Raw genomic sequence first — 55,063 nt, forward strand, 5'->3', positions numbered from 1 at the left:
CAGAGGGACTTGCCGGAATGACTCACCGGGTGAGGCCTGGGAGGCACTATCCACGAAAATCTATGCGTCCCAGAACCCGATGGAACTCTTTTGATGCCCCGGCAAGAGTTTAACCGAATGCCATTGTTCTGACCATAGCCCCGATTTGTTCCCTTGCTCCCTCTTAGCCCTTGCTACGTCTGGCTTTCAACGGAAAAATCGATTTTGAATAGCACTTGATAAAACGTGATAACCTGTTGAATATAGGTTTTTTTATTTTTTTTTAAAATTCAGGTAATCCGTTTGGCTACCTTTGGCATCATTCCTGTTTATTCTTTCTGTCTTGACCTATACGATTCAATGTGTCAATGAGAGTTGTTCTTTTTACACCAAAATTACGGCAAATAGCAGCTTTGGACATACCGTCTTCCAATGCGGTAAGAATTGCCTCCAATTTTTCACCTGTGACCGCTCGTGGCCTTCCTCCTCGTTTTCCTCGCCGATTGGCTACCGCTAAACCGGCGATAACGCGTTCTTTTGTCAGAGAACGTTCATATTGCGCCAGAGCACCAAACACATGAAACAATAATTCACCGGATGGAATGGTTGTGTCCATCGCTTCCGTCAAAGACCGAAACTGGACATTTTGACTTTGCAGTTGATTTATAATGCTTAGCAAATGGGGTAAAGAGCAACCAAGTCGGTCGAGTTTCCAAACAATCAAAATATCGCCAGGCTGGAGAGCATAAAAAAGCTTGGGGCACTTATGCGATAAAGCCGCTAAAGAAATCTCACCTGACAACTTGAATCGCCGCCAGACCATAGGACTGATACTCTGAAGAGCCACTTTAACGATATAGGAGATTCCCGATAAGTACGTTTAGTTGCTCATCCTATCGCCGATTTAATAGAGTGCCCCAAGGTTTTTTATGCTATCGTATCATGTTTTACGTTTTAACCCTCGTTAATCATACCCGATTTTATCTTTATTGACGCTGTTTTACTGACAGTCATGAGCAGTTTTAACAAGTCATCACCCTCTGTTTTCTCTTCATAAATCAGTCGGTAAATGGCCTGATGATATAAAGAGACTCTTTTATGTTTTTTCAGATAATCACCCCATTTTTTCAGGGTTAAAATTATGACAAATTAACCGTTTTACTATTTTTTATTACATTATTTTTATAGCTTGTTTCGTAAAATAATGGCGAGAAAAATTTAATATTACCCTATTTAGATAATATTTTTCTTCGTGCCGATTTCTTTTCAACTCTCTTTTAATGTTTAATGGAATCAGATTAAACGCAATTTACTATCTATCTAAAAAACCTATTTCTTAAGTTAAATACACCTTTTATATAAAAGCGTTAATTTCTTTATATTCATGATTTTAAATGCTCAAACAGGTATAAATAAATGCAGGATAATATCGCCGACAAATGAATTAAACGTGACAGAAAATAAGCCGTTTCCAGTCACGCCGTCTCTTTTTAAAATCTGACATTAATGGGGACCTATTTCTTTCCCCTTATCTAACGGATATCTGAGTTAATCACCGATAAAAAGGTGCTTACAATCGCCAAAAACGAAGGGTTTCTCTTTTTCCGGTATCTGATTCTCAGGTTTAAAACCAACGAGGGTAAAACATATACCAATAGAATTAAAAACAAAGCCTATTGCTTTAATTTTTCTTAATACGGCTAAACGCTATTTTTTCACTATGCGATTAGCCCTATTAAATATTTTAATATAATCTCATATTTTTGTTATTAGGTTAACTTTTCCACTTGGTTAATCGATTTAAAACCCATTGTTCCTGGCTGACGTTTTCTCTGCCAACTCCAGTATAACATCAAATTTTTTTACTCGTCTTAAAAAAACCTTAATCACGGTTTTTACCTTTGATGATTAAAGTTTTTACCTGTTTTTTTCATGATACACTTGTTCTTATTTTACCAGATTTTAAAAACACCGCATATTGTTCAGCCAATTTCGCTAAACACCCCTAAAAACGGATGATAACACCATGCTTCTCCGTTTTCTTTTTCCCTAAGACGGATCTCACCAAAACGTAAACTAACATCCTTTAACTCTATCTCATAAGTATCAGCCAAATGCTGATAAATCGTCTCAGTATCAAGTTCAATCCAGATACTCACACCCGGCGCAAACGATAATTCCGATATATAATCAAAAGCTCCATTTGCTTTTATTCCTGCCGGGCCGCTGTCCAACGCCATAAACTTCGCTTTTTCACCCTCTTCTTCAAGCCATAGATAATGCAACTCATCGGGCTCAGACTGACGAAACGGCTTATGACGCTGTAATTCCGCACACCATGAAGCTTGTTCACGCCACCAGAAAGCAGCACAATAACGATATTCATCATTAGGATCACCTTGAAGCTCTTCCCACAAACGTCGATGCTCAAGATCAACCAAATTTTTAAAAGGTGAACACTCTCCAGCATTATCGCGTTTCTTTATTCTTGGTAATGCACTGATTAGCTCATATTGGTCATGTTCTAATAACTCGCCTAAATCATGACTGGCAAGGAGGTAATCTTTCGACTCAAATCCTGGCCGACAATAAACCGGATGTTCTAAATTAGTCGCTTTAAGTGCCTTATAGTTTTTCGCCAGAATATGCAAATTGGGTATCTTTGGCTCCTTTTGTCGATGACGTTGAATACGTCCGGCAAGTTGTATCAATGAACGCATTGAACTGGGTTCAGCAATGCTCCAATCGTAATCATGATCCCTGCCCACTTCAGCAACAGAGGTTGCCACTACCACAAAAATATGATGCTTTTCCGACGTCTCTTCTAACGCTTTGCGGATTTCTGCCACCTGCCACAACGCCTCTTCATCGTAACGTGTCAACGTGGAATCCAATCGATGTTCAAGATGAGAACGTATCGCCATAGGATGCTGGCTGTGATAAACACAATAATGGATACGTACATTTTTAGAAGACGGTATCTGCAATAACCGCTGTGTTACGGCAACGAGTGGATCGATGTTTGCCATACGGATTAAACCAATAGAAACGGTTTTGCCCGATGGGTGGATTTGGTGATGTTCCTTACGTAGTCTCAACATGGAGTGATGCATCACCTTTGCCATGGCTTGGATCACAACCTTGTCTTTATGCTTTTCAGCCGTTATCGGCACTAATTCAGCTTTACGTAATGGCACGTTTTTTTCCAAACGAACCATGCGCTTGGCGACAAAGGCATCATGCTGATCTTTGAACTGTTGGGCATTAGTCACATCTTGTTGCACCGTTTCATATTCATCAAACCAGGCACAGCAGATATTTACCGGAATACTGGGTTGACCACATGCTAATTGGTATTCTTCTCGCCCAGCACGATAAGCATTGAACAACGCCTGAATTAATGCCGGCGGTAATGTGGCTGATGAAAGCAATACCCGCGAACCTAACAAACCCGCCCAGTTCACTAACCTGCATAAAGCCGGTAAATCGTTAATATCAAAATCATCCGGTTCATCCAATACCAGATCAGACGTGAGTAATCTCAGCATAGGGGCAATTTGCTTCCCACCACGAATGCCTTCAGTAGCCGGAATTAAATGGTCAATGGTCGCAACCAACACAGGCGCACTAAGCAACTTGTTAAGTTTATTATCTTTACGCAGCCAACGATTCAGACTCCCGTTATCCAAGCTGCCGTCATAACTGACATATTGATGTTCAGCAAAGAGTGCTTCAGCGGACGCACTGCCCGTATCTTGCTCAAGTCCTTGATGGCGGAGTTGATGTAATTCTTTCACTGCCTGCGAACCAATCAGTACCGCTAAGTCATCTTCTTCTAAATGCAATCTTTTACGTAATGCATCACCGGTTTGCAGCGTTAACGTCCGTAATCCTAAAGCGATAGAAAAACGGCATCCCTGTTTTTCATCAGATAATCCGTACATGATGCGGGCATTAGCAAAAGTTTTACCGCAACCAGTAGAAGCCATGTTAATACCAAAAAAGCCCTGTTCTGCTGAACGTTCGCGCAAAGCACATGCGGCATCGAACGCCTGATCCTGCCACCGATATTTTCCAGCTTTACTGCGTTGTTTAAATCCTTTATGACGGGTAATCGCAGGTAACGTTTTACGAATATGAGGCAAACTTCTCCCTAGTAGTAAAGCATTCTGCCCAACGCCAATATTGTGTTCATCTAATCGCTGCTTGCATTCGCCGGTGGTTCTATCAGTATTGGCAAACACACCATAGTTAACATCCTGCCAGCCCAAAGTTGCAGGCAATGATGAGTAATGATGATCGGCCAGCATTAAAACTAGTCGAGACATGTGACTAGTGAAACGTTGGTTCAAATCGCCATATTGCGCTAATGATGTTGATTGCAACGCTCTTTTCGCAAATTTTTGTGCTTTCTGACACCAAATCTGACTACGGATAGGTGTACCCTTTGGGAATGTCCAGACATCACGCTTATCCTGATCATTCCAGTCCTTCTTATCCATGTTGACTGAATTCCATGATGGCGCTAACTGATTAACCAGCCAATTATCAATGTATTTCAGTTGCGGTTCGCTTGAATAATTACGGTGATAAGAAGGATAAACCGGAAGGCGATGATGCGAGAGGATCAACCAAGCTACAGTGGTGGCTAATGGCGGTAAGTTAATAAAAGGGTTTACATAGCGATCAATACTATCCCTAATCAAACGGGAAAGAATCTTATCCTCATCACCAGAATCAATCTGACTTAATGAAGTCAGCCATTCCCTATCATTTTGTTCCGCAACAAATGCCCGAAATAAACGCAAAGATACCCACTCATGCCGGTACGGTTGAAACCGTCCATCACCCTGTAAACCTTGCTGAAACAACGTATTAGCTTTACCAAAATCATGGAATAGCCCGGCGATAGCAGCCAATAAGCTGATGGCTTCAACACCATTCCAATGATTTTCATCCTGACTTTTCAGCACATCGCGTTGCGTCGTATTAGTGGGTACAACTCCCCGCGAGTTAAAGCGCCGTAAGTTCCCGACAATCCATAACAACTCAGTTTGGCTTCCACTCTTGATCCAATGGCAGGCAACCGCAGTGTTACGACGCGCTGTTTTACGCAATAACTTACGTAAAGTGTTTAAACCTTCCAGTGTGATAGCCGTCTGCCAAGTCCGATCACCTTTTCGTTCAGCAAATTGATCCAATATTCGGCGAGTTTCTGTCAGCGCCCGTTTATTGCATTGGGATACTAAGAGAATATTCATCGTGCCACCTGACTCAGTTGTTGAGCGGTTGTTTGAAGCGCACCGATCATGGAATCCAATGCCTCCGCTTTTTGAAATCCACTAATACAGCGTTGGCGGAATTCCTGTTCATCCTCTCCAGCCATTGCTGCGATAAATGCTTGCGGCAGTACCAAGGCATCTTTAATGAGATCAGCAACATCGAAAACTAAACCACCACGACGGGTTTTTCCATGTAATACAGCCAGACCATGCGGTAAACCAATGACCCAAGTTGCAACAGCCGCTAATCCGTAAGCCAGATAATTACCGTGATCAAGAAAACGGTTTGCCAAATCTACACCACCACCTCGTTTTGCCCGGATAAAATCACCATAACTCACTGCATTGGCTGCCAGCTTATATAATGCTTTAGTCATCACGGCTTCTTGCGCCATTAAATCCTTATTATTGCGGCAATCTTCAATATTCTGCTCATAGCGGGTGAGTAATGACAATAACCGCTCACTATTAAGCATAAAAGAGTTGTTTCGAAGCATTCGACTACTCAGCCAATGCTCACGGATTTGAGTAATGCGAATTTTCTGAAAAGCAATGGCTGCTGCCAATCGTTTTTCGTCATCAAACCAGAAACTCACCCAATCTTGTAAATACTCTGTTGGACGATATTCGCTTTGCGGTGTCAGCCAAGATACATCAACCTCAACATCATTAGCCGCGAACAGCGGTGTTCCTCCACCACCACAAAAACCGACTAAAACACCCGCTCTGGCGAATTCACGCATTGCTGCCTGAGTAATAGAAGTGCCCGTCCCCAACATAATAACGGTGGTATTTGCTATCGGGATATTCCAATACAGTGATTGCTTTCCCTCATCAGTGACATATTCAACACGGCCACCATTAACTAATACTCGACAATATTGCAGGTAATAAATATTCGAGCGTTTAGAATGCAAAATAGTTTTAAGATCACTTGGAGAGAAGTTGTTATCCATAATTTAAAAATTACCTAAATAATTAATTTCATTTATGGTAAATATTATGCATAAATTTCACACAAGGTAAAATATTGCAAATGCAAATCAAAAAAAATTTACAATTCTTTGCTAAATTATTACATAACACTTTTCATGAACAGGGATAGCTCCGAGTTTCTTATAACTGCCTGTACGGCAGTGCACACTACTGGAAAAAACCCTTTTCTAAGTTTATATTTCTAAGCTGCCTGTACGGCAGTGCACTGTTGATCCTAATAAAAAACAACCTGACATTCCTTTCTAAGCTGCCTGTACGGCAGTGCACGGACGGGATCGTGGATATGCAGTTGTGGGGCCTTTCTAAGCTGCCTGTACGGCAGTGCACTAAAGTGATGACCTGGGTGTGCCGTAATAACTTTTCTAAGCTGCCTGTACGGCAGTGCACAAATCATGAGTAGAGTACCTGGTCATTTCGTATTTCTAAGCTGCCTGTACGGCAGTGCACTTTTATTGCGGAACAATCTGGTGATGATGTTCTTTCTAAGCTGCCTGTACGGCAGTGCACAGTTACATATTAACTGTAATCTATTGATTATCAAAGAACATAACGGTTAGAAAGTGACAACCCCCTTTTTATAAGAGATATTTTATTCTTCTTTAAAATCAACATATTAATATTCTATGCAAAAAAAGGGTATAAATTAGGGTACTGTGAAAACATCATCATTTATAGGAAAAAATACATTAGCCCACGACGATAAAGATGAGTACACATACGAATGAATTCTCCAGCACCGTTGGAATGATGTGGTACATCCATGTGTAACAGTAAGGTATGAATCTTAGGAAAATTATTTATAAATATAAGGTTAGAAAGAAGTGGCGGAGGAGGAGAGATTCGAACTCTCGGATGGTTTCCCATCGGCGGTTTTCAAGACCGCTGCCTTAAGCCGCTCGGCCACCCCTCCGCAATGGCGTGCACTATAAACAGCACCAAGACAGATGTAAAGCCCTCTCGTGATCGATTGCCGTAAATTTACTCTTTTTCACTATTATTGGCTTATTTTCTCCGCATATATACAGACTATCCTTGGGTATAAAAGTGTTTTTTGCTAAATTACTGTCATCTTTTTTTGATGGTTAAACGATTATGTTGGTATTCGAAGGTCGTGAGATCGAAACCGATGCACAAGGTTATTTGAAAAACAGCAGCGATTGGCAGGAAGCAATGGCTTCATTACTCGCTGAGCAAGAAAATATTGATTTAAGTGAGCAACATTGGGAAGTCATTCGTTTTGTCCGGGGATTTTATGAAGAATTTAATACATCCCCAGCTATTCGTATGCTGGTAAAAGCAATCGCACAAAAGTATGGAGAAGAAAAAGGTAATAGCCGCTATCTTTACCGCCTGTTTCCCAAAGGACCAGCAAGGCAGGCAACTAAAATCGCCGGGCTACCAAAACCGGTAAAATGTATCTGATAATAACCAGGCTTAGTGGCGGACGCTAAAGTCTGCCACGTTCTCCACTGCGCAGGACTGAGACGAAAAACGATCGATCCGCGCCCCCGGTGGCCCACCCTGTTCTAACCAATGAGTTAAGTTATCCAGTTGCTCACTTTCACCATAAGCGACAATTTTGACACTACCATCATGCAAATTACAGACGTAACCTGTCAGCTTATTGGATTTCGCCCAACGAAAAGTTTGATAGCGAAATCCAACCCCTTGGACCCGGCCGTAAACATAAATGGTTAACCCATATTTCATCATAATGACCCCCTATCTACCCAGTCACCTTGCGGTATCGCTCACATATATAGTTAAGCACGCCATTCTCGGTTGTGTTTTATATTTACTACAGCTAACCTGAAATTAGGTGAAGTCGCTCTCGCAATTATTAAAGCTAGAAAATGACTTCAACTACCGGGTATGCTCTTGTAATTCACCTTACTGCCCTCATATTCGTATCAATGCAAGGTTTTTTTGGAGGTGGCTATGATTATTGCCAGCAAATTCGGTCTCGGCCAACAAGTACGTCACAAGCTTCTGGGTTATTTGGGCGTCATCGTAGATATTGATGTGGAATATTCTCTAGAACAACCCCAAGAAGATGACATTGCATCCAATGCAGCCTTGCGTTCTGCTCCCTGGTATCATGTTGTGATGGAAGATGACGACGGCCAGCCTGTACATACTTATTTAGCCGAAGCGCAACTATCCTATGAAGCATCCGATGACCATCCAGAACAACCTTCCCTGGATGAGTTAGCAGAATCCATCCGTAATCAGTTACTAGCCCCACGACTGCGCAATTAACCCATTTTATATTCCTCGAAAGGCAGTTCTTGTGTTTTTAAGCTGCCTGTACGGCAGTGCACGAGTTTTAATAACATGGAGTTGTAACGCCAGCTTTCTAAGCTGCCTGTACGGCAGTGCACAAACCCACTAAGCAGGGTGCTGATGAAGAGACTTTCTAAGCTGCCTGTACGGCAGTGCACACGTATTGCAGGCCGACATCAACCCCCAGCTATTTCTAAGCTGCCTGTACGGCAGTGCACGATTGCATTTGTTCAGATGAGCTTTCAATGCCTTTCTAAGCTGCCTGTACGGCAGTGCACTCAGGTCGATATGCTGATAAAATTAATATTCATTTCTAAGCTGCCTGTACGGCAGTGCACTGCTTGCATGACAGTGCTGTCTCTATCCCCTCTTTCTAAGCTGCCTGTACGGCAGTGCACGATCTCCCTGGGCATGATTTTCCAGGCTCTCTTTTCTAAGCTGCCTGTACGGCAGTGCACTGTTGCATATTACCTCTAACCGGCTGACTATCAAAGAGTATAGTTATAAAAAGTGAAAAAACCCTTTTTATAAGGGCTAATTTATTTTACTTTAAAATCAAAATGTTATTGATTAGCGATAAAAAAGGGTCAAAATTAGGGTCCGTAGAAACACGGTATCTTATAGCAATATTTAGAATCTAAGCGCCGCTTGCCATCTAGCGCCTTAAATTCGTTCAACTTAGACATCAACCAGGCCCCTTTCACTCATTGATGAACAACAGAACAGGGGTAAACCGAAATATATTACTTTTCCAGCCCTAATCTTGGGATTTCAATTTTCGGGCAGTGATCCATAACAACTTCCAGACCTGCCTCCTCCGCCAACTTTATCGCTTGTTCGTTAATAACACCAAGTTGCAGCCAGAGCACTTTTGCTTTGATATCTATAGCTTCTTGAGCGATTCCATATGCAGCTTCAGCGTTGCGGAATACATCTACCATATCAACAGGCTGAGGAATATCAGCTAATTGCCCATAAACGTGTTGCCCAAGCAATGTTTGCCCGGCAAGTTTCAAGTTGACAGGAATAATCTGATAGCCCTGTTCCAATAAATAAGCCATCACTTTATAACTTGGACGATCAATTTTTTCACTAGCCCCTACCAACGCAATAGTTTTCACTCGTCTCAGTATGTCCGCAATTTGCTGGTCATTCATTTATTACTCCTTAGCAAAATCCAATATTTTCACTTTGTTTATTCAGCCAAAGCAATACATTAAGGCTTACGCTGAACAGGTACATTTAACCGCTCTAGTTGATGCACAAACACAGATGGATTCTTCTTATCCTGCATCAACCAGACCCGCTTCTTCGCCCGGGTTAATGCAACATACAAAAGACGACGTTCTTCCGCATCAGGAAAATCTTCCGGTTGTGGCAACAAAACCAACTCCATCACAGATTCCCTTGCTGGTGCAGGAAAACCATCTTTCCCCTGATGCAATCCAAGAATAATCACATAATCCGCTTGTTGCCCTTTCGAAACATGAATAGTCATGAACTCTATTTTAAGCTTAGGCCAGCGAGTCGCTGCTTTTCTCAGTAATTCAGGTTGCAAGTGGTGATAACGTGCCAGCAATAAGATCGTTTCCTCCTCAGTGACATAACCACTCATTTTATTCAACAAAGGTTCAAGCTGATCTTCTGGCAGGATGACAACGGACTTTTTGTTACCTTTAGTCAAACTGTTTAGTTGCTTCCTCAATTGATTTGGGTTTTGTTGCACAAATGCGTTAGCAACCTCACCAATCCGATCATTAAACCGATAAGAGGTATCCAGTACACATTCAGTACCTCTGCCAAAATAATCAGCAAATGCAGTAGGCAGCACTAACTCAGCACCATTGAAACGATAAATGGCCTGCCAATCGTCCCCTACGGCAAACAAGCAACTTTGGCTGTTTTGCGCCCGCAATGCAGCGAGCAATTTAGCCTTTAATGGTGAAATATCCTGAAATTCATCGACCAGAATATGCTTCCACGAGCTGATAAATCGTCCTTTTTCCAGAATATTCACTGCCTGGTGAATCAACCCTGAGTAATCAACAGCGCCTTCTGTTTTCAATTCAGATTTCCACGCTTTTAATAAAGGCCCCATCAAGCGAATGCATTTTTGAAACTGATCCAGATACTCTTCCTGAACCTGCTCTGTCATAGCCTTCTGACTGCCACCGTGCATGTGCATTAAACTCAGCCAGCGCTCAAGCCTGCCTGACAAACGGCTAACAAGCTGTTCATCACGCCAAAACTCACCTTCCGGCACTTGCCATTTTAGCCCCTCAGTCAGCCATTCCCGCCAACCCTTAGCTTGTGCTTTTTTCTCACTGCATTGCTGTTGCCAATGTTTAATCAGAAAATCTCTTCTTTTTTGCCCGTCAGTTTCTAATATGCTGATCTTAGGCGCTTTATGACTTCCTTGTTGAATGATATACAGCGCCAGTGCATGAAACGTTTTTGCTTTGATATCTTCCACACCAAGACGAATCTGAATCCGTTCATTCATTTCATCGGCTGCCTGATTACCAAATGCTAACAGTAATATCTGTTCAGAAGTCGCCTGTTGACGAAGCAACAGCCACCCCACTTTCGCCACCAGCACGGATGTTTTTCCACTCCCCGCACCAGCAAGAACTAGCACTGAATTTTCACCATTAACAACGGCCAGGCTCTGAGAAAGGTTGAAAGGAGATGTTTCTACCCGCTGAAAAAAGTCACGGTGTTGTTCCAACATACGTTCTGTCCATTGCAGATTTATCTTTTCAGCAGACTTTTCGCCATTCTCAAGCCAACGCAAACAAATTCGATACTCGTCCCGGCAATTATCAAATTGCTCCAGACGCTGTAATGGCAGTGGCAAAGCCTGAAATACTGCCTGGATCCGCTGTTGTAACTGGAATAAATCCGCTTTTTTAAACCAGTGATCCTGCTGCTCAATTTTATTGATTTCATTAACCTGAGCCGTCAGTACATCAGCACTGACATCACTCATTTCCTGGCTCCATTTCTGCCATTCATCAAGCAGATAATGGTAAAAATGCTGAGTTTGCCGCCATTCAGTACCATGAAGGCGAATGGCTTGCCCATCGGGCAATTCAAACTCCAACTCACCCCAAACAATGCCCCGTTTGCACTGAATATCAATTAGCTGATTAAATGGGATAAGGTATTGATGCTTCTCACCACTGACTTCGATACCGGCATTCAGCAGACGCACCCGGTTATAAGGATGTTGAGCAAGGCGTTGACCAATTCGTGTTGCTTTAAGTTCCATTATCGTAGCGCCATACCTGAAAATAGTTGAACTATGTCTTATAAGGGTTTTTTATCACTAATAAACCTTTTATCATAATGGTTATTTATGACCGTTATCATTACCTCAGAGGTATTTTGTGCTAACTGTTTCCCCCGGTCCGCGCCGTTTTCTTTATAACAGTCATCTTCTCTATTCTATCCGCATCCTGATCGCCCTGACAGGAACAACGTTAGTGCCTTGGTTGCTGGATAAAGAACCTAAAATAACCATACCATTGACCTTGGGCGTTGTTGCCGCAGCACTGGCTGATCTTGATGATCGTCTGATTGGCCGTTTACGCAATCTGGTGATCACGCTGATTTCTTTCTTTGTCGCGTCAGCCTCTATTGAGTTACTGTTCCCTTATCCCTGGCTTTTCACCATCGGGCTGGCGTTATCCACTTGTAGCTTTATCTTACTGGGTGCCCTTGGGCAGCGCTATGCAACTATTGCATTTGGCGCGTTGCTGATTGCGATTTATACCATGCTGGGCTCGTCTATTTTCCCACTATGGTATCAGCAACCGCTATTACTGTTGACAGGGGCAATCTGGTATAACCTGCTCACCCTCACCGGCCATTTACTGTTCCCTATCCGGCCGTTACAGGACAATCTGGCGCGTTGTTATCAACAACTTTCAACTTATCTTGATGCCAAAGCCAACCTGTTTGATCCTGATATAGCAGGAGAATACCAGCAATCTGTCGTTAATGTGGCAATGGCAAACAGTGATTTAGTGAACACATTAAATCAAGCCAAAGCCTCCTTGCTAACCCGTCTGAAAGGTGATCGCGGCCAGCGTGGCACTCGTCAAACTCTGCACTATTACTTTATCGCACAAGATATTCATGAACGGGCAAGTTCATCTCATGTGCAATACCAAAGCCTGCGGAATATTTTCCGCTATAGCGATGTTCTGTTCCGGTTTCAACGTCTTCTCGCCATGCAAGCCCGTGCTTGTGAACAAGTCGCTCAGTCGATACTTTGGCACAAGCAATATCAGCACAATCCACGCGTTGAACGGGCATTTAACTATTTGGAAAGTTCCCTGCAACAACTCAACGAGCAACAAAAACATCATCTCAAAATTACTGCATTATATAACCTGCTGAAAAACTTGCGGGCGATTGATGCGCAATTATCAGGCATCAGTTCTGGGCAGTACGATCTTTCCAAAGAAAGAAAAGATGAGACCCAACTATCTGATGAACCTTTAACCGGCTGGCGCGATGTCCGTCTAAGGATCAGCCGTCATCTGACGCCACAATCAGCTTTATTCCGCCATGCGATCCGTATGTCTGTTCTGTTGTGCAGTGGCTACGCTATGATCCAGTTGCTGGATCTACAACGTGGGTACTGGATTTTACTCACCAGTCTGTTCGTTTGCCAACCCAACTACAGCGCTACCCGCCGCCGTTTGGCAATGAGAGTAATCGGCACGGTTGCCGGAGTATTTATCGGCTTGCCAATCCTCTACTTTGTGCCATCTATTGAGGGACAATTGGTGCTGATTGTTATCTCTGGGGTAATGTTCTTTGCTTTCCGTAATATTCAGTATGCACACGCGACCCTGTTTATCACACTGCTGGTATTACTCTGCTTCAATTTGCTGGGTGAAGGCTTTGAAGTCGCATTACCAAGGATTGTTGATACATTAATTGGCTGTGGTATCGCTTGGTTAGCAATAAATTTCATTTGGCCAGACTGGAAATTTCGCCAGTTACCACAAGTGATAAGCCGAACGATGGACACCCATTGCCGCTACCTCGATGCCATTTTAGTTCAATATTATCAGGGAAAAGATCATGGCCTGAACTACCGAATTGCCCGCCGTGATGCTCACAATAGTGACGCGGAGCTGGCATCAGTTATTTCCAACATGTCTGCCGAGCCAAAAAGTTACCGGGCTTCCCAAGAAGACGCATTCCGGCTACTGTGCCTGAATCACACCATGCTGAGTTACATCTCTGCGCTGGGAGCGCACCGGGATAAATTGGATGACAAAGTTATTCTGGATATTCTTAATGATGCGATTTGTTATGTCAATGCAGCATTAAAACCAGCATTAATAGATGATGACAGAATTGAGCAAATATCTCTCAACATAGCGAAAAGAATTGAGCAAACCCCAGCAGAAAGAGACAGTAAAGAACAGCTGGTATTGCAACAAACAGGTTTATTAATAGGATTGTTGCCTGAAATTGTCATTCTTATTAAAAAAATTAATCAATTATAGCCAGATTGATATACTGGGGCAGTTGACTGCCCCTTTTATTTAGCTATTCACGATAAAGATCTAACAAGCCAGTTCCTTATGCCAGCGTAATAAGTCATTACGAATCTGTACCGGTAAAACGGCTAAATGGCATCCTTCAATTGCACCAGCCAAAGCAAGTAATAAACTGACATTAGATTTTCTTTTATATTGATACAGTTTTAAATAACTGGCTTTCGCACCCAACAGCCGTAAATCTTCAACTTTACATATTCCTACCTTCCATAACTGGCGTTCAAGAGACATGCCAAGATTAGGCAAATCTTTCAAACGTGTTGGCATCTTCTTTTTACCCGTCATTTCAATTAATGAGTAGTGATAAGCCAAATACGCATATTGAGATAGTAACTCTTGATCTTGCCAAAGAGATTCAACAACCTGGTAATAACGCAAAATTACCGGCACTCCCTTTTTCGAGTAAATATAGTTTTTCATCCCTCTGGCTTTAAATAACACTTCAGCATGACCATTTCCCCGTAAATATAGTTCCCCATCAGCAATAATCGCAAACATAATCCCGTCAGCCAGCAGACTGTAACCGCCAAACTGTGGCTTCCTTGTCAATCTTCCAAATGAAGAAAAACCATTTTTGAGTTGAGTAAAACGCACCTCAGACAACAACATACAGATCACTCCATGAGTTTTGTGCAAATAAATCTTTTATCCATAGATTTGTCCCAACTATTAGAAAAATAAATAACAGGAACAAACAATTGAAAACATACGCAATTCAATTTTCCCTGCCAATGGTTAAATGAGTTTCAAGCCATTTATCGTAAATATTTGCGAAGCTCTTTGAAAAAATAGACTTGATCTTAGCCTGACATAAAGATACTGTATATTAATACAGTTACTTGTGGCGGGGTTCATTATGGGCATTCAATCATCCTGGGTTTACCTTCCTAAACATCAGTTAACAGAAAAACGGCTATCACTCTCTTCACCTGCGCAAGATAATTTAGCCGAACATGGTGGTATAGTGAGTGAATTGATTTATAGTGATAACCAAGCTGTCATTAATCATATATTGCTACCGTTGTTACGCCAGTCAGGAAATGAAGCCCGCTGGTTGCTATGGATTAGCCCTCATAAAAAACTGAGCCGCCAATGGCTAATTCGCTCCGGATTACCTTTAGATAAGATTGTGCAATTAAATCGCATCAACTCCATTACAACGGTAGATGCAATGGAAAGAGCTTTAGCAAGTGGTAATTACAGCGTGGTGCTTGGCTGGTTGCCAACGTTATTAGCAAGAGATACGGTAAGGTTACAGTCTGCGGCACAAAAAGGTAATGCATTGGCCTTTATTATGCGCCCACAAGATGTAAATAAAGGAGCCTATGGCACTGAATCGCAATCAAATTCACTAAAAATTCATTCCATTTACTATCATTGACCAAAATTAGGAATTATTTCAATATTCATGACACAAAATAACCAATTTAGGCTCAGAATCACTAATTACAACTAAAATCAATTAATTAAGATAGGATTAGTTGTAAAGAATAGTAAAGTTTTTTTTAAAATCATACATTATCTTTTAAATTTTTTGCTCTATTAATCAAGGGCCACTTGTAACTTTTTAACTTCGTTGTAGACTTTACACCATTAAAGGTTACTGCCCTTGGTTCCTTATGTATTGTTTGGTCCATTGATTTGATGAAAAGTGCAGTATTCCTAACTGAGTTTTTTAATCAATATGGCTAATAGCCTATCTCAGTAGATATAATTTAGTATAGGCCATTCTTATGGATAAATAGTGAACATGGATAGCGTGCAAAACTCAAAACGTACATGCAGTAACAGTACATGGAGAATTTAAACTCTGCTCAGTGATTGCTTTTATGACTAAAGAATGGCAAATAAAATAACCTGATGGGATAGGCAGTAAGTAAAAAGGCTCTCGAAGCCAATTGCTTATTGTATGATGATAATAACGAGGCGTTAAAATGAAAAAGACAGCTATCGCGGTAGCAGTGGCAGTGGCCGCTTTCACAACTGCATCGCAAGCAGCTCCAAAAGACAACACGTGGTATACCGGTGGTAAATTGGGTTGGTCCCAATACCATGACGTAAACTTCTACGGCAACGGTTATACCAATGATATCGGTAATGGTCCTACTCACAAAAACCAATTGGGTGCTGGTGCTTTCTTAGGCTACCAAGCCAACCCGTATCTTGGTTTTGAAATAGGTTATGACTGGTTAGGCCGTATGCCTTATAAAGGTAACGTAAACACCGGTGCCTTCAAAGCTCATGGTTTCCAACTGGCGACTAAATTGAGTTATCCAATTATGGATGATCTGGACATCTATACTCGTCTGGGTGGTATGGTTTGGCGTGCAGATTCCAAAGCGAATTACGGTGCCACCAACACTCATCTGAAAAATCATGATACAGGAGTTTCCCCACTGGCCGCTATTGGCGTTGAATATGCTCTGACTAAAGATTGGGCTACCCGTCTGGATTATCAATGGGTTAACAATATCGGTGACGCAGGCACAGTAGGCGCACGTCCTGATAACGGCCTGTTGAGCGTAGGTGTTTCTTATCGCTTCGGTCAAGATGAAACAGCCGCTCCGGTTGTTGCCCCAGCTCCGGTTGTCGCTCCAACGCCAACGCCAGCGCCAGTTGTTGAGAACAAACGTTTTACTCTGCGTTCTGACGTTCTGTTCGCATTCGCCAGCGCTGAACTGAAAGCAGAAGGCAAACAGACTCTGGATCAACTGTATACTGAATTGGCAAACATCGACCCAACTCAGGGTAAAGTGCTGGTTCTGGGCTACACTGACCGTATCGGTAAAAACGTACACAACCAGCCATTGTCTCAAAAACGCGCTCAAAGCGTAGTTGATTATCTGGTAACTAAAGGTATCCCTGCCGGCAGCATCAGCGCAGAAGGCCGTGGTAAAGCAAATCCAGTTACCGGTTCTACTTGCGACAAAATCAAAAAGCCGAACCTAATCAACTGTCTGGCTCCAGATCGTCGTGTAGAGATCGAAATCCAGGGCACTAAAGAAGTTGTTACTCACGCGCAAAAAGCCGCTCATTAATCGCCTTTATTGATTACATTAGTTATTAAAAGCGCAGAAAGCCCCATTTTCAGATGGGGTTTTCTTTTAGCAGTTCCCCCTAATCCTAAAAGTTCGCTTCGCTCTCAATGAGAATTTAGGCGGGAGAATTCCGTAGTTTTGTTAAGGATCTCGTTGTAATACCAACCCTCAACAACTGAGGTTACTCATTCTTACCCAGAATAGCTTCCAAATCATGCTTCAAACTGGACATTTGGTTGGCATATTTTTCTTTACGTTCAGCATCTTCAATTAACTGTACGATAGTTTCGGACAGCGTGTTACCCCGTCTCTGAGAAAGTGCAGATAAACGATGCCATACGGGAAAATCTAAATCGATAGATTTCTTGCGCGTATGCTGATGCTCCGCATTAAAATGCCGTTTACGCCGGGCACGGATAGTTTGTTTCATTCGGTTGAACAAATCAGGATTCATATGCTGCTCAATCCACTTAAGTACCCTTACCGGTTCACTCTCAAGTTTGATGAGTTTATCAACCGCTGCATGAGCTGCGCTGTTTTCTATATATTTAGTAATTGGCTCACCTTCCTGATGTTTTCTCATCAGATAAGCCCATTTCCAGCCACATTCCAGATTTTCCAGTTGTTGATATTTCATTTTACTTTCCCGGTGACAGCGTAACTTAAAAATAAGCATAGCAACTATTTAAGTAAATTGCTTATAGCCAAACTGATAAATGCCTATTTTTCACTCAAAATAATGCTTTACATAAAGCGTCTGAAATAGCAAACATTCAAGCATGTTGGTTTATATCTTAATCTTGTATAATCGGCGCTTTCCTACTTTACAATATATAGCGATCACTTTGACCAATAACAAACTAGACTGGCAGGCATTACTGCCGAATTGCGCGCCCTATGAAGCACTTTTTCATTCTGCTTCCCAACAGACGCCTGCCAGTATGGAAGCCGTTCAATCACGGCTGCATAGTGGCTTGCAGCTTTTCTGCCGGATGGATTCACGCCAGCCTTTTATGCTGTTGAAAGCCGAAGAATGTGATACTTATTTGTCAGCATTGACTGAATCCATCCATCCATTACTCCCTAAAGAAATTCCCCAAATTGGTGGTGACTATCAGATAGAACAACAAAAAATCAGCTGGCAACCCTCAACAGAAGGCCATTTCACACCTGAGTTGCGAGTAACCTATCGTGAATGGATAGAAGCGGAGCAATTATTTGGCTGCGTCCATTCTCACCACGGAGAAATTCACCTGCAACCCGGTCTGGTCCATCAAGTCAATGGCGGCGTACTTATCCTACCATTACGTACCCTGTTATCTCAGCCATTAATGTGGATCCGCCTGAAACAGATGATTATTCAGCAACGTTTTGAATGGTTATCTCAGGATAATAATAAACCTTTGCCATTACCAATCCCCTCCATACCATTACATCTGCGTCTGATCTTGGTGGGGGATCGTCTGAGCCTTGAAGAGTTTCAGGTTACAGAGCCTGAATTAGTAAAAAACGCGCTATATGGTGAATTTGAGCTGGATATGCCACTGCATAATGAGCAAGATTTAAGTCTGTGGTGCAGTTATATCAATGGGCTTATTCAACAGTGGCAATTGCCACCATTGAGCGATAATGCCTGGCCTGAGTTTATCCAACAAGCAACCCGCTATACAGAAGATCAATACAGTTTGCCTTTGGATATTCTCTGGCTACAACGGCAACTGATCGCTGCGGCACTCTATCAGCAAGAAAATCAGATTACCGCTCTGTCAATTAAACAAGCAGAAGAAAATCGTCGCTGGCGCCACAACTATCTGCCCGAACGCGGCTTAGATGAGATTCATCAAGGTCAGATTCTTATCCGCACCCAAGGCATGGTTATTGGTCAGATTAACGGATTATCTGTGCTGGAGTATCCCGGTCACCCTGACTCAATCGGCGAGCCATCCCGTATCACTTGTGTGGCCCATGTGGGCGATGGGGAATTTATTGATGTCGAACGTAAAGTCGAGTTAGGCGGCAATATCCATGCCAAAGGCATGATGATTATGCAAGCCTTTCTGATTTCTGAGTTGAAACTGGATCAACCACAACCTTTTTCGGCTTCTATTGTATTTGAACAGTCCTATGGTGAAGTGGATGGTGATAGCGCTTCACTTGCTGAATTATGCGCACTAATAAGCGCACTTTCCCAACAACCCATCGACCAACAATTAGCAGTTACCGGTGCAGTGGATCAATTTGGTTATGTGCAGCCGATTGGTGGCATTAATGAAAAAATAGAAGGTTTCTTTGAAGTATGCTACCGCAGAGGGCTCACCGGTCAGCAAGGCGTTATCATGCCAACAGCGAATATCCGCCATTTATGTCTCAATCAAACGATTGTAAATGCGGTAAAAGAACAAAAATTTCATTTATGGTCAGTAGAACATGTTTCTGAAGCACTACCTTTATTGACAGGTGTCCCCTATTATGATCAACAAGAAGCACACTTGTTAGCTATGATACAGGAACGTATAACCCAAGCGAATAATCAGGAACGACCTAAATTTCCGTGGTTTCTTCGTTGGTTAGGTTAATTCAGAATGTCTGATCGGAGTTGTTCAGCGTACAAGTGTACACTATTATTTACCCTACATTAAATATAAGGCTATTTTAGAATATGGTTGATAAACGCAAATCCTACACAAAAGAAGATCTTATGGCATCTGGGCGAGGTGAATTGTTCGGAGAAAATGGGCCACCATTACCATCAGGCAATATGCTGATGATGGACCGCATCATTGAGATGACAGAAAACGGTGGCACCCACGATAAAGGCTATGTAGAAGCTGAACTGGATATTCATCCTGATTTGTGGTTTTTTGACTGCCATTTCACTAACGATCCAGTCATGCCGGGCTGTCTTGGCCTTGATGCGATGTGGCAATTAGTGGGATTCTTCCTTGGCTGGGTAGGTGGCGAAGGCAAAGGCCGCGCGCTTGGTGTTGGCGAAGTTAAATTTACTGGTCAGGTATTGCCAACAGCTAAAAAAATCACTTACCGCATTAATTTCAAACGTGTTATTAACCGTAAATTGATTATGGGTCTGGCTGATGGTGAAGTGTTGGTAGATGGTAAAGTTATCTATACCGCAACAGATCTGAAAGTGGGCTTGTTTAAAGATACCAGCGCTTTCTAATGAATAATCAGTGATATATCGAAAAGAAAGGTGACTGGCTAATTGCTTTTCACCTTTTCATTAAATTAAAAACGAAACATTAGATGACACTGTGTTTTAAGAGAAAAATAGCGAGTGTTATTTTTTTACTCCCTCAAAGACAACTATGGCTATGTATCTGAATACAGGTTCGATACATTTCGATACATATAGAACAAAAAAATCAAATCAAGCTTGAACTCTATAGTGGACGTATTTCAGCCAGAAATTATGCCTGCACAATCTGCATTATAAACACCTATTACCGCTGACTAACGAATATACAATTGACAAATTGTGCTATGATCAAAGTGACCTGATATATCAAATAGGCTCACAAAAGCATACTGATAACAGGTAAAATATTAATAAAATTTACGATTATTAACAAACACAATCAAGGGTGATTTATATGAACATCAGAAAAATAGTGCTCATGATCATAGCATTGACTCTTACACCAACTGCTATAGCAAAACTAGATAAGGTTGACGGTACCGTCGAAATGCTAAAAGCACCTAATACTAATGGAGATTGCTATGGAAAAATATCGACTCCGACTCACTTACAAGGATTTAGGTGGGTATGTACTATTAATGGTGGATCAACGTTATTATCATTGCTGCAAACAGCCTATACAAGTCATGAAACTGTAACCATATCAATCGCTGGAATTGAGGAATATAGCCGTCTCTTTTGGGTTGAAATACATCACAAATGTTTATCAAACCCCGCTTACTGCGATTATTGAATTACTTTATCCTTCGCATTAGTAAGTAGATTATTTAATGGCCGTAACATCAGCATGTTTAACAGGTTAAATAGGATATGTCACCTGGCGGCCATTGATTCATATTTTATCGAATTCGCAAATAAAATCTCAAAGGATCACAACAACATGAAAAAATTAGGATCCTGACATTACTAATACTTACCGATTTATTACACACAGCGTATCAAGACCTTTATCGTACAATGTCTTAAAATAGATATTATTAGTGCCGGGATAAATTTATTTTATGCGATATGACCATTTTTACTTTAATCACCACAAAGGAAAATCTAAGCAGAAAGAATATCAACAAGACTTAATCTGACAGATATCTGTATTAATCAGTCACTGTCAGATCAAATTTAGGTTAATATATATTTATAAAAAGTAGAGATTTTGCTCACTTTATTATTACTTAATTCGCGGCCTTAGTTTGCCAGACTAAGCCATTGTTGCCCTATCTTCCATAGCCTGACGCCACCCTCCTAACCAATGAGAGCGGGCATCTAATGAACAATAGGGGCAATGCTCCCTTGGACGTCCTAAAATGCCAGCCTGATACCCTCTCGACAACGCACGTGCTAAACGATCTCGTTTCTGTCTCTTCATGCCTTATTTACCTCACAAGCTATATCAGTAGAAAGAAAACAGTGGTCGTCATTTATCCAACCACAATTTAGAAATACCCCTATAAGTTTTGAAAATCAAGTCAAGAAATTCATATTAATGTAATATTTGTTATATCCGGACAAAAGAATCGATAACAGGCTAATAATAAAGAGGAATTTTTATCTTACTGATAATAATATTTATCTTCTCCGGGCGCAAAAGGCTTTAACACCCGGAGAATGACAGAGGTTAAGATTGAGAGATGAGTTGATGGGCAATAGCCTGCGCTAATTGGCTCCATCCTTTTGCTAACGTGCGAACTAAATTATCGTAACCATCTTCTTCCTGTTTTAGCTCCAGATTAAAAGGCTGTTTAACAACGCTCCCCTGATGAGTTAATGTCCAGTCACCTTGCAAAATCACCTTACCATCATAACGACCATGAAAACGGGTCACTGTCACATTCAAAGTATCCGGCTTATTAACCAATGGTTGGGCAGAAACCAAACGTTGAGGCAACGCCACGGTTAATTCAGCTACCAGCACTTGTTGTAATTGCTGTTCCAGTGGGCTGGCCCATAAATGATTCACTGCACTAATATAACTGACATCACTGCTTTGATATACCACACCGGAGGATGACAGATAATCGGATAACATAACCCGTTGTACCCATAACTGACGATCACGCTGCACAGCTGCACTCTTTTGTGGTGTGACTTCTACTACCGGCAATTGGTAATACGTTTTTTCCGGCTGACTGCTACAAGCAGAAATAAGAATTACTAAGATTAACGCCAATATTCTCATCATTTTTTAGCCTTCTTCGGTTCTGGATCTTCAATTGGTTTAGCCTCAAAAACTAACGCATTACTCTTATTATTCAGTGTCTTTAGCACGGGACGCAGCTCACTCAATACTTGATCCAGTCTCTGCATATTATCCAGCATCTTGTTATAAGCCGGTGAACCAGGCTGGAAACCTTGCATACTGCGATTAAACTCCTGCAATGTCTTCTGTATATCTTTCGGTAGCTCTTTCGTTTCAGGATTTGCCAACACTTTATTCAATTCATCAAGGGTCTTTTGCGCTTTTCTGATCGCCTTCTGGCTCTCTTCCAGAGTACGGATAGCCTGATTAAACATCGGTTCAACCGGCATATTATTAATTTTGTCCAGCGCTGAAATGACTTTATGCTGAATCTGAGCAAGGCCACCACTGATTGTCGGTAATAACGGATAACCTGCGATTTCATACGGTCCGGCCCACCCTTTTTCATTCGGATAAAAATCCAAATCAATAAACAGAGCGCCAGTCAACAAGTTACCTGATTTAAGAGAAGCCCGCAGGCCACGTTTAGTTATGCTATTCAGCTCTTTCTCAACATCAAACCCTGTTCCCAACTCTTTCTCAAAGCGCCCGGGTTCAATAGAGATAAGTACCGGAATACGAAAATCGTTATCCATACGCTGTATCATCCCTTCTGAATAGAACGGTACCTTTGCCACCGTCCCCAGTCGGATCCCGCGAAACTCCACGGGTGCCCCCGGTTGTAACCCACGAACGGAATCAGAGAAGAGCAACAGATAATCTTTATGTTCGGTATATAAAGAATCCTGAATGCTTCTTTTATTATCGAAGAGTTTATAAGTGGTCTTTTCTTTAACCGGCCCCCCCAGTTCCCAACCTTTAGGTACATCAAAGCTGACACCACCACCAAACAGGGTTGATAGCGAAGCCATGTCAACACGCACCCCCTGGGAAGACAGATCAACCGTAATACCACTTTCTTTCCAAAAACGGACATTAGTTGTCAGCAATCCGTCATAAGGCGCATTAATAAACAACTGGTATCGCATCAGGTGGGATTTTGGTTCAAACTCGCTGATTTCAACAGAGCCAACCCGATAGCCCCGAAACAGCACGGGATCGCCCGGATTGAGCTGACCCGCTTTATCACTGCTCAGTATTACACGGATACCTTTTGCGTCAGGTGAAGCCAATGGAGGTGAATCCAACAAATTAAATTCATCTTTTTCATCACCCAGTGTTCCCGGTTGAAGTTCGATAAAAGCCCCGGACAAAAGAGTACCAAGACCAGAGATGCCATCACGGCCAATCTGCGGTTTCACTACCCAAAAAGCACTATCACTGTGTAATAGGTTTTCCATACCATCATGCAGCCGGGCCTTGACAATAACCTGGCTAAGATTATCACTCAACATGACCCTCTCAACCACGCCAACATCCACGCTGCGGCTCTTAATTTTAGTTTTACCCGCTTCAATTCCTTCTGCATTAGAAGTCATCAACGTCACTTCCGGCCCTTGGTGGCTGAAATGGTAAAATAATATCCAAGCACCAATAAGCACCGTCACAATCGGCACAATCCAGACTGGCGACCAACTTTTAATTTTATCGATTCTTGCCTGACTCTGGTCTTCAACTTTATCCGTCACTTTGACACTCCTTCATTGCCTTATAACGAATGTTTAACGTTGGTTCTATCCCAAATTAAACGAGGATCAAATGTCATTGCTGCAAACATGGTCAAGATCACAACTGACGCAAAAATAACCGCCCCCATAGCAGGGTAGACACTCATCAATTTCCCCATACGCACCAATGATGACAATATTGCAATAACAAAGACATCAATCATTGACCAACGGCCAACAAATTCCACAATTTCATAAATAAAATGCATCTGTACGGGATCCCGTTTACCGTGGCCTTTGGCATCCCAACACAACCAGCCAATTGCCAGCATTTTCAATGATGGCACCATAATACTCGCAATAAAAATGATTAAAGCTACCGGATATGAACCTACACTCCACAGTAATATCACCCCAGCAATAATCGTGGAATCACTCTGACTACCGAGCGATTCTGTCACCATCATTGGCATGACATTAGCAGGAATATAAAGCATTAAAGCCGTAACCAGCAGCGCCATTGTCCATTGCAGACTGTTACGGCGACGGGCATGTCCACGGGTATGACAGCGTGAACACACCAGCTGCTCCACCGGTAAAATGGCCGTACAACACTGACATAGCCGGACACCCTGCACCAAACCTGCTCTCCCTGCCCGTAACGGCATTTCCACTTTAGGCGCGGGCGCAATCTGGTTCCATAACCAGTGGCGATCCAGGCACTGAAACGCTCTCACCTGGAGAAGACAAAATAGGCAATATGGCAGAAAACTTAAACCTAACCCAATATCACCATAAGCCATTAATTTGACGAAGCTGACTAATACCCCTACCAGAAAGATTTCAACCATACACCAGTTTTTCATCTGAAATAGCACCCGGGCCAGCCAAACTCTTATCTTCCGAGAAATAACCGCGCTCTGGCACAACAGAATAATTGCCACCATACAAAACGCCGGCACCAGTTGAACACAGAGTAGAAAAAATGTCCCCATACTGGCGTAATCTTCATTGAACAGCACCTGTGGGATCTGAAACAAGGTCACTTCGCTGTCAATTCCTGCTACATTCATGCGAACAAACGGAAATAGACAAGCAACTAACAGCATAAATAATGCACTGATTGCATAACCTGTTGGTTGATGTTTAGGTTCCTTCCACCATGTGACCAACGTCGTTTTACAACGAGGACAAACTGCCTTCGTTCCCTGAACCCATTCTGGTAATGCCGCCAGCAAATCACATTGAGGGCACAGTACCATGTCATGATGATGGCTATTGGAACACAAGGTCGTTCTCCTGTAAGGAAATCGGGAATATCCGCAGAATCATACTCAAAGTGATCCTACGGTATGATTCTGCTAAGTATGATGATTATTAACCGTTTTTCAATGTTTCCAATTCCTGCCAGCGATCAAAAGCAGCGTCTAACGCTTGCTCTTTTTCAGACAGTTCTGTCAATATTTTTTCGGTCACTGCATGAGGTTGATTAAAAAACGCAGTATCACTCACTTGAGAGTGTAATTGCCCAATCTCTTCTTCCAATTTCTCCAACAATGACGGTAATTGTTCTAATTCACGCAACAAATGGTAACTCATTTTGTTACCCGTACGTTTTGGCGACTCTTTAATCTTCTCTGCTTTAACTTCAACTTGACGTTTTTTCTCACTTTGCTGGCGCAGTGATACCGTCTGTTCGCGCTGTTGTTGAGCATCGTAATAACCACCAACATAGTTATTGATCACGCCATTACCTTCAAAAATCCAGCATTCAGTCACTGAGTTATCAACAAACTGACGATCATGGCTGACCAGCAATACTGTACCTTTATAACTATCGACCAGCTCTTCCAGCAATTCCAGTGTTTCCACATCCAAATCGTTGGTGGGTTCATCAAGCACCAGCAAATTACTGGGTTTCAAGAACAGACGCGCCAATAACAACCGGTTCCTTTCACCACCGGAAAGCGCTTTAACCGGTGTCATCGCCCGTTTAGGGTGAAACAGAAAATCCTGCAAATAACCCAGAACATGACGAGATCGGCCATTAACCATCACTTCCTGTTTACCTTCCGCCAGGTTTTCCATCACCGTTTTTTCAGGATCAAGCGCTACCCGATGCTGATCAAAATAAGCAATCTCCAGCTTGGTACCACAATGAACACGGCCGCTATCGGATTGCAGATCGCCCTGCATCAATTTCAGTAACGTTGTTTTACCGCAGCCATTTGGCCCCACCAGTGCAATTTTATCCCCACGTTGAATCTGGGCGCTGAAATTATTGACCAGTTTCTTATCACCAATCTGATAATTAACATTTTCCAGTTCAAACACAATCTTGCCGGAACGACTGGCTTCTTCCATCTGTACTTTGGCTGTTCCCATCACCTCACGACGTTGGCAACGCTCAACACGTAATGCCTTCAACGCCCTGACACGCCCTTCATTGCGGGTACGGCGCGCTTTAATCCCCTGGCGAATCCACACTTCTTCCTGCGCCAGTCTGCGATCAAACTCAGCATTCTGCATCTCTTCTACACGCAACGCTTCTTCTTTGCCTTCAAGAAACTTGTCGTAATTACCCGGCCATGAAACCAATTTACCGCGATCCAAATCGACAATGCGGGTTGCCATATTGCGAATAAACGAACGGTCATGGGAGATAAAAACAATACTGCCTTGAAAATCTTTCAGGAAATTTTCCAGCCATTCAATGGTATCAATATCCAGGTGGTTGGTTGGCTCATCAAGAAACAAGACTTTTGGTGAACTGACCAGCGCCCTTCCCAATGCCGCCTTACGCAACCAGCCACCAGAAAGAGCAGAAAGTTTCTCTTCGGCAGGTAAAGAGAGCTGTTTCAGCACGTCATTAATACGACTATCCAGTGACCATAATCCACGGATATCCAGCACTTCTTGTAATTCCGCCAAACGGTTGAGGTTCTTCTCGCTTGGATCATGCTCCACCAAACGGGAAACCTGATGGAAAGATTTAATGTATTCCGCCTGTTCCTGAACACCTTCGGCAACAAAATCAAAAACAGTCCCTGCCACATCACGGGGAGGGTCCTGTTGTAACCGGGAAACTATCAAATCTTGTTCATAAATAACCTGGCCGTCATCCAGCGGTTGTTCTTTCGCTAATACCCGCAGCAAAGTAGATTTTCCGGCACCGTTACGACCAACCAGACAAACCCTTTCATTTTCTTCTATATGCAATTCTGTATTATCAAGTAACGGCGCATCACTGAACGACAACCATGCACCGGATAAATTGATTAATGACATAGTAATTATTTTTCCTCACCAGCATGACGTAATAGCCAGCAATTATGAATCTGACGGTTACGGGCAAAATCCTGCGACTGGGTTTTGCTGGTGATCTCTTCTGCCACCAGGCCAATTTTTTCCAGCTCAGAAAAATCCATTTTAAAACCGCGTTTATTGTTGGAGAACATCAGAGTTCCACCACGACGCAACAGGCGCTTAAGCTGTTTCATCAGCATGATATGGTCGCGTTGTACATCAAATGTATCTTCCATCCGTTTAGAATTGGAAAAAGTTGGCGGATCGATAAAAATCAAATCAAATTGTTCATGGGTCTGTGCCAACCAAGTGAGGCAATCAGCCTGAATCAAACGGTGTTGGCGTCCGCTCAACCCATTAGCCTGTAAGTTCCGTTCAGCCCACTCAAGATAAGTACGGGACATATCTACTGTCGTCGTTGAACGCGCCCCTCCCAGCCCAGTATGTACCGTCGCTGATCCGGTATAGGCAAACAGATTCAGAAAATCTTTTCCTTTACTCATTTCACCCAGCATTTTTCGTGCAATACGATGATCAAGGAACAGGCCCGTGTCCAGATAATCAGCCAGGTTGACCCAAAATTTTGCGCCATACTCATTTACCAGAAAGCATTCTTGTTTCTCGGCTATTTTCTCATACTGGCTTTTGCCCTTCTGGCGTTGACGGGTTTTAAGCACTAACTGATTTGATGAAAGCCCAAGAACCTGCATTGTTGCACTGATAACATCGAATAAACGCTGACGTGCTTTATTGGCATCAACACTTTTCGGTGGAGCATACTCTTGAATTACCACCTTATCTGCGTAACGGTCAACAGCAACGTTATATTCCGGTAAATCGGCATCATACAGACGATAGCAATCAATGCCCTGCTGTTTTGCCCATTTAGTGAATTTCTTTTCATTTTTGCGAAGGCGGTTGGCATAATCTTCCGCCATATCCATCTCTGATGAGTGAGGTTTATCTGACAGCTGATAGTTTTTCTGGACGCAATCCAGTGGGCCATTTTTGGCTTTAAATTCACGTTCAGCCCGCAATTGCAGACAACTCAGCAATTCAGGTGACGCACTGAATAGAGAGAGGTGCCAACCAGGGAAACGGCTTTTCATCACCCGACCAAATAAACTGTGCAGTGCAACCAATGCCGGCTCACTTTCCAGGCGCTCACCATAGGGTGGATTACTTAACACGGTTCCCACCGGCCCTTCCGGTAACGGGTTTTCCAAACGGCTTGCATCACCTTGCTGGAAAGTTATCAACTGTGCAACACCTGCTCTGCGGGCATTTGACCGCGCCATATCCAGCACTCTGCGATCAATATCAGAACCAACAAAACGGGCATTTGTCTCTTGAAGGCCTTTACGGAAACGGATCTGTGCTTCCGCAGTGACTTCACGCCAAATTTCTTCATCATGTTTCAACCAGGCAGTAAAACCCCAGTGATCACGATGCAACCCCGGAGCCCGATCAGTCGCCATCATTGCCGCTTCAATCAATAATGTACCTGAACCACACATGGGATCGACCATCGGCGTATCAACCTGCCAACCTGAACGCAGAATAATCGCCGCCGCCAGATTTTCTTTCAGTGGAGCCTGACCGGCAAGATCGCGGTAACCACGGATATGCAGACCTTCACCACTCAAATCCAGCGCAACACTGGCTTTTTCTTTACTCAGGAAAACATTAATGCGGATATCCGGCTGCTGTTTTGCCACATTTGGGCGTTGATCCAGTTTACGAATAAAGCTATCAACAATCGCGTCTTTAACTCTGAGCGCACCATATTGAGTGTTCCGTATCTCTTCATTTGTGCCACTGAAATGCACAGAGAAAGTGCTGTCTACAGAGAAAATCTGGCTCCAATCAATAGACTGAACCCCAAGATAAAGATCTAAATCGCTATAAACATTAAATTCGTTGAGCGGTAATAAAATACGTGATGCCAGCCTGCTCCATATCAGACTTTTATACATCACTCTGTCATCACCTTGAAAATGAACTCCGCCCTGCACAATTTTGCATGATTGCGCACCCTGCATTTCCAATTCGTTCTTTAAAAGTTCTTCTAATCCGCGCGCCGTGCTGGCAAACAGAGAGTTCATATTGCATATCACCAAAAAGAAAATTGTTACGCATTATAGCTAATCCGGGTGACATGTCATAAAGTTGCGCATGTAAAAAACGTTTCATGGAGATTAATGGATGATAACTCTGTCTCGCCTGTACACCCACCCGGTAAAGTCTATGCGTGGTTTGCAACTTTCCCATGCATTAGTCAGTGAAAGCGGCCTTATATTTGACCGCAATTTTATGATCACTACGACAGACGGGACTTTTATTACCGCGCGTAAGTATCCTCAGATGTTGTTGTTCACCCCTGCTATGTTAAATAATGGCATTTATCTGCGTGCGCCTAACGGAGAAAACGCTTCTGTACTTTACCGTGATTTCCTGCCTGAACAGCAACCCACGGAAGTATGGGGTAATCATTTTACCGCTCTCATTGCGCCGGAAACAGTGAATCAGTGGTTAAGCGGTTTTTTTGATATTCCGGTGCAATTGCGCTGGTTAAGCCATGAATTAACCCGAAGAGTAAAAAAACATCCTGACATTCCATTATCATTTGCGGATGGTTATCCATTTTTACTTATTAATGAAGCTTCATTTCATTTATTACAACAACGTTGCCCAGCCAGTATTAGATTAGAACAATTTCGCCCAAATATCGTCATTACCGGTGCAGAAGCATTTGCCGAAGACCGCTGGCAATCAATCCAAATTGGGGACGTTATCTTTGATTTACCCAAACCATGCAGCCGCTGTATTCTAACAACCGTCAGCATTGATAAAGGAATTAAAAATCCAAACGGAGAACCATTAGCGACATTACAATCATTCCGTACAGCAGAAAATGGGGATGTCGATTTCGGTCAGAATTTAATTGCCCGCTCTAGTGGTATTATTCAGATTGGCGACAATGTCACAATATTAGCGAAAAAAGATCCCCGTAAATATGGCAGCGGAGAAAAAGCGGAAGACATTGATGCACCAAAAACAAATGAGCAATCTGTCACTATTGAATATAACGGACAAACTTTTACAGGTAACAATCAACAAATCATTTTAGAGCAACTGGAACAACAAGGAATAAGAATCCCCTATTCATGTCGCGCTGGTTTATGTGGATGCTGTAAAATTTCTTTAGTAAAGGGAGAGGTTTCCCCACTCAAAGCCACAGCAATTAAAAATGATGGCTATATCCTGGCTTGCTGTTGTATTCCAAAGAATGATCTCATTCTTGAAAGTAGCGGTGGAAAATAGATCTTAAGTCCAAATCAAGCCCGTCGTGTTATCAGCCGCCACGCGGGTTGAATAACAAATAAAAATCCTATTTCTCAGATTAAAGCCAATGCCGCTATTGATTTTGAATTTATCCGTGAAGTTATCACTTTGAGGAAAAATCAGTGTGGTTTTAAAATCGAGAAAAAAGGCAAGCATGTCACGAAAAAATAGGTAAAAACGTTAATCATTAAAGGTAAAAAAGAAGGGGTTAAAGATTTTTTTAAACCAGTAAAAAATTCGGTTATCCATTTAAAAGCGTAAATGCAAAGATAGTAACGATTTTATATAAAAGACGGATTTAACTATAAGTGCAGTTTTTTAAATGACATTAACCACTAACAGAAAACTTAAAATAAATCAGCGAGAAAAAGAATATTATCCGAAAAAACATAACGGGTATCTTTATACCACCAAGCCATTTACGGATTGATTTATGAAGATAAAAGACTTATAAAAACGATTTATAATTGCCAGTAAAACAACGCCAGTAAAGATAGAAAACGAATATGATTAACATTGATTAAACGTAAAAACACAATATACCATGATGATTAAACTTAATAAAAACCAAGTATTAAAAGCAGTAAAAACAATGGTTAAAACTTTATTATACCAATTAAAACCAGAGGTTAAAAACCTACCCATCATAAATCTATCAGTGAAAATGAAAAAAAGCATTGGTTTTATTAATACTTATATACCCTGTAAAAAAAACATAAGAATATATAATAGGTTAATCAGACAATATATTAAAAAAAAGAACCGGATTTAATCACGCTTTCAATCGGAGAGTCAATTCTTTATCAACCAGTTAAATCATTATTCGTGAAAAACAGGAATAACAAAATCTGCAAATAAATGATTTAATCGAATACGAACTTGTTTACTTCCAGATTAATGATATTGCACTTATCATGTGAATCCACCAAATAGATTTATTAACAGACTGAAAGATAAAGGCTTTTCGATCTTTTCACAATAAAATCAAATAATCAATACTTACTATTATCACCATAATGAATTAATTATTACCATTATGAATTTATAATAACCGTCATAAAATGATTACACTCTAAGCAGGAACCAAAGCAACTTAACCCACAACACATGAAGGAGCAAGTTATGGCACGTATTGTCATTGCAGCGGTTGCAACACCCGGACATGTCTATCCAATGTTAAAAGTCGCTCAATCACTGATAGCACAAGGACATCAGGTAGCCGTATTTACCGGTGCATTATTTCGCCAAAAAGTAGAAGCTTTAAGCGCACAATTTGTCCCTTTTGATGAACAAATAGACTTTGATTATCGCCATTTAGAACAGCATTTCCCTGACCGAGCGCAACTTCCACCGGGAAATGTACAAATGGCACTGGCATTTAAAAATTTCTTCTCCGCCCCAATCCCACTCCTCGACCGTCAACTACGACAGATTATCCGTGAACAACAGACGGATCTGCTTATAGCCGAGAACTGCTTTTACGGCATATTGCCACTGCTGCAAGAAAAAACAGCCCATCGTATTCCAGTGATTACAATTGGCATAACGCCTCTGGCTTACTCTTCGAAAGATTCAATTTTCTGGGGGCCACGTATCCCACCCGCAGTACTCCCACCAGAATTGACACATGAACAATTAGTAGATGAAGAAAACCGACAGCTGATAACCGAAGTGCAGGATAGCTTCAATGCCGCATTAGTTCAGTCCGGATGCTCTACATTGACCCGATCTTTCAACGATGAAGTCATTTTCGGCTCTGATCGCTTTTTGCAACTGTCAACCCTGGCTTTTGAATATGCACGAGAAGGATTGCCCGCTACAGTCCATTTTATTGGCCCACTCCCGAACCCCGCACCGACAATAGAATCACCTCAATTATGGGAAGACGATGATCCACGCCCATTGGTTATCGTCACTCAAGGTACCATCTCCAATACCGATCTCAATCAGTTGATTTTCCCCACCTTACATGCACTGGCTGAATTACCTGTACGTGTATTAGCAACTACTGGTGGCAGATCGGTAGAAACACTGCGTGAGAACATACCTGAAAACGCCCGCATCGAAGAATTTATCTCATTTGAGCACTGGCTGCCGAAAGCTTCACTGCTAATATCCAACGGGGGTTACGGCACAATTAACTACGCCCTCAGCCACGGTACGCCGTTGCTCATTGCCGACGCAGGAGAAGGCAAACAGGAAGCGGCTTTCCGCGTCGTATGGGCCGGATGCGGTATTAATTTAGATACAGCACAACCAACCGAATCCCAGCTTAAGAAAACCGTGGAAAACATTCTTGGTACAAACTTGTTTAAACAACGCGCCCAAATCGTCCAAAAAGATTACGCAAACCACGATGCGCTGGCAGAGATTTCTAAGCACGTAGAACAATTAATTCTTGAGCAATAAAGCCATTAATGCTTTGTCTCTCCTTTCCAATCCTCCAACTGACCGCATCACACGCCTGCTGGAGTGGTAAAATTTATAGCAAATTATTCCCTTTGCGCATATACAAAGGTATTATCAATGCTACCCAAATAATAATTTCAGTAAGCAGGTGATATATGCCAACTACAATTTCTCAAAAAGCCGCACGGGATCTACTCGGTACGCCGGAGTATTTCGAAGGCGGTGTATTCGTCAGCCGCAACGGTAAAGCGGAACTGTTCATTCAGACCGCTTCAGACCGCGAAGCTGAACTGGCTCGTCAGAAAGAGGATGAACAAATCAACGCCATGTTGAAGCTGGTGGCTTTATCTCAGAAGGATGTAGAGAACGGTGACGTTATGACACCGGAAGAGTTACTGGCAGAACGTAAAGCAGCCCGTGGCGTGTAGGGGTGTTATGACAAAGGTTATCATAACCAAAGTGGCCCGCTTGTCACTGCTGAACCTTGAGGGATTCAAGGCTCGCACCGTAGGGATAAAACAAGCGCAAGAAATTATTGATAAACTGATCGCGGAGTCCACAAAATCAATCAGTGAGAATCCGGGTATACACCACCGGAACATTGAAGCGCTGGCGCGAGGGTTAACGCTGTATGAATGGATAGACCCGGTTAATCAGTACAAAGTCCTGTATACCTACAACGGCTCTCAGGCAGTGATCAACATGTTTTGCAACACAAGGGAAGATTTCAGTCGGTTGCTCTACGTGATCATGATAGCTCACTAATGCGCACCGCAGAAACACACAACCCCGAATCACCGGGGTTTTTTATTGGCTGTACCGCTACTGACTTAACTGGCAAATAGATCTTAAACCCAAATCAAACCGCAGTGCCATAAATTGGCATACGAACCGGTTCCACAAATGGCATCAATCGATCATTCATAATTTTGATTGGATCGCAAAAGCTCATTACGCGATCAGATAACGTTAATTTTGGTTGAGCCAGCAAACAAAGACTCGCACTATCTCCAGCCTCCGCCACCAGAAATATAGCCTCTGTTTCACAATCTTGAAGCCGTACCTGAATTAACTCTCCCTGCACAGGTCTTTCTATCATGGCAAACCGGGAAAAATACCAGCTTCTTGGCATTTGCGGCTTTATAAAGCGAAAAGCCACTAACGCATTAAGAATTAATTCAGCCCTGAATTCATCTGAAATATTAATCCGGCGTGTCTGTTCTTCAAAACAATAATAAAGCGCCGCATCTTCTACAGAAAATGAAGTCTCTCCCATTGCATAAGGTGTCAGCATCTTCGCAGGAAAACAGGAACGAAAAACCATACCCTTAGACAGATCGAGCATTACGCGGTCATGGTCAGTATCAAAATACCAGCGCCATTGGTCATCAGGTTTAAGTTTCATGAGTTATCCTTATTATGCAAAAAAACTGACATCGCTAAATAGATGCACTAAACAGATTGTAAATAACTTGTCCGCTATTCAGTGAAATAAACCTTGCCATATAGTGAGATATATGAAGGACTGATAAAAATTTAGACGATTAGAGCGAATATAGACGAGTTGGGGGCAAAAATAAACCCCCAATGATAAATTAACAACAAAATTTAGATATGATTGACGATATCTTTAACTAATTTTGGACCATGATAGATAAATCCGGAGAAAATCTGTATTAAAGAGGCCCCTGCGGCTATTTTTTCTCTAGCTGCGGTCAGTGAATCTATTCCTCCAACACCAATAATAGGAATTTCACCTCTTAATTCTTGAGAGAGCTGGCGAATAACTTCTGTACTACGTAACTGAACTGGCCGGCCACTTAATCCACCCGCTTGTTGGCAATAGTTAAGGCCTTCAACTAATTTCCTGTCTAATGTTGTATTAGTCGCAATAGCACCATCGATATTATGACGAATTAAACTATCTGCAATTTGGATCAACTCTTCTTTAGAAAGATCGGGTGCGATTTTTACCGCAACAGGAACATATTTTTGATATTTTTGCTGGAGCTCACCCTGCTTGTCTTTAATCGCAGACAATAAATCATCCAACGCTTCGCCATATTGCAGTGTTCTTAAACCTGGCGTGTTTGGTGAAGAAATATTAATCGCAATATAGCCGGCATAAGGATAAATTTTATCCATACAGATTAAATAATCATCTTTCCCATGCTCTACAGGCGTATCTTTATTTTTACCAATATTGATCCCAATAACTCCACCATATTTTGCCTTTTTGACATTTTCCACCAGGTTATCGACCCCCAGATTATTGAAGCCCATACGGTTAATTAACCCCTCCGCTTCAACAATACGGAATAATCTGGGTTTATCGTTTCCTGCCTGAGCTCGTGGAGTTACAGTACCAATTTCAATAAAACCAAATCCCATTGCACCAAATGCATCAATACAATCGCCATCTTTATCAAGACCTGCGGCCAGACCAAGGGGATTTTTAAATGACAGGCCCATACAAGTAACGGGTTTTGTAGCAACTGATTGCTGGATAAGAAATTCGAAAGGACTACCGCTAATTCGCTTGAGCTGGCGGAAAGTTAACTCGTGCGCCCGTTCCGGATCAAGCTGGAACAACGCCTTCCTGATGAGAGAGTAATACATGCGATCTCCTGAGATCAAGATAACAGGGAGTGACTGCCGTAAATTAAGCGCCGGGCATCTTAATAAGATCTGATCCGAAAGTAAACGATGGCAAGCAGAAATTTATTATCCAAGAGAATAGGCCAAAAAGAATATCGGGCTAAATAACCATTAGCCCGATAAATAACTATCAGCTTTCTAACGCCTTAGTGATTTTCTCAAACAGATCACCAGACAGGTTTTCCAATCCTTTCAATTGTTCCAGCGCATTACACATCATACTTTGGCGTTTTTCGTCATAACGTTTCAGACGAATCAACGGTTCAATCAAACGGGAAGCAACCTGTGGATTACGGCGGTTAAGATCCGTCAACATTTCCAACAGGAACTGATAACCACTGCCATCTTCAGCATGGAATGCCATCGGGTTGTTAACAAATGCACCAATCAGAGCACGCACTCTGTTTGGGTTACTCATACTAAATGAACGATGATTCAATAGATTACGCACACTAGCGAGAACATCTGCCGCCGGGCTACTTGCCTGTAAGCTAAACCATTTATCCATAACCAAGCCATCCTGATGCCATCTCTCATCAAATTCCGCTATCAGTTGATCACAGCAAGGCAATTCCGCTATCACCGCGCCGGATAACGCCGCCAATGCATCAGTCATATTGTCAGATTGATGATATTGATTGGATATCAGTTTATCGGCCTGCTCTTGAGAGCCAAAGGCCAGATAGTATAGACAAATATTACGCAGAGAACGTTTGGCAATATCCTGATGGTCGACGCGGTATGCGCCTATATTGATAGCGTTATAAACCGCAACAAACTCATCCGCCATTTCCTGCGCCAAAGTATGGGTGATGACATACAGAACTTCATGAATCGCTTTTGGATCGATAATCGTAAATAATTCCGCCATCTCACCTTCTGACGGCAAAGCCAGGATATGAGCAGCCAGAGCCGGATCAATATCACTATCCAGTAACACCGCGCGGAAAGCATCTACCACATGCGTTGGCAGTTCGATCGGCTGCTTTTGCTGGTAACGGATAACATTCAGCTTAATGTAGTTTGCCATCAGTGACTGAGCCGCATCCCAGCGGGAAAACGCATTACGGGCATGTTTCATCAAAAATGCCAATTGCTGATCGCTGAATGGGTAATCCAATTTCACTGGTGCCGAAAATTCCCGTAATAAAGAAGGAACCGGCAATGACGACACATCATCAAATACAAATGTCTGCTCTGCATTGATTACGTTCAGCACATGGTGAACCGGCTGACCATCATAACGCAACGGAATCACATGGCCTTCGCTGTCATAGAGCTCAATATTCAGTGGAATATGCAGAGGTTGTTTCTCTTTTTGATCGGCGGTAGGGGGTGTCATCTGGCTGACATGCAACTTATACTGCCGCTTTTCTGCGTTATATTCATCACGAACTGTCAGCACCGGTGTACCGGACTGACTATACCAGCGACGGAAAAGAGACAGATCCACATTTGATGCATCTTCCATTGCCTGAACAAAATCATCACATGTTGCAGCACTGCCATCATGACGATGGACATAAAGCTGCATCCCTGCCTGGAATTGTTCTTCACCCAGCAGGGTATGGATCATACGGATAACTTCCGCGCCCTTCTCATATACAGTCACTGTATAGAAGTTATTCATCTCAATCACTTTATCAGGGCGAATGGGATGCGCCATTGGACTGGCATCTTCAGCAAACTGGGCCGCACGCATAACACGCACGTTATTGATACGATTAACAGAACGGGAGCCAAGATCAGAGCTAAACTCATGGTCACGGAATACTGTCAATCCCTCTTTCAGACTCAGCTGAAACCAATCGCGGCAAGTGATACGGTTACCAGTCCAGTTATGGAAATATTCATGGCCGATCACGGCTTCTATACCAAGATAATCTTTATCCGTCGCCGTTTCAGATTTTGCCAGCACATATTTGGAGTTAAAAACGTTCAAGCCCTTATTCTCCATTGCGCCCATATTGAAGAAATCCACCGCGACAATCATATAAATATCAAGGTCATATTCAAGACCAAAACGGGCTTCATCCCATTTCATGGCATTTTTCAGGGAAGTCATTGCCCAATCAGCCCGGTCGAGATTACCACGGTCAACAAACAGCTCCAGTGCAACTTCACGGCCACTACGGGTGGTAAAAGTATCGCGCAAAACATCGAAATCACCCGCAACCAGCGCGAACAGATAGCTGGGTTTTGGGAATGGATCCTGCCATTTCACCCAATGACGCCCATCATCCGTTTCCCCTTGCTCAACCCGGTTACCATTTGAAAGCAGATACGGATATTTGGCTTTATCAGCTGTAATACGGGTTGTAAAACGCGCCAGTACATCAGGGCGATCAAGATAGTAGGTAATATGACGGAAACCCTCTGCTTCACACTGGGTACAAAGTGCGTCGCCAGAGACATACAAACCTTCCAGAGCGGTGTTTTTCGCCGGGTGGATCTCATTAACAATTTTCAAAGTGAACTGAGCCGGCAACTGCTCAATGACCAGCGTTTCCCCCTGTTCACGGTAATGTTCCCACGGTTGACCATCCACATGAAGGCTTTTCAGCGTCAAGTCTTCACCATTTAGCACCAATGGCGTTATTTCATGACTCAGACGTTTTATCTGGCTAATGGCGGTGACTTCTGTGCTATCAGCATCAAGATTAAAATCAAGTTCAATATCAGAAATCGTATAGTCCGGAGCGCGATAATCCCGGCGGTATTTAGCTTGTCGCTGCTGTGTCATAAGAAACCTTTTTGTCATTTCATACTGATGGAATTAATTCAATACCAAATCTTACGCTGCCACGGAAAGAGGTTAAAGTTCAAAAGTGAAATAACGCACCTTCTGGCGCTAAACATGCATTAAGAACGAGTATGATGTTATGTAAAGAATATGTTTACTATTTGGTGCTTGTTATCACTTAATGATCAAATAACATGATAATATTTAACCAAAGACCTTTTTAATTTCGATCTTCTGGTGAACGATATGATGTTATGTGACTTCAATAACAAAATAATCCCGGTATACTCTTCTAACTTTATCGATTTAGCTGACACGAATAGGCTCCGTGAGGATGCATAACACGCTATGACCCTAGACGCTACCCCGATTATTAAATCACTGCTTGATACTGACGCTTATAAACTTCATATGCAACAAGCAGTGTACCACCACTACAGCCACATGCCTGTCGTTGCGGAGTTTCGCTGCCGCGGTGATGAATTGCTGGGTGAATATGCCAAAGAATTACGCCATCAGGTTAATATGATGTCTGATTTGGCATTAACCGATGCTGAGTTTAATTATCTTTCCAGCCTGCCTTTTTTCAAGGCTGATTATCTGAATTGGTTCAAAACCTTTCGTTTTAATCCACAGCAAGTCAATATTTCTGTAACCGATAGTGGTCAGTTAGCTATCCGTATTTCAGGATTATGGCATGAAGTGATTATGTGGGAAGTACCATTATTGGCGCTGCTCAGTGAGCTGGTTCACCGCCATCACTTGCCGGATAACGCAGCTGAAAATGCAGTCAATCAGCTTCGCAAATTAATTAAATTGTTCTATCAAGATGCAGAAAATGAAGGAATCGATCTCTCCAGTTTCAAACTGATGGATTTCGGCACACGCCGCCGTTTCTCACACGGTGTTCAACATGCCATTGTCAGTGAATTGCAACAGAATTTCCCTTACCTGATTGGCACCAGCAACTATCAACTGGCACAACAGCTTGGGATCTCACCTGTTGGTACACAGGCGCATGAGTGGTTTCAGGCTCACCAGCAAATCAGCCCGGAACTGGCAAGCAGTCAACGGGAGGCGCTACAAAGTTGGTTAAATGAATATCCCAACCAATTAGGTATCGCCCTGACTGACTGCATCACAATGGATGCTTTCCTGCGAGACTTTGATGCCCAGTTTGCCAACAGATACCAGGGTTTACGCCATGATTCAGGTGATCCAGTTGAATGGGGTGAAAAAGCAATCGCCCACTATCAAAAGCTGGGCATCGATCCGATGACGAAAACCCTGGTGTTTTCTGACAGCCTGGATTTCCAGAAAGCACTGGCGCTTTATCGCCATTTCCACAACAGAATAAACCTGATTTTCGGGATCGGCACACGGCTGACCTGCAACATTCCAGGCGTTAAGCCACTGAACATCGTTATCAAACTTGTCGAATGTAATGGCAAACCGGTGGCAAAACTGTCAGACAGCCCTGGCAAAACTATCTGTGAGGATAATGAGTTTGTTAACAAGCTACGCGCCGCTTTTGATATACCCGTCAAGCAAGCTTGTTAACACCATTTTATACAATCCAACTGTGCCGCTGGCAAATAAAGCAGCGGCGCATCTGAAAAAACCGGTTTCCCTCTCATTCACCATGCAAATTAGTGATTTCCACTTGTTTCCTGAAATATGGCAAGTAACATAGAACAAGTTGCCTCTTGTATAGGGGTATTCATTTTCACCAACTTGAATTGATAAAAGAAGAGAGAAATTTATGAGCGTAGCGCCTGTAGTCGACGTACTGCAAGGCCGGGTTGCGGTTGATAGTGAAATCACCGTTCGCGGCTGGATCCGTACAAGGAGAGATTCTAAAGCTGGTATCTCTTTCCTCGCCGTCTATGACGGTTCCTGCTTTAATCCATTACAGGCCGTCGTTAATAATAATTTGCCCAATTATCAGAATGAAATTCTGTCGTTAACCACCGGCTGTTCTGTCGAAGTCACAGGAACAGTTGTTGCTTCCCTAGGTCAGGGACAGAGTTTTGAACTGCAAGCGACAAAAGTGGTGGTGATCGGCATGGTTGAAGATCCTGATACCTATCCGATGGCCGCCAAACGCCACAGCATTGAATATCTGCGCGAAGTGGCTCATCTGCGGCCACGCACCAACCTGATTGGCGCGGTTACCCGTATGCGCCATACCCTTGCGCAAGCTCTGCACCGTTTCTTCCATGAAAATGGCTACTTCTGGGTTTCAACCCCGCTGATCACTGCGGCGGATACAGAAGGTGCCGGTGAGATGTTCCGTGTCTCCACGCTGGATCTGCAAAATCTGCCTTTAACTGATAAAGGTGCCGTAGATTTCAATCAGGATTTCTTCGGCCGTGAAGCTTTCCTGACCGTATCCGGCCAGTTGAACGGCGAAGCCTATGCCTGTGCATTAAGCAAAGTTTACACATTCGGCCCGACTTTCCGTGCTGAAAACTCTAATACCAGCCGCCATCTGGCAGAATTCTGGATGCTTGAGCCGGAAATTGCCTTCGCTAACCTCGACGATGCAGCCTCATTGGCTGAGAATATGCTGAAATATGTTTTCAAAGCCGCATTAGAAGAACGCGCTGATGATCTGCAATTCTTTGCTGAACGTGTCGATAAAGACGTTATCACCCGTCTGGAGAAATTTATCCATTCTGACTTTGCTCAAATTGATTACACCGATGCCGTTGAAATCCTGCAAAATTGCGGCCAGAAATTTGAAAACTCAGTATTCTGGGGCGTTGACCTCTCATCAGAACATGAGCGTTATCTGGCAGAAAAACACTTTCAGGCACCCGTGGTAGTAAAAAACTATCCAAAAGACATTAAAGCCTTCTATATGCGAATGAACGACGACGGTAAAACCGTTGCGGCAATGGATGTTCTCGCACCGGGCATTGGTGAAATTATCGGTGGCTCACAACGTGAAGAGCGTCTGGATAGGCTAGATAAGCGTATGGCAGAAATGGGGCTTAATAAAGAAGACTACTGGTGGTACCGTGACCTGCGTCGCTATGGCACTGTTCCCCACTCCGGATTCGGATTAGGCTTTGAGCGTTTGGTCGCTTACGTGACCGGTGTCACAAATGTGCGCGATGTCATTCCATTCCCACGGACTCCGAGAAGTGCCAATTTCTGATAATTCCACAAAGTTAATATTAAAAAATAATTATGTATATAAGGCCAGCGAAAGCTGGCTTTTTTATTCCTTCAATCCAATCTTCGATCAAAAATCTTCTTGTATTTACATTTTTACATATATTATTTTCACTTTGTTACAAAATTCGTCACTTTGTATCAATTTAATAGTGGATCAAGCTCACTCTCAATGAAAGACTGTGCGCCGACACGGACAATTACGGTGCTCTCATAAATAATTTCAAAGATTTTCTTAAATGAATTATTTCTGGCAGAAACCAAAGTCAAGATCACTCCAATGATGGTAATTAATGAAGCAATGTAAGGTAACAATTAATGAAAGGTCGTATTTTTGCAGTGGTCATCCCAGCCTTATTAGCTGCTGGGGCAGCAAACGCCGCTGAAATTTATAACAAAGACAGTAACAAACTGGATATGTATGGCAAAGTTGATGCACGTCATCAATTCTCTAAAACCACCGAAAAATCAGAGAATGATCCTTTCCGTAGTGAAGGTGGTGATGCAAGCTATGTTCGCCTGGGGTTCAGAGGTGAAACCCAAATCAATAGCCAACTGACGGGTTATGGGCGCTGGGAGTACAATATTCAGGCTAGCAACGCTGAATCAGAAGGTGCCAAAGGCAACAAAACCCGCCTGGGTTTCGCGGGCCTAAAATTTGCTCAGTACGGTTCTTTGGATTACGGTCGTAACTACGGTGTTCTCTATGACATCAACGTCTGGACCGACGTACTGCCAGTATTCGGTGCTGACTCCATGTCTCAGGCTGACACCTACATGACGAATCGTGCCACGGGAGTCCTGACTTACCGTAACACTGATTTCTTCGGCCTGGTTGATGGCCTGAACTTTGCCCTGCAATACCAGGGTAAGAACGACGACAACAACAAAAATGGTCGTAATTCACTTAGTAAGCAAGGCGACATCATCAAACCCAATGGTGGCAGTAATGGCGATGGTTTTGGCATCTCTGCTACTTATGATATTGGGTACGGCATCAGCGTGGGGGGAGCCTACTCCAACGCTGACCGTCCTATTATTCATGAAAGACTCGTTACTTCTGTCGCTCGCGGTGAAAGAGCAGAAGCATGGAACATTGGTGCTAAATACGATGCAAACAACGTATATCTGGCAGCGATGTACGGTGAAACCCACAATATGACATCCTTCGGTTACCGGGATGTTGTCTCGGCAAAAACCCAGAATCTCGAATTAACGGCTCAATATCAGTTCGATTCTGGCCTGCGTCCATCTCTGGCATATGTTCAATCCAAAGGGACAAATTTTTTCTCCAAACAGGACTGGGTAAAATATATCTCCATTGGTTCTTATTATAGCTTCAACAAAAATTTGTCTGCCTATGTTGATTACAAAATCAATTTAGTAAAAGAAAACGTCTATACCCAATATTTCGAAGTTAACACCAATAACGCGGTTGGTGTAGGTCTGGTATATCAGTTCTAAATTCAACTGAAATAAATACAGAAAATCCAATTAATATGTGATAGCGCTCACTTAAAGTGGGCGCTATTCTTTTTTTCAAGAAGAAGAATAATCAGTCATTTGCTGAAAAATAGTACATGGCATACAGACAAGAACATCAACAAATTACCTATAAAAGATCTGATGATAAAACGAACACTGTATTTTACTCTTTTTACTAAGCTCAACAGATAATTTTTCTGCCTCACTGACAGCGATTGATTTCCACTTCCCTGACCAACTGGACAGACCAGAGTTCAAAAAACAACCTTTCATTTACATTTTGAAACACTTTGTTGCAGATTATTACTAAATTCTCTTTTTTGTAGCACTTTGTGAGTGGATAAAAATAACAACCAATGAAACACTTGACAGAGAAACAGACGACACTAAACTCTCACAAATAGTTCCGTAGATTTTTAAAGAATTATTTTTGGCAGTGGCAGGTGTCCGATATAACACCAATGAGGGTAATAATAATGACGAAGTGCAATGTTCTTGCAGTGGTAATTCCAGCGCTGTTGGCTGCTGGCGCAGCAAATGCAGCTGAAATTTATAACAAAGACGGTCACAAACTAGACCTGTACGGTAAAGTTGAAGCACGTCACCAATTCGCTAACAACAGCAGCGGAGAAGATGGTGATAACACTTTCGCCCGTCTGGGTTTCAAAGGTGAAACTCAAGTCAATGACCAACTGACCGGTTTTGGTCGTTGGGAATACAACATCAAAGGCAACCGTGCAGAAGCTGTTGACGAAGAAACCAAAACTCGTCTGGCTTTCGCGGGTCTGAAACTTTCCGACTACGGTTCACTGAACTATGGTCGTAACTACGGTGTTGTTTATGATGTCAACTCTTGGACCGATGTGTTGCCAGTATTTGGTGGTGACTCTATGGCTCAGACTGACAACTTCATGACTGGCCGTTCTACCGGTCTGTTAACTTACCGTAATAGCGATTTCTTCGGCCTGGTTGATGGTCTGAGCTTTGCCCTGCAATATCAGGGTGAGAACAGTAACAATACCTCAAATAGTCGTGCCAACCGTAAAGACAACGGTGATGGTTACGGTTTCACTGCGATTTATGACGCAGGTTATGGTATCAGCGTCGGTGGCGCATATTCTAACTCTGCCCGTACTTCTGCACAAAAAACAACCTTTGGCGTTATTGAGGAAAAGGGTAAAAAAGACCAACCTGTTGGCTCTACTGCCTTGGGTGACCGCGCTGAAGCATGGAATATCGGTGCCAAATACGATGCCAACAACATCTACCTGGCTGCCATGTACGGTGAAACCCGTAACATGACCCGTTTCGGTGGAAAAGTTGATGGTGTAAACTGGGAAAATATCGCCAACAAAACCCAGAACATCGAATTAACGGCTCAGTATCAGTTCGAGTTCGGCTTGCGTCCATCTCTGGCATACGTACAATCTAAAGGTAAGAACCTGTACGGTGACATTAAGGGTGACGAGAAAGAATCAGGCAATCACGATCTAGTTAAATATGTCTCTGTTGGTACTTTCTACAGCTTCAACAAAAACATGACTACCTATATTGATTACAAAATCAACCTGCTGGATGACAACGAATTCACCAAAGCCGCGGGTATCAGCACTGACAACGTTGTTGGTGTAGGTATGGTTTACCAGTTCTAATGACCATTGATAAATAGGTTTAGCTGAATAAGTTAAGCGTCTTTAAACGAAAGCAGCGCTCAGGCGTTGCTTTTTTATTCTATCTTTTCTTGCTGTTAGCTAAACTTTTTCTCACTCCGCCAGCTGCTTCACAAGATTTTATTCTTTTTGCCACAAATAGTTGGCAAACTGTTTTTACGGCGTTAACCTGACTACCTTTTTAGGCTTAACCCTGAGCTTTGGAATCACAAACATGTTTGAGAAAATCACAGCAGCGCCTGCCGACCCTATTCTTGGCCTAGCCGATACTTTCCGTTCTGATCCTCGTACAAATAAAATCAACCTTGGCATCGGTGTCTATAAAGATGAAACAGGAAAAACCCCTGTTCTCACTAGTGTCAAAAAAGCGGAACAATATCTGCTGGAAAACGAAGCAACAAAGAATTACCTGCCGATTAGCGGCCTAGTTGAATTTGGCAATGTGACGCAAGAATTGCTGTTTGGTAAAGATCACCCTGTGGTAACAGACAAACGCGCCCGTACAGCACAAAGCCCAGGTGGTACGGGTGCTTTACGTATTGCTGCGGATTTTATTGCCAAACAGACTAACGCTAAGCAAGTCTGGATTAGCAATCCAACCTGGCCAAATCATAAAAACGTTTTTTCTGCCGCTGGCCTGGAAGTCCGCGAATACAAATACTATGACGCTGAAAAACACGCCCTAAATTTCGAAGACATGCTGGCAAGCCTGTCTGATGTTCAGGCAGGTGATGTTGTTCTGTTCCACGGCTGCTGCCACAACCCGACGGGTATCGATCCAACCCCAGCCCAGTGGGCCAAACTGGCAGAAATGTCTGCGGAAAAAGGCTGGCTGCCCATTTTTGATTTCGCTTACCAAGGATTTGCCAAAGGGCTGAACGAAGACGCGGAAGGCCTGCGTATTTTTGCGAAAAATCATAATGAACTGATTGTCGCCAGTTCTTATTCCAAAAACTTTGGCTTGTACAATGAACGCGTGGGCGCCTGTACTATTGTTGCCGGTGACAGCGATACAGCCGAGAAAGCATTCAGCCAGGCTAAAGCCATTATCCGTGCTAACTATTCCAACCCACCCTCTCATGGTGCATCTATTGTCGCCACTATTTTGTCGAATGAAGAACTAAAAGCCGCCTGGGAACAAGAACTGACCACCATGCGCGAACGTATCCAGCGTATGCGTCAACTGTTTGTGAACACTTTACAGGAAAAAGGGGCAAAACAGGATTTCAGCTTCATTATCAACCAAAATGGTATGTTTTCATTCAGCGGCCTAACAAAAGAACAAGTTGAGCGCCTGCGTGAAGAATTTGGTATATATGCTGTCAGTTCCGGTCGCATTAACGTTGCGGGCCTGACACTGGAAAATATGGCCCCATTGTGTGAAGCCATTGTTGCGGTACTCTGAATCAACATTCACCTTATTACGAAAAGCCGCTCAATTTCAGCGGCTTTTATCGTCTGATATAGTTGCCAATCGGACAACTATCCCCAGAACCCAAACCGGCTCTTATTCAATTCCACATCACCAACTTGGAACTTCATCCTGTAAAAATGGATTAGTCTGCCGTTCATAACCCAGCGTAGACATTGGCCCGTGCCCTGGAATAAATGTATAATCATCACCAAGCGGCAGAAGTTTATCTTTAATTGAATTAATTAACTGCTGGTGATTACCACGCGGAAAGTCGCTGCGCCCAACTCCCCCTTTAAACAGTACATCCCCCATATAGATCAGTTTATCTGCATGATTCACAAATACGACATGCCCTGGCGTATGGCCCGGACAGTGCAATACAGACAAATCGACCCCGCCGACATGTAACTCATCACCTTCATTCAACCAGCGGTCAGGTTCAAATGATGCACATTCCTCAATGCCAAACATTCGGCTCTGAGCCGGCAAGCCTTCGATCCAAAAAGCATCTTCCTGCTGTGGTCCATAAACTGGCACATTAAAATGTTCAGCGACTTCTGCTGTTGCACCAACATGATCAAAATGACCATGCGTCAATAAAATCTGGGTCAATTTCAGGCCACGGCCTTCGATCTCAGCGATCAGCCTTGCCGCTTCACCGCCTGGATCAACAATTGCCGCTTCCTTACTCTCTTCATTCCAAATGAGGGTACAATTTTGCATAAAAGCAGTCACAGGAATAATTTGGTATTTCATTATTTCATTTACTCCATAGTCAAAACAAAATAGTTACTTACCAGATTACCACGTCCTGACGGGACCTGTATCAATATGAACGAAATTACTGTGTGGATAGTATCCCACACCGCCCGCCTTCATTTTCAAAGCGGCTTTACAGATATGTTTCAGATCAATACTTTCAATATGGAAATCCATCGCCCGCCCGCGAGTATGGTAACTCTGTTTAGCCACGCCTTTACTTTTCTTGCGCAACTGATTGTTGGTCACCAGTGAACGGTAACCAGAAATAAGTTGTACAGGCTTATTAATGCCCATCATCATTTGCAGCAAATAGATCTGATCAAATAATTGAGGATCGATAGTTTTAACTTTATTTTGCCGGTAATCCCGAAACAGATGATCCAGACGAGCTAGCTCATCTCTATTGTAACGACGGCCATCGAAGAATTCGGCTTTAATCGTTTCGCCCGTATGTAAGTTATTAAAACGTAAGATCCGTGGGCGGGGAGTGGTCAGCGTTGCAAAAACGTGCCCCGGTAACAAACTCAAGCCTAACGCAGCAGCCCCCACACCCAGCCACTTACGGCGATTATGATCGATTATATCCATGAAGAAACATCTACCCAGATTATGAAAAAATAGGCCACCCGGCAACTGGTCACTGTGACAACTAATAGTGAAAATTAGTTGCATTTAATTTTGTAAATGCAACAACTTTGACAAAAACTGGGAACCTTGTCTTGCACTGTTATCATAGTCATAAATATCAGTGCGATACTGAGGCACACCCTGCTCATCTACCCAGGCAGTCAAATAATACAAATAAACCGGAACACGCTGTGGGATATTGACATAAGCTGTATTGCCCTGTTTCAAAGCATGATCTACCTTGCTCTGATTCCAGCCAGCATCTCCCAGTAACATACTTGCCAATTCTGACGCCTTATTAACCCTGACACAACCAGAACTGATCGCCCTCATATCTTTGTTAAACAGACTATGATTTGGCGTATCGTGCAAATAGATGGCATCAGAATTTGGCATATTGAATTTATAGCGGCCTAATGAGTTAGCCGGCCCGGGTGCCTGCCATACCCGATAAGGAAAATTAGCCGGTGTAATCACATTCCAATCAATAGTGTAAGGATCGATCACACTGGCATCAGCCCGCCAGTTTGAAAAGATAACGTACCCCCGGCGCTGGAAATATCCGGGATCATTAACCGCCCGTGGCGCAATATCTTTTCTTGCCAAACTGGTTGGCACACTCCAGGGGGGATTAATCACCACATTATTCAGCACATTACTCATAATGGGCGTTTTACGGCTTGGACGACCAACGATCACCTTCGAGTTCAGCACCTCCTGATCATTAAGATAATAATGCAACGAATAATCAGGAATATTGACCATAATTCCGTTAGAAACATGCCCTGGGACAATCCGCAAACGCTGAATATTAAGCGCCATTAACCCAGCTCTGGTTTGAGGTGACGTATTCAACCAATCTCTGGTGCGTTTACCAACCACGCCATCGGGTGCTAATCTCTGCCATTGCTGGAAATTTTTCACCGCAGCAACCAATTCAGGGTTATAGATATTACCTGATTTAGTTGTCGCATCATTCAGCATACCGGTACGGATAAGTATTTCTCTTAAAGCCGTGATATCAGGACTACTCTGCCCTGGTTTTAATGCGCTTTTATCAGAAACCTGTGACCACGGTTTACTATCAGCCAATAGCTTCATCATCTCCTTATGCATATTTTCATATTGAGGGTGCTGTGGCACCCATGCTGCAACATAAGCGGCCACATTGCGATCTGTGACAGCTTGCTGCCACCGATCGATGATCTCAGATGAAGGTAAAACAATTTTGTATGGCGTCGTGCGATAGAGCCAGTTTTCGCCCTGATGACGGACATCGGAGACAAATTGCAAATAACCCAGCATAGCATCAGATAAAATGAGATCACGCCCCATATCACTCAATTGAGGATCATTGAGTTCAATCAGCCATTGGCCGAACTGCGGTTGAAATCCAGCCAATGCCAGTTCTAAAAGTTGTTGTTCAAAACGCTGAACAGCGGTTTTATCCTGCCATAAAGGTTGCATCTGGTTAGATGAATACAGACTGACCAATCGGTCAAAGAAAACCGGCTTAACTTGCCCAGGTAACCAGCCTTGAAGCATGTTACGGATCGCTGCTTGTGAAACCGCAGAAGTTTGAATTTGTACCTGTTTAGGTATCACTGGCTCGGATATCTTTTCAGTCTGCATTTTTGACAGATTCTGAATATTGCTCTCAATCAGTCCACGTTGCTGATTGGCTAAAACATAGCCACTCACCATTAATGTACTGCAAATAACCGAAATGCACAGTAGCTTTACCGCTTTTTTTACCATATCAACATACCCGCCTTCAGAACATTTTCATAAATCAATTCCAACTATGGCAAATTCAGAATCTCATCTAAAGAAAACAATATAATGACTTTATAAGTTATTTTTCTACAAAAGAAATATAATCAGCAACCGCAAGAAAACCAAATAAAAAAGTGCCAAGAGACGCTGAAACGTCCCTTGCAAGAGACGCAAACCTTGTTCCTGACTCAACAAACACGATGAACACCAGCATTAAAACTGCGAGTTAACAACGATTTCCTCACCAAACCGACCTGCTTTAGGCAATGGTTGACAAGTAGAATTTGCAGCCCGCAGGATACAGATACCTCGAATATTCAACTCATGGGCGTCAGCAATATAATCCCAACTTTCTTGGGAATACTAAACTAATCCCAACCATTATTCATTTTTTTCCCAGAATTAGGGATCTTATTCTTCAATTTTTAAACCATATGTCTTAAATTTCTCAAGCACAATTGCTATTTCTTCTGGACTCAGGATAGGAACTGGATTTTGGATCGCTAGGGTCTGTAAATATAGATGAGCGAGCACTTCAACTTCATGCGCGAGCCATAGTGCTTTTTGTAGATTAACCTCACAAACAATCATCCCATGATGCTGTAATAGAATGGCTTTTCTGTTTTTAAAACCATTAAACACATAGTCAGAGAGTTGTTTGGTACCAAATGTTGCGTAAGGTACACAGGGAATTGAGTCTCCTCCCGCTGCTGCGATCATGTAATGAATAGCTGGGATTGATTTATTTAAAATAGAAACTGCTGTGCAATGAATTGCATGATTATGGACGACTGCATTTGCATCAGGTCTGGCATGATAGACCGCCTGATGAAAGCGCCATTCACTAGAGGGGATCTTATTATCCTCAGGTTGACCAATTTCATCTACATAAACAATATGTGTTTCAGTCAATTGTTCATAAGGGATCCCTGTCGGCGTAATTAACATTCCATTGTTATAACGGACACTGACATTACCCGCAGTGCCTTGATTTAATCCTAGTCGGGTCATTTCTAAGCATGTATGAATAATTTCATGAGATAATGTATTTCTTTTCACGACTATTTACCTTGTTTAAATTCGAATTATGCTTTTATGCTAGTCAATGAAAAATAAATAAATGGAGTCTGCTCTGTGTTTTTGTTGTAGTACCTTATTGTTTTTAAATAAATATTTAAGTTGGTTTTTGTGATTAAGCTCAAATGTTTTTACCACTTTTTGGATTTTATCAACACCTATATTTATTTTTTTATTCCGTATTTTTCATTTCTAACTCAAACGGTCATTTATTGGTTTTATTGACCGTTTTTTCATAAAAAAGATTATACGGTCATTTTCATGACCGAATTAAATAAAAAAAATACAAACGGGCATGTGTGATAGATTTATTTCAGTGATTAAGTTCACAATTTAGTGGCATGAATAAATAAATGTGATTGAGATCCTTTTCTTATCTTATAGATGACTAAAAATACTGCGGAAACAATTTTAAATAGCTCATTCGATTGGAACGGCATCCGTCAACCATTTACGGTTGCAACAGAGAATGACAGTCTAAATGGTGTTGCGATGTTATTTGGCCATATGCTAACAGGGACAGCACAGATTTTTGCTGATGTTCGAACTTTCTGGTCTCCAGAATCTGTCGACCGTGTCACGGGACAAAAACTCACGGGACAAGCTGAAAATGGGGTGATCCATCTCATTAATTCAAGCTCCGCAACGCTGGATGGGACCTGTTGCCAAAAAAATGTGGATGAAAAAGCCATTTATCGTCCTTCTGCATGGAGTGCACACGGCATGGATCTAGAAGGTTCAGATTACCGAGCCTGCCAAAACTACGGTCCTCTCTATAAGAAATAGTGGCTGCCGGCGGTACAAATTGTACCGCCTCTATTCCTGACAGGAGAGCATATCATGCAAGATGTCGTTTTAGTTTTGGATTGTGGGGCCACGAATGTGCGGGCTATTGCAGTTGACGCTCAGGGCAATGTGATTGTAAAAGAGTCAACACCGAATACGAGTGATCCCGATAAGACATGATTTTTTAATTCTGACATTGGATGAAATAATCCCATTCTGTCACAATATAAAAGGGATCCCTTTATGAGAAATGAACGTCATCAAAAAATCATGGATCTTCTTCATCACCATGAATCATTAACAACCACTGAACTTTCCTTAGTTTTACAAGTCAGTAAAGAAACAATACGCCGAGATCTACGATTTCTTCAGGAGCGTGGTCGTCTTCTCCGTTTACATGGAAGAACAAAAAGCTTAAACAAGGAAACACAGGATAATGGTGACTCTTTTAACATTCGGGTTAAAAGCCATTTTTCAGGTAAATCGCTTATCGCTCAACGAGCTGTAACTTGGATAAGCGAAGGAATGGTAATCGCACTTGATGCAAGTTCAACATGTTGGTATCTGGCAAAGCAACTTCCTGATATTAATATCACTATTTTTACCAATAGCAGTCGTATTTGCCATCAATTATCAAAGAAAAAAAATATTCGGTTAATCAGTTCAGGGGGAACTCTTCATCGTAAATATGCTAGTTATATTAGTTCATCACTTATTACACAATTAAAAAATTTAGAGATCGATCTATTTATTTTTTCCTGTGACGGTATTGATGCAGATGGTGATTTATGGGATTCGAATATTGATAATGCACAATACAAAGATACTCTTATAAAGCGGGCATTACAATCAATTTTACTAATTGATAAGAGTAAAGTTAACCGGGAAAGTGAAATTAAAATAGGAAATCGTAGTAATATCACGGATATAATATCGAATTATTAAATGTAGTTGTTAATATCGATGAGTATATTTACATTTAAGCATTTAAGCATTTAAGCATTTAAGCATTTAAGCATTTAAGCATTTAAGCATTTAAGCATTTAAGCATTTAAGCATTTAAGCATTTAAGCATTTAAGCATTTAAGCATTTAAGCATTTAAAAAAATAGATCATAACCACCTTAGAAACAACAATATTTACATGAATTAAAGAAAAAATTAATTATATATAAACCCCTTTTTAATATGATATTTATCTTCACATCAGGGTGAGATTCCACTCTGAGCAAAAAAACAACCAAATAGACAGATGTTAATAATCTCTCCCATTGAATACAGCTAATAATACCAAGGTGATTCTTCTCCTTTACTCCATCACCATTTAACATCTCCAGCCTTATCGCCACTTTTTAGCATTTAATATATCGCATTCCCCATTATCAGGATTAAAGAACTATATCTTGATCGCATTTTATACTACCCATTCAGACAGATAAATAATTCCACAATATAATAGTTTAATTATGTCACTATCAAATTATCAATATTCTCTATGGAAAGATTACCGTTTTATCACCAAAACCTGGCAGCACTTACCCTGCCGGCAATTTCCGTACTGACACAAACCTCAATTCCTGTCAGCTCTGCGGATCAAGAAACGATCACGCAACAACAAAAAACCTTGTTGCAGCAAGCTCAACAACAATGGACAGCGCTGCGTCACAATTTAGTCAGCATCACTGACTTTGTCACACTTAACGTAAAAAAAGAAAAGTACGATGGATAAACGCAACAATTCGATGGTCAGGGCCACGAGTTATCTTTTAATTTACCTGACTGCGGTCTATCCGCTTCATCCCGCTATGGCGGCTGGGATAACGCCGGATAACAGCCAAACACAGGTACAAAATCAGGGTAATGTCCCGGTGGTAAATATCGCCACACCGAATAACGCGGGGATATCTCACAACACCTATCAAGAATTTAACATCGCTACTCAAGGTGCTGTACTCAATAACGCCACTCAGGCGGCCCAATCACAACTGGCCGGGCAACTTGACGCCAACCCGAACCTGAAAGGCCAGGCGGCTGAACTGATTATCAATGAAGTCACCGGCAGCGGACGCTCTGAGCAGCAAGGTCAGTTGGAAATTGTCGGCAATAAAGCCAATGTAGGGATGCCGTCGGTTTCATCAACCACCCAAATATCCCCTATCGGTTCAATCTGGTTATAAATAAAAACCCGTTTTCCGATTTTTAAAGTTAATTTGTGAATGCAAGGGTCCGGGATTTTACAATCGCATACGGCGCTTTTCATGTTAACTGAGAGCATAGTTTTTCCTTACTTCTCAGTATTAACTGCCAGAAACGGTTAATACTGAGTTATCTAAAAGAAATCATAGTTACCTTGAAATCACCACTTTTCCATTGATTAAAGAAAAATAGGGGCTGAATGTGAATCCATCTTCGCTATTGTTTTTATTTTCAAACAACAAGGGTGAATTATTGCTATGCTCACGCTGAAATCGAAATAATCGGCTACCCATATAACGCATTAACTTATACTTACTCCAATCAATCGGTACCGCCTGATACCCGTTATCAAAATCTTCCTTAAAGTCATAAGAATCAAAATAATTCTGTTCTGTACTATCATTAGCTTGCGCATGCTCATATAACATTAATTTAGCTGCCGATTGTAAAGCCACCAAATCTTTATTTTTCATGATTTGCCAAATATCTTCATAGGCTTTTTTAACCAGTTCAATACTTGTTGCTGTCTCCGGCAATGGAGTAGCTGTCGTCCAAGCCCAAACAGGTAAATCACTCAATGTGACCGTCCGTTCCGTATGATAATAAAACTCACCAAGATATTCCTTTGTCGTAATTCTACTGGATTGTGCAGTATCAATATTAAAATTAACGGACTGCGTACTATCAGGTTCTAATGTACTATTCTTATCTACCACGCTGGTAATAATATTAGTCACTTCATTAGACTCATAAGGAGTTACCCTTACTAATCTAACCTTACATTTCGCATCTTTTTCTTTATAAATATATTTATCATCCCTAGCACTTAGCGGTCCCATATCAAGGCTGATAACATTTTTACCGTTTTGCAATATCACTGCAACATTATACCCAGCCGATATAGTACCACTAATTGATCCAAAATTACTCAAAGTGTAGATCCCATTGACTTTAAGTCTGCAAAGTACATTATTTGTTTCTAAGTAAGTAATATATTTAACTTTGTCCATCGTATTTTTACCATAAGCTGATAGCGAAAATAAGGCCACAAAAAACAAAATAACTTTACTCATTGCGATAACCTCAGTTTGTATGTCGACTTTTCTTTTGGCAGTTTTGGATATACCTCCCATTTTTTCTTTGTATCTATTTTGCTTTTATGATTAAAAACAGCTTCTTCATTTCTAGATGGAGCAGTTCCTAACCCATACTCCACATAATAACTGGCAACAATCCCCTCATGAAAAAATACCAGATATAACCCGTTATCCTGCTTATCCAGTTCAAAACACCCTTCCGCTTCAATATCTGCACCGGCTTTAAAATATCCTTCTACCAGATAATATTTAAAACCCGCCTGAATATTCGTTTCCGCCCTAATCGCCAGCGTACCCCTGACGCTATCCCCCAATTGGAATTCCATCTCCCGCTCTTCATTGCTGGCATATTTAAATG

General features: G+C 42.2%; 41 protein-coding genes, 1 tRNA gene, 5 pseudogenes and 2 CRISPR repeat arrays. Of the genes and pseudogenes, 22 read left to right on the top strand and 25 right to left on the bottom strand.

The genetic code is table 11. The features are described 5' to 3' along the window. Window positions 1–298: 298 nt before the first annotated feature. The 4 genes from C5471_RS14830 to C5471_RS14845 form a co-directional block, all read right to left on the bottom strand. A complete protein-coding gene (locus C5471_RS14830) occupies window positions 299–802 on the bottom strand; it encodes a recombinase family protein (RefSeq protein ID WP_133814641.1) in 504 nt (167 codons plus the stop codon). Between the two features lie 1,159 nt (window positions 803–1,961). Then, a complete protein-coding gene (gene cas3f, locus C5471_RS14835; RefSeq protein WP_133814640.1) occupies window positions 1,962–5,240 on the bottom strand; it encodes a type I-F CRISPR-associated helicase Cas3f in 3,279 nt (1,092 codons plus the stop codon). Beyond that, a complete protein-coding gene (cas1f, locus tag C5471_RS14840) occupies window positions 5,237–6,217 on the bottom strand; it encodes a type I-F CRISPR-associated endonuclease Cas1f (RefSeq protein WP_133814639.1) in 981 nt (326 codons plus the stop codon). Before cas1f ends, cas3f begins: the two co-directional genes overlap by 4 nt. 158 nt (window positions 6,218–6,375) lie before the next feature. Beyond that, window positions 6,376–6,764: a CRISPR direct-repeat array (repeat unit 28 nt; unit sequence TTTCTAAGCTGCCTGTACGGCAGTGCAC). 315 nt (window positions 6,765–7,079) lie between these two features. After that, window positions 7,080–7,167, bottom strand: a tRNA-Ser gene (locus C5471_RS14845). Between the two features lie 182 nt (window positions 7,168–7,349). On the opposite strand from C5471_RS14845, the gene tusE reads away from it, so the two are divergent. Continuing rightward, window positions 7,350–7,679 (top strand): sulfurtransferase TusE, encoded by a 330-nt coding sequence (gene tusE / locus C5471_RS14850; protein ID WP_166296055.1) that lies wholly within the window; start codon window positions 7,350–7,352, stop codon window positions 7,677–7,679. A gap of 12 nt (window positions 7,680–7,691) precedes the next feature. Here tusE and yccX read toward each other — a convergent pair whose 3' ends face one another. Continuing rightward, window positions 7,692–7,970: an acylphosphatase gene (gene yccX / locus C5471_RS14855; protein WP_133814638.1), complete on the bottom strand. Its 279-nt coding sequence runs from the start codon at window positions 7,968–7,970 to the stop codon at window positions 7,692–7,694. A 225-nt stretch (window positions 7,971–8,195) separates the two neighbouring features. Here yccX and hspQ point away from each other — a divergent pair, with 225 nt between their 5' ends. Beyond that, window positions 8,196–8,516 carry a heat shock protein HspQ gene (gene hspQ, locus C5471_RS14860; RefSeq protein ID WP_021326539.1) on the top strand — a complete coding sequence of 107 codons (321 nt, stop codon included), beginning with the start codon at window positions 8,196–8,198 and terminating at the stop codon, window positions 8,514–8,516. Window positions 8,517–8,550: 34 nt separating this feature from the next. Beyond that, window positions 8,551–8,998: a CRISPR direct-repeat array (repeat unit 28 nt; unit sequence TTTCTAAGCTGCCTGTACGGCAGTGCAC). Window positions 8,999–9,283: 285 nt separating this feature from the next. On the opposite strand, the gene C5471_RS14865 is transcribed toward hspQ, so the two are convergent. Both C5471_RS14865 and helD read right to left on the bottom strand, forming a co-directional pair. Next, window positions 9,284–9,697, bottom strand: coding sequence for a CoA-binding protein (locus C5471_RS14865; RefSeq protein WP_133814637.1), 414 nt, complete (start codon window positions 9,695–9,697; stop codon window positions 9,284–9,286). A 59-nt stretch (window positions 9,698–9,756) separates the two neighbouring features. After that, window positions 9,757–11,811, bottom strand: coding sequence for a DNA helicase IV (helD, locus tag C5471_RS14870; RefSeq protein ID WP_133814636.1), 2,055 nt, complete (start codon window positions 11,809–11,811; stop codon window positions 9,757–9,759). A gap of 118 nt (window positions 11,812–11,929) precedes the next feature. Between helD and yccS the strand changes: the two genes are divergently transcribed. Then, window positions 11,930–14,068 carry a YccS family putative transporter gene (gene yccS, locus C5471_RS14875; protein ID WP_133814635.1) on the top strand — a complete coding sequence of 713 codons (2,139 nt, stop codon included), beginning with the start codon at window positions 11,930–11,932 and terminating at the stop codon, window positions 14,066–14,068. Window positions 14,069–14,128: 60 nt separating this feature from the next. Here yccS and C5471_RS14880 read toward each other — a convergent pair whose 3' ends face one another. After that, window positions 14,129–14,731 (bottom strand): TfoX/Sxy family DNA transformation protein, encoded by a 603-nt coding sequence (locus C5471_RS14880; protein WP_133814634.1) that lies wholly within the window; start codon window positions 14,729–14,731, stop codon window positions 14,129–14,131. A gap of 247 nt (window positions 14,732–14,978) precedes the next feature. On the opposite strand from C5471_RS14880, the gene sulA reads away from it, so the two are divergent. Next, on the top strand, window positions 14,979–15,503 hold the full coding sequence (sulA, locus tag C5471_RS14885; protein WP_133814633.1) for an SOS-induced cell division inhibitor SulA: 525 nt from the start codon (window positions 14,979–14,981) through the stop codon (window positions 15,501–15,503). 553 nt (window positions 15,504–16,056) lie between these two features. Next, window positions 16,057–17,160 (top strand): porin OmpA, encoded by a 1,104-nt coding sequence (ompA, locus tag C5471_RS14890; RefSeq protein WP_133814632.1) that lies wholly within the window; start codon window positions 16,057–16,059, stop codon window positions 17,158–17,160. A gap of 181 nt (window positions 17,161–17,341) precedes the next feature. Here ompA and matP read toward each other — a convergent pair whose 3' ends face one another. Next, window positions 17,342–17,797, bottom strand: a complete 456-nt coding sequence (matP, locus tag C5471_RS14895; protein ID WP_133814631.1) for a macrodomain Ter protein MatP — start codon at window positions 17,795–17,797, stop codon at window positions 17,342–17,344. A 208-nt stretch (window positions 17,798–18,005) separates the two neighbouring features. Here matP and C5471_RS14900 point away from each other — a divergent pair, with 208 nt between their 5' ends. The 3 genes from C5471_RS14900 to C5471_RS14910 all read left to right on the top strand — a co-directional run bounded on the left by C5471_RS14900 (window position 18,006) and on the right by C5471_RS14910 (window position 21,107). Continuing rightward, a complete protein-coding gene (locus tag C5471_RS14900; protein WP_166296058.1) occupies window positions 18,006–19,736 on the top strand; it encodes an AAA family ATPase in 1,731 nt (576 codons plus the stop codon). Between the two features lie 83 nt (window positions 19,737–19,819). Continuing rightward, window positions 19,820–20,338: a bifunctional 3-hydroxydecanoyl-ACP dehydratase/trans-2-decenoyl-ACP isomerase gene (gene fabA / locus C5471_RS14905; protein WP_133814630.1), complete on the top strand. Its 519-nt coding sequence runs from the start codon at window positions 19,820–19,822 to the stop codon at window positions 20,336–20,338. 430 nt (window positions 20,339–20,768) lie between these two features. Further along, the gene (locus C5471_RS14910; protein WP_133814629.1) at window positions 20,769–21,107 is read left to right on the top strand and encodes a hypothetical protein; all 339 of its coding nucleotides are present in this window, start codon (window positions 20,769–20,771) and stop codon (window positions 21,105–21,107) included. Between the two features lie 462 nt (window positions 21,108–21,569). Here the strand turns inward: C5471_RS14910 and rmf are convergent, their stop codons facing one another. The 6 genes from rmf to rlmKL all read right to left on the bottom strand — a co-directional run bounded on the left by rmf (window position 21,570) and on the right by rlmKL (window position 29,586). Continuing rightward, window positions 21,570–21,737, bottom strand: coding sequence for a ribosome modulation factor (gene rmf / locus C5471_RS14915; RefSeq protein WP_133814628.1), 168 nt, complete (start codon window positions 21,735–21,737; stop codon window positions 21,570–21,572). A gap of 249 nt (window positions 21,738–21,986) precedes the next feature. Beyond that, complete coding sequence (gene pqiC / locus C5471_RS14920; protein ID WP_133814627.1) at window positions 21,987–22,550, bottom strand: membrane integrity-associated transporter subunit PqiC; 564 nt, start codon at window positions 22,548–22,550, stop codon at window positions 21,987–21,989. Further along, a complete protein-coding gene (gene pqiB / locus C5471_RS14925) occupies window positions 22,547–24,196 on the bottom strand; it encodes an intermembrane transport protein PqiB (protein WP_133814626.1) in 1,650 nt (549 codons plus the stop codon). Before pqiB ends, pqiC begins: the two co-directional genes overlap by 4 nt. A 20-nt stretch (window positions 24,197–24,216) precedes the next feature. Continuing rightward, window positions 24,217–25,464: a membrane integrity-associated transporter subunit PqiA gene (gene pqiA / locus C5471_RS14930; RefSeq protein ID WP_133814625.1), complete on the bottom strand. Its 1,248-nt coding sequence runs from the start codon at window positions 25,462–25,464 to the stop codon at window positions 24,217–24,219. An 88-nt stretch (window positions 25,465–25,552) separates the two neighbouring features. Beyond that, window positions 25,553–27,463, bottom strand: a complete 1,911-nt coding sequence (locus C5471_RS14935; RefSeq protein WP_133814624.1) for an ABC transporter ATP-binding protein — start codon at window positions 27,461–27,463, stop codon at window positions 25,553–25,555. A 5-nt stretch (window positions 27,464–27,468) separates the two neighbouring features. Next, window positions 27,469–29,586 carry a bifunctional 23S rRNA (guanine(2069)-N(7))-methyltransferase RlmK/23S rRNA (guanine(2445)-N(2))-methyltransferase RlmL gene (gene rlmKL / locus C5471_RS14940; RefSeq protein WP_133814623.1) on the bottom strand — a complete coding sequence of 706 codons (2,118 nt, stop codon included), beginning with the start codon at window positions 29,584–29,586 and terminating at the stop codon, window positions 27,469–27,471. Window positions 29,587–29,686: 100 nt separating this feature from the next. Between rlmKL and C5471_RS14945 the strand changes: the two genes are divergently transcribed. From C5471_RS14945 to C5471_RS14960, 4 genes are all read left to right on the top strand, one after another. Then, entirely contained in the window at window positions 29,687–30,805 is a 1,119-nt protein-coding gene (locus C5471_RS14945) for a YcbX family protein (protein ID WP_133814622.1), read from the top strand. A 1,143-nt stretch (window positions 30,806–31,948) separates the two neighbouring features. Further along, on the top strand, window positions 31,949–33,235 hold the full coding sequence (locus tag C5471_RS14950; protein ID WP_133814621.1) for a glycosyltransferase: 1,287 nt from the start codon (window positions 31,949–31,951) through the stop codon (window positions 33,233–33,235). Between the two features lie 155 nt (window positions 33,236–33,390). Then, window positions 33,391–33,663, top strand: a complete 273-nt coding sequence (locus C5471_RS14955; RefSeq protein ID WP_133814620.1) for a hypothetical protein — start codon at window positions 33,391–33,393, stop codon at window positions 33,661–33,663. Window positions 33,664–33,670: 7 nt separating this feature from the next. Beyond that, window positions 33,671–34,000 (top strand): type II toxin-antitoxin system RelE/ParE family toxin, encoded by a 330-nt coding sequence (locus C5471_RS14960; protein WP_133814619.1) that lies wholly within the window; start codon window positions 33,671–33,673, stop codon window positions 33,998–34,000. A 94-nt stretch (window positions 34,001–34,094) separates the two neighbouring features. Here C5471_RS14960 and C5471_RS14965 read toward each other — a convergent pair whose 3' ends face one another. The 3 genes from C5471_RS14965 to pepN form a co-directional block, all read right to left on the bottom strand. Then, entirely contained in the window at window positions 34,095–34,640 is a 546-nt protein-coding gene (locus C5471_RS14965; protein ID WP_133814618.1) for a cell division protein ZapC, read from the bottom strand. Window positions 34,641–34,843: 203 nt separating this feature from the next. After that, window positions 34,844–35,854, bottom strand: coding sequence for a quinone-dependent dihydroorotate dehydrogenase (gene pyrD / locus C5471_RS14970; RefSeq protein ID WP_133814617.1), 1,011 nt, complete (start codon window positions 35,852–35,854; stop codon window positions 34,844–34,846). 169 nt (window positions 35,855–36,023) lie between these two features. Beyond that, complete coding sequence (gene pepN / locus C5471_RS14975; protein WP_133814616.1) at window positions 36,024–38,636, bottom strand: aminopeptidase N; 2,613 nt, start codon at window positions 38,634–38,636, stop codon at window positions 36,024–36,026. A 348-nt stretch (window positions 38,637–38,984) separates the two neighbouring features. Between pepN and pncB the strand changes: the two genes are divergently transcribed. From pncB to C5471_RS15000, 5 genes are all read left to right on the top strand, one after another. After that, window positions 38,985–40,196, top strand: coding sequence for a nicotinate phosphoribosyltransferase (pncB, locus tag C5471_RS14980; protein ID WP_133814615.1), 1,212 nt, complete (start codon window positions 38,985–38,987; stop codon window positions 40,194–40,196). 202 nt (window positions 40,197–40,398) lie between these two features. Further along, window positions 40,399–41,799: an asparagine--tRNA ligase gene (gene asnS / locus C5471_RS14985; protein ID WP_133814614.1), complete on the top strand. Its 1,401-nt coding sequence runs from the start codon at window positions 40,399–40,401 to the stop codon at window positions 41,797–41,799. A gap of 335 nt (window positions 41,800–42,134) precedes the next feature. Then, window positions 42,135–43,280, top strand: coding sequence for a porin (locus tag C5471_RS14990; RefSeq protein ID WP_133814613.1), 1,146 nt, complete (start codon window positions 42,135–42,137; stop codon window positions 43,278–43,280). 497 nt (window positions 43,281–43,777) lie between these two features. After that, window positions 43,778–44,953, top strand: a complete 1,176-nt coding sequence (ompC, locus tag C5471_RS14995; RefSeq protein WP_133814612.1) for a porin OmpC — start codon at window positions 43,778–43,780, stop codon at window positions 44,951–44,953. A 232-nt stretch (window positions 44,954–45,185) separates the two neighbouring features. Beyond that, window positions 45,186–46,376 (top strand): amino acid aminotransferase, encoded by a 1,191-nt coding sequence (locus C5471_RS15000; protein ID WP_133814611.1) that lies wholly within the window; start codon window positions 45,186–45,188, stop codon window positions 46,374–46,376. A 117-nt stretch (window positions 46,377–46,493) separates the two neighbouring features. On the opposite strand, the gene C5471_RS15005 is transcribed toward C5471_RS15000, so the two are convergent. The 5 genes and pseudogenes from C5471_RS15005 to fucA all read right to left on the bottom strand — a co-directional run bounded on the left by C5471_RS15005 (window position 46,494) and on the right by fucA (window position 50,609). Then, window positions 46,494–47,141, bottom strand: coding sequence for an MBL fold metallo-hydrolase (locus tag C5471_RS15005; RefSeq protein ID WP_133814610.1), 648 nt, complete (start codon window positions 47,139–47,141; stop codon window positions 46,494–46,496). A 45-nt stretch (window positions 47,142–47,186) separates the two neighbouring features. Beyond that, the gene (mepK, locus tag C5471_RS15010) at window positions 47,187–47,735 is read right to left on the bottom strand and encodes a peptidoglycan L,D-endopeptidase MepK (protein ID WP_133814609.1); all 549 of its coding nucleotides are present in this window, start codon (window positions 47,733–47,735) and stop codon (window positions 47,187–47,189) included. A gap of 84 nt (window positions 47,736–47,819) precedes the next feature. Beyond that, window positions 47,820–49,532 (bottom strand): L,D-transpeptidase, encoded by a 1,713-nt coding sequence (ldtD, locus tag C5471_RS15015; RefSeq protein ID WP_133814608.1) that lies wholly within the window; start codon window positions 49,530–49,532, stop codon window positions 47,820–47,822. A gap of 231 nt (window positions 49,533–49,763) precedes the next feature. Continuing rightward, window positions 49,764–49,889, bottom strand: a pseudogene (gene aphA, locus C5471_RS15020) (acid phosphatase AphA); the annotation flags it as partial. A gap of 72 nt (window positions 49,890–49,961) precedes the next feature. Next, the gene (fucA, locus tag C5471_RS15025) at window positions 49,962–50,609 is read right to left on the bottom strand and encodes an L-fuculose-phosphate aldolase (RefSeq protein WP_133814607.1); all 648 of its coding nucleotides are present in this window, start codon (window positions 50,607–50,609) and stop codon (window positions 49,962–49,964) included. 411 nt (window positions 50,610–51,020) lie between these two features. Between fucA and C5471_RS15030 the strand changes: the two are divergent. From C5471_RS15030 to C5471_RS15050, 5 genes and pseudogenes are all read left to right on the top strand, one after another. Then, window positions 51,021–51,413: pseudogene (locus C5471_RS15030) on the top strand (hypothetical protein); the annotation flags it as partial. 51 nt (window positions 51,414–51,464) lie between these two features. Further along, window positions 51,465–51,578 (top strand): annotated as a pseudogene (locus C5471_RS15035) (FGGY family carbohydrate kinase); the annotation flags it as partial. Between the two features lie 78 nt (window positions 51,579–51,656). Further along, window positions 51,657–52,358, top strand: a complete 702-nt coding sequence (fucR, locus tag C5471_RS15040; protein WP_133814605.1) for an L-fucose operon activator — start codon at window positions 51,657–51,659, stop codon at window positions 52,356–52,358. A gap of 549 nt (window positions 52,359–52,907) precedes the next feature. Next, window positions 52,908–53,141, top strand: coding sequence for a hypothetical protein (locus C5471_RS15045; protein WP_133814604.1), 234 nt, complete (start codon window positions 52,908–52,910; stop codon window positions 53,139–53,141). Next, window positions 53,134–53,556, top strand: a pseudogene (locus C5471_RS15050) (two-partner secretion domain-containing protein); the annotation flags it as partial. The gene C5471_RS15045 and the pseudogene C5471_RS15050, both read left to right, overlap by 8 nt. Before the next feature lie 201 nt (window positions 53,557–53,757). Here C5471_RS15050 and C5471_RS15055 read toward each other — a convergent pair. Continuing rightward, window positions 53,758–54,681: a hypothetical protein gene (locus C5471_RS15055; protein WP_133814602.1), complete on the bottom strand. Its 924-nt coding sequence runs from the start codon at window positions 54,679–54,681 to the stop codon at window positions 53,758–53,760. Next, window positions 54,678–55,063 (bottom strand): annotated as a pseudogene (locus C5471_RS15060) (hypothetical protein); the annotation flags it as partial. The gene C5471_RS15055 and the pseudogene C5471_RS15060, both read right to left, overlap by 4 nt.

The sequence above is a fragment of the Photorhabdus tasmaniensis genome, assembly GCF_011189505.1.
Lineage (GTDB): Bacteria > Pseudomonadota > Gammaproteobacteria > Enterobacterales > Enterobacteriaceae > Photorhabdus > Photorhabdus tasmaniensis.

Excerpts from the sequence above, each read along its gene's own strand:
- C5471_RS14830 (WP_133814641.1), bottom strand. The coding sequence starts at position 802 with ATGGTCTGGCGGCGATTCAAGTTGTCAGGTGAGATTTCTTTAGCGGCT.
- cas3f (WP_133814640.1), bottom strand. The coding sequence starts at position 5,240 with ATGAATATTCTCTTAGTATCCCAATGCAATAAACGGGCGCTGACAGAA.
- cas1f (WP_133814639.1), bottom strand. The coding sequence starts at position 6,217 with ATGGATAACAACTTCTCTCCAAGTGATCTTAAAACTATTTTGCATTCT.
- tusE (WP_166296055.1), top strand. The coding sequence starts at position 7,350 with ATGTTGGTATTCGAAGGTCGTGAGATCGAAACCGATGCACAAGGTTAT.
- yccX (WP_133814638.1), bottom strand. The coding sequence starts at position 7,970 with ATGATGAAATATGGGTTAACCATTTATGTTTACGGCCGGGTCCAAGGG.
- hspQ (WP_021326539.1), top strand. The coding sequence starts at position 8,196 with ATGATTATTGCCAGCAAATTCGGTCTCGGCCAACAAGTACGTCACAAG.
- C5471_RS14865 (WP_133814637.1), bottom strand. The coding sequence starts at position 9,697 with ATGAATGACCAGCAAATTGCGGACATACTGAGACGAGTGAAAACTATT.
- helD (WP_133814636.1), bottom strand. The coding sequence starts at position 11,811 with ATGGAACTTAAAGCAACACGAATTGGTCAACGCCTTGCTCAACATCCT.
- C5471_RS14880 (WP_133814634.1), bottom strand. The coding sequence starts at position 14,731 with ATGTTGTTGTCTGAGGTGCGTTTTACTCAACTCAAAAATGGTTTTTCT.
- sulA (WP_133814633.1), top strand. The coding sequence starts at position 14,979 with ATGGGCATTCAATCATCCTGGGTTTACCTTCCTAAACATCAGTTAACA.
- ompA (WP_133814632.1), top strand. The coding sequence starts at position 16,057 with ATGAAAAAGACAGCTATCGCGGTAGCAGTGGCAGTGGCCGCTTTCACA.
- matP (WP_133814631.1), bottom strand. The coding sequence starts at position 17,797 with ATGAAATATCAACAACTGGAAAATCTGGAATGTGGCTGGAAATGGGCT.
- fabA (WP_133814630.1), top strand. The coding sequence starts at position 19,820 with ATGGTTGATAAACGCAAATCCTACACAAAAGAAGATCTTATGGCATCT.
- C5471_RS14910 (WP_133814629.1), top strand. The coding sequence starts at position 20,769 with ATGAACATCAGAAAAATAGTGCTCATGATCATAGCATTGACTCTTACA.
- rmf (WP_133814628.1), bottom strand. The coding sequence starts at position 21,737 with ATGAAGAGACAGAAACGAGATCGTTTAGCACGTGCGTTGTCGAGAGGG.
- pqiC (WP_133814627.1), bottom strand. The coding sequence starts at position 22,550 with ATGATGAGAATATTGGCGTTAATCTTAGTAATTCTTATTTCTGCTTGT.
- C5471_RS14935 (WP_133814624.1), bottom strand. The coding sequence starts at position 27,463 with ATGTCATTAATCAATTTATCCGGTGCATGGTTGTCGTTCAGTGATGCG.
- rlmKL (WP_133814623.1), bottom strand. The coding sequence starts at position 29,586 with ATGAACTCTCTGTTTGCCAGCACGGCGCGCGGATTAGAAGAACTTTTA.
- C5471_RS14945 (WP_133814622.1), top strand. The coding sequence starts at position 29,687 with ATGATAACTCTGTCTCGCCTGTACACCCACCCGGTAAAGTCTATGCGT.
- C5471_RS14950 (WP_133814621.1), top strand. The coding sequence starts at position 31,949 with ATGGCACGTATTGTCATTGCAGCGGTTGCAACACCCGGACATGTCTAT.
- C5471_RS14955 (WP_133814620.1), top strand. The coding sequence starts at position 33,391 with ATGCCAACTACAATTTCTCAAAAAGCCGCACGGGATCTACTCGGTACG.
- C5471_RS14960 (WP_133814619.1), top strand. The coding sequence starts at position 33,671 with ATGACAAAGGTTATCATAACCAAAGTGGCCCGCTTGTCACTGCTGAAC.
- C5471_RS14965 (WP_133814618.1), bottom strand. The coding sequence starts at position 34,640 with ATGAAACTTAAACCTGATGACCAATGGCGCTGGTATTTTGATACTGAC.
- pyrD (WP_133814617.1), bottom strand. The coding sequence starts at position 35,854 with ATGTATTACTCTCTCATCAGGAAGGCGTTGTTCCAGCTTGATCCGGAA.
- pepN (WP_133814616.1), bottom strand. The coding sequence starts at position 38,636 with ATGACACAGCAGCGACAAGCTAAATACCGCCGGGATTATCGCGCTCCG.
- pncB (WP_133814615.1), top strand. The coding sequence starts at position 38,985 with ATGACCCTAGACGCTACCCCGATTATTAAATCACTGCTTGATACTGAC.
- asnS (WP_133814614.1), top strand. The coding sequence starts at position 40,399 with ATGAGCGTAGCGCCTGTAGTCGACGTACTGCAAGGCCGGGTTGCGGTT.
- C5471_RS14990 (WP_133814613.1), top strand. The coding sequence starts at position 42,135 with ATGAAAGGTCGTATTTTTGCAGTGGTCATCCCAGCCTTATTAGCTGCT.
- ompC (WP_133814612.1), top strand. The coding sequence starts at position 43,778 with ATGACGAAGTGCAATGTTCTTGCAGTGGTAATTCCAGCGCTGTTGGCT.
- C5471_RS15000 (WP_133814611.1), top strand. The coding sequence starts at position 45,186 with ATGTTTGAGAAAATCACAGCAGCGCCTGCCGACCCTATTCTTGGCCTA.
- C5471_RS15005 (WP_133814610.1), bottom strand. The coding sequence starts at position 47,141 with ATGAAATACCAAATTATTCCTGTGACTGCTTTTATGCAAAATTGTACC.
- mepK (WP_133814609.1), bottom strand. The coding sequence starts at position 47,735 with ATGGATATAATCGATCATAATCGCCGTAAGTGGCTGGGTGTGGGGGCT.
- ldtD (WP_133814608.1), bottom strand. The coding sequence starts at position 49,532 with ATGGTAAAAAAAGCGGTAAAGCTACTGTGCATTTCGGTTATTTGCAGT.
- fucR (WP_133814605.1), top strand. The coding sequence starts at position 51,657 with ATGAGAAATGAACGTCATCAAAAAATCATGGATCTTCTTCATCACCAT.
- C5471_RS15045 (WP_133814604.1), top strand. The coding sequence starts at position 52,908 with ATGGAAAGATTACCGTTTTATCACCAAAACCTGGCAGCACTTACCCTG.
- C5471_RS15055 (WP_133814602.1), bottom strand. The coding sequence starts at position 54,681 with ATGAGTAAAGTTATTTTGTTTTTTGTGGCCTTATTTTCGCTATCAGCT.